39 protein-coding genes are annotated in these 45,482 nt (G+C 42.1%); 19 read left to right on the forward strand and 20 right to left on the reverse strand.

Annotated features, from left to right (window positions below):
- Positions 1-73: 73 nt before the first annotated feature.
- Positions 74-316: a hypothetical protein gene (locus C1E24_RS17935; protein ID WP_138483842.1), complete on the forward strand. Its 243-nt coding sequence runs from the start codon at positions 74-76 to the stop codon at positions 314-316.
- Positions 317-579: 263 nt separating this feature from the next.
- Here the strand turns inward: C1E24_RS17935 and C1E24_RS17940 are convergent, their stop codons facing one another.
- A complete protein-coding gene (locus tag C1E24_RS17940) occupies positions 580-1,434 on the reverse strand; it encodes a mechanosensitive ion channel family protein (protein ID WP_138483844.1) in 855 nt (284 codons plus the stop codon).
- Between the two features lie 249 nt (positions 1,435-1,683).
- Between C1E24_RS17940 and astB the strand changes: the two genes are divergently transcribed.
- A complete protein-coding gene (gene astB / locus C1E24_RS17945; RefSeq protein ID WP_138483846.1) occupies positions 1,684-3,018 on the forward strand; it encodes an N-succinylarginine dihydrolase in 1,335 nt (444 codons plus the stop codon).
- Positions 3,019-3,062: 44 nt separating this feature from the next.
- Here the strand turns inward: astB and C1E24_RS17950 are convergent, their stop codons facing one another.
- Entirely contained in the window at positions 3,063-4,160 is a 1,098-nt protein-coding gene (locus tag C1E24_RS17950; protein ID WP_138483848.1) for a PepSY-associated TM helix domain-containing protein, read from the reverse strand.
- 69 nt (positions 4,161-4,229) lie between these two features.
- A complete protein-coding gene (locus tag C1E24_RS17955; RefSeq protein ID WP_138483850.1) occupies positions 4,230-6,371 on the reverse strand; it encodes a TonB-dependent siderophore receptor in 2,142 nt (713 codons plus the stop codon).
- 261 nt (positions 6,372-6,632) lie between these two features.
- Here C1E24_RS17955 and C1E24_RS17960 point away from each other — a divergent pair, with 261 nt between their 5' ends.
- From C1E24_RS17960 to C1E24_RS17970, 3 genes are all read left to right on the forward strand, one after another.
- Positions 6,633-7,784: a T6SS phospholipase effector Tle1-like catalytic domain-containing protein gene (locus C1E24_RS17960; RefSeq protein ID WP_138483852.1), complete on the forward strand. Its 1,152-nt coding sequence runs from the start codon at positions 6,633-6,635 to the stop codon at positions 7,782-7,784.
- A 63-nt stretch (positions 7,785-7,847) separates the two neighbouring features.
- Positions 7,848-8,597 carry an MBL fold metallo-hydrolase gene (locus tag C1E24_RS17965; protein ID WP_138483854.1) on the forward strand — a complete coding sequence of 250 codons (750 nt, stop codon included), beginning with the start codon at positions 7,848-7,850 and terminating at the stop codon, positions 8,595-8,597.
- A gap of 110 nt (positions 8,598-8,707) precedes the next feature.
- Positions 8,708-9,178, forward strand: a complete 471-nt coding sequence (locus C1E24_RS17970; RefSeq protein ID WP_431188336.1) for a YHS domain-containing (seleno)protein — start codon at positions 8,708-8,710, stop codon at positions 9,176-9,178.
- A gap of 77 nt (positions 9,179-9,255) precedes the next feature.
- On the opposite strand, the gene C1E24_RS17975 is transcribed toward C1E24_RS17970, so the two are convergent.
- Together C1E24_RS17975 and C1E24_RS17980 are read right to left on the reverse strand one after the other, a co-directional pair.
- Entirely contained in the window at positions 9,256-9,633 is a 378-nt protein-coding gene (locus C1E24_RS17975; protein ID WP_138483858.1) for a DoxX-like family protein, read from the reverse strand.
- 1 nt (position 9,634) lies between these two features.
- The gene (locus C1E24_RS17980; RefSeq protein WP_138483860.1) at positions 9,635-10,552 is read right to left on the reverse strand and encodes an AraC family transcriptional regulator; all 918 of its coding nucleotides are present in this window, start codon (positions 10,550-10,552) and stop codon (positions 9,635-9,637) included.
- An 82-nt stretch (positions 10,553-10,634) separates the two neighbouring features.
- Between C1E24_RS17980 and grxC the strand changes: the two genes are divergently transcribed.
- The gene (gene grxC, locus C1E24_RS17985) at positions 10,635-10,886 is read left to right on the forward strand and encodes a glutaredoxin 3 (RefSeq protein WP_138483862.1); all 252 of its coding nucleotides are present in this window, start codon (positions 10,635-10,637) and stop codon (positions 10,884-10,886) included.
- A gap of 58 nt (positions 10,887-10,944) precedes the next feature.
- Here grxC and C1E24_RS17990 read toward each other — a convergent pair whose 3' ends face one another.
- Positions 10,945-11,283: a gamma-glutamylcyclotransferase family protein gene (locus C1E24_RS17990; protein WP_138483864.1), complete on the reverse strand. Its 339-nt coding sequence runs from the start codon at positions 11,281-11,283 to the stop codon at positions 10,945-10,947.
- 154 nt (positions 11,284-11,437) lie between these two features.
- Here C1E24_RS17990 and C1E24_RS17995 point away from each other — a divergent pair, with 154 nt between their 5' ends.
- The 11 genes from C1E24_RS17995 to C1E24_RS18045 all read left to right on the forward strand — a co-directional run bounded on the left by C1E24_RS17995 (position 11,438) and on the right by C1E24_RS18045 (position 23,542).
- On the forward strand, positions 11,438-12,094 hold the full coding sequence (locus tag C1E24_RS17995) for a glycine-rich domain-containing protein (protein ID WP_138483866.1): 657 nt from the start codon (positions 11,438-11,440) through the stop codon (positions 12,092-12,094).
- A gap of 127 nt (positions 12,095-12,221) precedes the next feature.
- Positions 12,222-13,205: a catalase family peroxidase gene (locus C1E24_RS18000; RefSeq protein ID WP_138483868.1), complete on the forward strand. Its 984-nt coding sequence runs from the start codon at positions 12,222-12,224 to the stop codon at positions 13,203-13,205.
- Positions 13,206-13,445: 240 nt separating this feature from the next.
- The gene (locus C1E24_RS18005) at positions 13,446-14,042 is read left to right on the forward strand and encodes a PepSY-associated TM helix domain-containing protein (protein WP_138483870.1); all 597 of its coding nucleotides are present in this window, start codon (positions 13,446-13,448) and stop codon (positions 14,040-14,042) included.
- 10 nt (positions 14,043-14,052) lie between these two features.
- Positions 14,053-14,565 (forward strand): DUF2271 domain-containing protein, encoded by a 513-nt coding sequence (locus C1E24_RS18010; RefSeq protein ID WP_138483872.1) that lies wholly within the window; start codon positions 14,053-14,055, stop codon positions 14,563-14,565.
- Positions 14,566-14,573: 8 nt separating this feature from the next.
- Positions 14,574-15,398 carry a DUF4198 domain-containing protein gene (locus C1E24_RS18015; RefSeq protein ID WP_138483874.1) on the forward strand — a complete coding sequence of 275 codons (825 nt, stop codon included), beginning with the start codon at positions 14,574-14,576 and terminating at the stop codon, positions 15,396-15,398.
- 21 nt (positions 15,399-15,419) lie between these two features.
- Positions 15,420-16,784 carry a sulfite reductase subunit alpha gene (locus C1E24_RS18020; protein ID WP_138483876.1) on the forward strand — a complete coding sequence of 455 codons (1,365 nt, stop codon included), beginning with the start codon at positions 15,420-15,422 and terminating at the stop codon, positions 16,782-16,784.
- A gap of 243 nt (positions 16,785-17,027) precedes the next feature.
- Positions 17,028-19,412, forward strand: a complete 2,385-nt coding sequence (locus C1E24_RS18025) for a TonB-dependent receptor domain-containing protein (RefSeq protein WP_138483878.1) — start codon at positions 17,028-17,030, stop codon at positions 19,410-19,412.
- Between the two features lie 450 nt (positions 19,413-19,862).
- Entirely contained in the window at positions 19,863-20,975 is a 1,113-nt protein-coding gene (locus C1E24_RS18030) for an esterase-like activity of phytase family protein (protein WP_138483880.1), read from the forward strand.
- Between the two features lie 517 nt (positions 20,976-21,492).
- Positions 21,493-22,017, forward strand: a complete 525-nt coding sequence (locus tag C1E24_RS18035; protein WP_138483882.1) for a P-loop NTPase fold protein — start codon at positions 21,493-21,495, stop codon at positions 22,015-22,017.
- An 83-nt stretch (positions 22,018-22,100) separates the two neighbouring features.
- On the forward strand, positions 22,101-23,087 hold the full coding sequence (locus tag C1E24_RS18040) for a KAP family P-loop NTPase fold protein (RefSeq protein ID WP_138483884.1): 987 nt from the start codon (positions 22,101-22,103) through the stop codon (positions 23,085-23,087).
- Positions 23,088-23,302: 215 nt separating this feature from the next.
- A complete protein-coding gene (locus C1E24_RS18045) occupies positions 23,303-23,542 on the forward strand; it encodes a hypothetical protein (RefSeq protein ID WP_138483886.1) in 240 nt (79 codons plus the stop codon).
- A 190-nt stretch (positions 23,543-23,732) separates the two neighbouring features.
- Here the strand turns inward: C1E24_RS18045 and C1E24_RS18050 are convergent, their stop codons facing one another.
- From C1E24_RS18050 to C1E24_RS18080, 7 genes are all read right to left on the reverse strand, one after another.
- Positions 23,733-24,605 carry a hypothetical protein gene (locus C1E24_RS18050; RefSeq protein WP_138483888.1) on the reverse strand — a complete coding sequence of 291 codons (873 nt, stop codon included), beginning with the start codon at positions 24,603-24,605 and terminating at the stop codon, positions 23,733-23,735.
- A gap of 670 nt (positions 24,606-25,275) precedes the next feature.
- Positions 25,276-25,896: a DsbA family protein gene (locus C1E24_RS18055; protein WP_138483890.1), complete on the reverse strand. Its 621-nt coding sequence runs from the start codon at positions 25,894-25,896 to the stop codon at positions 25,276-25,278.
- 70 nt (positions 25,897-25,966) lie between these two features.
- Positions 25,967-26,398 carry a GNAT family N-acetyltransferase gene (locus C1E24_RS18060; protein WP_138483892.1) on the reverse strand — a complete coding sequence of 144 codons (432 nt, stop codon included), beginning with the start codon at positions 26,396-26,398 and terminating at the stop codon, positions 25,967-25,969.
- A gap of 28 nt (positions 26,399-26,426) precedes the next feature.
- The gene (locus C1E24_RS18065; RefSeq protein ID WP_138483894.1) at positions 26,427-27,179 is read right to left on the reverse strand and encodes a hypothetical protein; all 753 of its coding nucleotides are present in this window, start codon (positions 27,177-27,179) and stop codon (positions 26,427-26,429) included.
- Positions 27,176-27,811, reverse strand: coding sequence for a sigma-70 family RNA polymerase sigma factor (locus tag C1E24_RS18070; RefSeq protein WP_138483896.1), 636 nt, complete (start codon positions 27,809-27,811; stop codon positions 27,176-27,178). The genes C1E24_RS18065 and C1E24_RS18070 overlap by 4 nt, the downstream gene beginning before the upstream one ends.
- A 184-nt stretch (positions 27,812-27,995) precedes the next feature.
- Positions 27,996-29,726 carry a vWA domain-containing protein gene (locus C1E24_RS18075; protein ID WP_138483898.1) on the reverse strand — a complete coding sequence of 577 codons (1,731 nt, stop codon included), beginning with the start codon at positions 29,724-29,726 and terminating at the stop codon, positions 27,996-27,998.
- Positions 29,727-29,829: 103 nt separating this feature from the next.
- Positions 29,830-30,741 carry a LysR family transcriptional regulator gene (locus tag C1E24_RS18080; protein WP_138483900.1) on the reverse strand — a complete coding sequence of 304 codons (912 nt, stop codon included), beginning with the start codon at positions 30,739-30,741 and terminating at the stop codon, positions 29,830-29,832.
- 114 nt (positions 30,742-30,855) lie between these two features.
- Here C1E24_RS18080 and C1E24_RS18085 point away from each other — a divergent pair, with 114 nt between their 5' ends.
- Complete coding sequence (locus tag C1E24_RS18085; protein WP_130256067.1) at positions 30,856-31,338, forward strand: GNAT family N-acetyltransferase; 483 nt, start codon at positions 30,856-30,858, stop codon at positions 31,336-31,338.
- 682 nt (positions 31,339-32,020) lie between these two features.
- Here C1E24_RS18085 and C1E24_RS18090 read toward each other — a convergent pair.
- The 7 genes from C1E24_RS18090 to C1E24_RS18125 all read right to left on the reverse strand — a co-directional run bounded on the left by C1E24_RS18090 (position 32,021) and on the right by C1E24_RS18125 (position 44,384).
- Positions 32,021-33,577: an AbgT family transporter gene (locus tag C1E24_RS18090; protein ID WP_138483902.1), complete on the reverse strand. Its 1,557-nt coding sequence runs from the start codon at positions 33,575-33,577 to the stop codon at positions 32,021-32,023.
- A 414-nt stretch (positions 33,578-33,991) separates the two neighbouring features.
- A complete protein-coding gene (locus C1E24_RS18095) occupies positions 33,992-37,312 on the reverse strand; it encodes a S41 family peptidase (protein ID WP_138483903.1) in 3,321 nt (1,106 codons plus the stop codon).
- Between the two features lie 238 nt (positions 37,313-37,550).
- A complete protein-coding gene (locus C1E24_RS18100) occupies positions 37,551-38,945 on the reverse strand; it encodes an alkaline phosphatase PhoX (RefSeq protein ID WP_138483905.1) in 1,395 nt (464 codons plus the stop codon).
- Between the two features lie 573 nt (positions 38,946-39,518).
- Complete coding sequence (locus C1E24_RS18110) at positions 39,519-39,974, reverse strand: GNAT family N-acetyltransferase (protein WP_138483909.1); 456 nt, start codon at positions 39,972-39,974, stop codon at positions 39,519-39,521.
- 24 nt (positions 39,975-39,998) lie between these two features.
- Positions 39,999-41,042: a PLP-dependent cysteine synthase family protein gene (locus tag C1E24_RS18115; protein WP_058032008.1), complete on the reverse strand. Its 1,044-nt coding sequence runs from the start codon at positions 41,040-41,042 to the stop codon at positions 39,999-40,001.
- Positions 41,043-41,160: 118 nt separating this feature from the next.
- Positions 41,161-43,731 carry an ABC transporter permease gene (locus tag C1E24_RS18120; protein ID WP_138483911.1) on the reverse strand — a complete coding sequence of 857 codons (2,571 nt, stop codon included), beginning with the start codon at positions 43,729-43,731 and terminating at the stop codon, positions 41,161-41,163.
- Entirely contained in the window at positions 43,722-44,384 is a 663-nt protein-coding gene (locus tag C1E24_RS18125) for an ABC transporter ATP-binding protein (protein WP_138483913.1), read from the reverse strand. The genes C1E24_RS18120 and C1E24_RS18125 overlap by 10 nt, the downstream gene beginning before the upstream one ends.
- A 184-nt stretch (positions 44,385-44,568) precedes the next feature.
- Here C1E24_RS18125 and C1E24_RS18130 point away from each other — a divergent pair, with 184 nt between their 5' ends.
- Positions 44,569-45,456 (forward strand): alpha/beta hydrolase, encoded by an 888-nt coding sequence (locus tag C1E24_RS18130; RefSeq protein ID WP_138483915.1) that lies wholly within the window; start codon positions 44,569-44,571, stop codon positions 45,454-45,456.
- Positions 45,457-45,482: the final 26 nt, after the last annotated feature.

Consider the following 45,482-nt stretch of genomic DNA (forward strand, 5'->3'; position numbering starts at 1 on the left):
CTGATTTAGTTGCGCAGAACATAATGCTTTTCGTGAATTAAAAGAACAAAATAAAAGTACTAAAGCCACTTTGATGATTATGTTTTTACTGGTGCCATTAGGCCCTTTAGCTGGGTTGTTTGGGTATTATGTATTAGCGGGACATGCAGCCATGTTAGGCGCTATTATGCTCTTTGCATCTGGCGGGATCTTATACTTAATTTTCCAAGATATTGCCCCGCAGTCTAAGCTCAAGAAACATTGGGGGCCTCCGCTTGGTGCTGTATTTGGCTATGCATTGGTGTTATTCAGTAATATGCTGATCGGCAATAGCTGAACAGCATTGAGGAATTATGTCTATGTCAGTTTAACTCACCCATTTATTACGGCGGAAATAAATCACTTGTGCAAGCTCAAAAAATAACACGGGACTCAATATACAAAGCAATTGGATTCTCAAACCTTAGTATTCAACTCTAATGAGTACCGAGTATCTAAGTTAAAAAACCTAATGTTATAAGTGCCTGTCACAATAGATTACATAAAAAAAACCTTCTTCCTGAGAGGCCTTGTGATGAGGTTTGTTTTGTTAAAAATAATTCATTTAGTGATTTTCAATTCACCATCGATATGAATATCTCTTTGTGGGAAGGCAATCACGATATCAGCGTCTTTAAATGCTTTATCTAAGGCAAAACGAATATCACTCGAAACTAGTCTCAGCCCCCCTTCTACAGTTGAGTTGATCCAAAAATAAGACTCAAAGACCAATGCATTATCACCAAAATCTAAGAAAAATACGGAAGGCTCGGGGTCATCCAACACTTTGTCATGGGCTTTCGTAGCAGCTAACATTAGCTTCGCAACTTGCTCACAATCAGACCCATAAGCCACGCCTATTCTCACCGTACCACGCACTAATCTGTCTCTTAGCGTCCAGTTTACCACCGTATTTTCGAGCAATTTGCTGTTTGGGATAAGCATATGCACGCCATCAACACGGCGAATTCGTGTTGAACGGGTATTTATTTCTTCAACAATACCCTTAACGCCCTCAACCTCTAAGAAATCACCAATGCGAATGGGCTTTTCACCAATTAATATCCAGCCACTAATAAAGTTATTAATGATGTTTTGCGCACCAAAACCAAAGCCAATGGCTATCGCCCCTGATAAAAACGCGAAGGCCGTGATCGGCACATTAAGCATCGACAGCGTCGTTAAGAAGATAATCGCCAAAGACACGATGACGATGATTTTACGAATTAGCTGAATGATATTGGGGTCACGCTTTTTCGCTGTTAAACGCTTTTCGACAGATTTAACGATCACTCGCACCAGCCAAAAGCTCAATATCAACCATAAAGGAATGATCAGTACTTCACCGACCGTGAGGGGTTCTTCATTGAATGTGAAAATGGCATGGTTCAAAAGCGCACTTAATTTCGCGAGCATAATTTATCCTTTTTAGGTCTGTACCACTTATTGACTATTGTGGCTCAGTCACAGCCATAGAAATATATAGATTAATCGTCTTTATTCTATTTATTAAAGCCGCTTGGCACATAGCTTGAACTAATTATAGCTAAATGTAGTTAATTCAAAAATAAACCAATGAAATAATTGAGTTTTTAATTATAGAGCTAACTATCGGGATAAAAACAACACTGAATTAGTGCACGACTGCACCACAATGAGGCAACTATGAATTACACTGAAGTTAATTTTGATGGGTTAGTTGGACCAACACATAATTATGCCGGGCTGTCATATGGCAACGTGGCATCTAAGTCGAATGCCAATAAAGTCGCAAATCCAAAAAAAGCTGCGCTACAAGGTTTAGAAAAAATGCATACGCTTAGCCAGATGGGGTTACAGCAAGGTGTATTGGCGCCCAATGCTCGACCTGATTTAATCACATTAAGAAGTCTTGGCTTTTCAGGCTCAGATGCCAATGTTATTTCACAAGCTGCAAAATCAGCCCCGCAATTTTTGAAAGCCTGTTATTCAGCATCCTCTATGTGGACAGCCAATGCAGCAACCGTGTCACCGAGTGCAGACAGTGGCGACGGAAAAGTGCATTTCACCCCAGCGAATTTGAACAATAAAATTCACCGAGCCATTGAAGCCAAAACCACCAGCAAAATTTTAAAAGCCACTTTTTCGGACGATTCTGTGTTCACGCATCATGCCCCTTTGCCTCAACATGTTTTGTTTGGTGATGAAGGCGCCGCAAACTATACCCGTTTAGCTGACAGTTATGGTCATCCTGGGTTAGCGCTTTTTGTATATGGCGAAGACATGAATAGCAAAGTAAAACCGCAAGTTTTCCCAGCAAGGCAAACTCGCCAAGCCAGTGAGGCAGTTGCCCGCAGTCACTTACTAGATCCAGCACAAACCCTGTATATTCAGCAGAACCCAGAAGTCATAGATCAAGGTGTATTCCATAACGATGTGATTGCCATTGGTAATGAAAATGTCTTTTTATTTCACGAGCAGGCTTTCTATCAACAGAAAAAAGTCATTGCGCAAATCAGACAAAATTACACTGGCACGCGCCCTTTACATTTAATCGAAGTCACTGACGCAGACTTGAGTGTTGATGAAGCTGTAAAAAGCTATATCTTTAACAGCCAATTAGTTAGCTTGCCAAATGGGGGGATGGCATTGATTGCACCGAGCGAATGCCAAACAATCGATACAGTAGAGCGCTATTTGGCGGCACTTTGCCAAGCCAGCAACCCTATCAACGAAGTCATTTATATGGACTTAAAACAAAGTATGCAAAATGGCGGAGGGCCGGCTTGTTTGAGATTAAGGGTTGCATTATCACAGCAAGAATTAAACGCAGTTAACCCAAATTGTTTAATGACCGATTCGCTATACGACAGATTAACCCAGTGGGTAAATAAACATTATCGTGATCGCTTGGTTGAAGCTGATTTAGCAGATCCAAGTTTAATGCGGGAGTCTCAACAAGCGTTAGATGAGCTTACGCAAATTATGAGCTTAGGCTCGGTATACAACTTTCAACTGTAGCCTAATTAATTTAAAAGCCAGAAACGGTTCTGGCTTTTACACTTCTAAGCTAATTGTGTTTTTGCTGATAAACGCTTCTTCGGTCTTCTTCTTTTTAGCCACAAATAGCAGCCTGTAATAGCAAAGATAAGCGGTGTTAAACCAATTACACACCAAATAATTCGGCTAGGTAGACCGGCAAAGTACCCAAAGTGAAGCTTGCGAAAGCTATCAACAGCGACTAAAAAAAACGGCGCTTCACGAATATCATAATTTGGCATGCGCGCACCTGTTTGCTTATTAAAGGTGACCATAGAAGCATATTCGCTGGTGACAAAACTGGTATTGCTTACTTCTCCAAAGAATGTGACTTGAAGTTCAGGCTCATAAGGAAATAGCAAATAAGTTGGCCTAAACCCACCCATTTGCTGAGTTGATTCTGCCACCATTTTATCGAGTGAAAGCTGGTGATTGTAGAGTCTTTCCGTTATCACATATTGATGTTCTTCACTATGCTCAAGCTCATGATGAATGATCTCAGAAATATTCCAATATACCCCTGTGAAACCAATCACCAATAAAACAGGCGCTGACCAAATGCCAACTAACTTATGAATATCGCTAAATAATGCAATGCGCTTTACCTTCAGTCTCAGAGTAAAAAACTTTTTCCAAAACTGACGATAAATAATTAGCCCGGAAATGCCCATAAAAAGCAAAATGAGTGATGCGACACCTGTAACCCACAGCCCGGTATCACCAATCAAAAACTTATAGTGCAAATCGAGCAGCCAGTCAGTCAAGTAATGATTGACCGCAACGGGCTCAGAGCGCACAACACCTTGGTATTGTTCAAGATAGACTTTAAACCATTCACTCGTACCGTGCTTGAGCACATATACACGATCTGCTGTTATACCATCATCAAAGACTTCCCAACTGCCAACTTCATAACCCTGAAGCTGGTTGTTGAGCTCAGCTCTTAACTCGTCATAACTTAGTCTGTTCCCTGTTTCGCCCTTAACCACTGCAAGTTCTGGCATTAACCAATGATCAAGTTCTTCTTTAAAAACTAAAATACTGCCTGTTAAAGAAATAATGATAAGTGGAATGGCGACGACTAATCCAAGATAGCGATGCCATAGATGAAGTGTTTTTTTCATTTTCGATTGCCCCTCATATGGTCATAAACCACAAAAGGCCGCATAAGCGGCCTTAAATTTTTTATAAACTTACAATGACCAATTTAAAGTCAATGCATAGTTACGAGGTGCACCATAGAAGCCTTGTGCCCAATACAGTGAGTTAATGTACTTCTCATCAAATACATTATTGGCATTGAAGGTCAGGTTAACTTGCTCGTTGATGTCGTAGCTTGCCATAAAATTCACAATCGCATAGGCGTCTTGCTTAGTGACAACTAAAGGTTGAGGGCTTTGTATGCGGCTGATCTCATCTTGCCAACGCATGTTCATACCAAAGCTTAACCCTTCAATGGCTTCAACATCATGTTTAACAGCTAGCTTAAATACTTGTTTTGGTGTGTAGTCTTTCACAAGTTGCGCTTCAATATTGCCAGCATTGATAGTGTCTGACACGTCAATATCTGTGTTGGTATAACCTAGGTTAGCGCTGAAGCCATAGCCAAGCTCACCACTTAGTTCGATTTCATACCCTTTCGATTGAATGCCTGGTGCCGCTTTGTGAACTGTTTTATCTGGAGTCGAGTTTGCCACATCTGCAACTGCAATGTTCACTTGCTCTGCGTTGAATAATGCTACATTTAGCATGAGTCTGGCATCAAATAGCTCAGCTTTTACACCCACCTCTTGAGTGTCGCCTTCAATTGGTGCCAACTGTAAACCATTAATGTCTTTTTCAGTTTGTGGCGCAAAGGTTTCGCTGTGTGAAGAATACACATTAATATCGTCATTCACTGAATAAACTAAGCCAACATGGCCCGTTGTATCGCTCTCTTCACGACTCTTATCATTACCATATGATAACCCTTGTGTTTCCCAGTTTGTGTATCTAAGACCACCAAGTAGCTTTAAATCATCAGTTAAAGAAAAACGCGCAGATACATACTGAGAACTTTGTTCACTATGTACATCCGAGCCCGGGGCTGCAGGGTTCACATCAACCAAAGTTGGCACAGGTGCAACACCATCCCACTCATTCATGTTAGGCATTGGCGGGAAACCATTACCGGTTTGATAATCATATAAAGAGCGGTCAAAGTAATACATATCGGCTTCGCTGGCACCAAAGGCCACGAGATGCTCTTGACCAAATAACTCAAAGCTTCCGCGCGCATACACATCAAATAAATTGACTCGGTCGCGTAGTTGATAATCGCTGGCATAACCTGTAAGACCTAAGCCTGTTTCTGAATCTGGCGTGCCATAAACATAAAATAAATTTGAGTCTTGCTCGTTTTGCGTATGCGCGTAGCGTGCAATGACACTCCACTCGTCGCCAATATATTGTTCAAGCTCAACAAAAGCTTGTTTTGAGGTGTTGTTCCAATACGCCCAATCTGCTGCTGTTGAAGTTGAAACATCATAGTCTGTTGGTTGACCTTTATTATCAAATAAAGCTAATGCGCCCCAAAGTGGGCTGTCAGCATCATTACTTTGATACGTTAAACTGGTCGTTAAAGTCGTTGTATCTGTTAAAGCAAATTCAGTAATACCATAAAATACTTCACGATCTACCGCGTAACGGTCTAAATAAGAGTCACGCTTTTGTTTAACCACCACAGCGCGGCTAGAAACCATATCATTAAAGCTGCCAGACACATCTGCTTCAACACGTTTATTTGACCAAGAGCCTGCTGTTACTGACACATCAGTACGTAAATCGGCTGTTGGGCGTTTACGAATAAAGTTAACTGTTGCTGATGGGTTACCTGCACCTGTCATCATGCCGTTTGCACCCATTACAACTTCAATGCGCTGATAAATCGCTGTATCTAGTGTGCCCTGAAGTGAGCCTCGCTCTTGTGGTAAGCCTAAGCCATCTACCTGAAAGTTAAGAATATCGAAACCACGTGCTTTGTAATAAGTCCGGTCTGTTTCTATCTTCTCTACTGACACCCCCGGTGTCGTTTCTAGTACTTGATTCACATCGTCTAATGAAAAGTCGTCCATCAGCGCACGCGTCACCACTCGAACAGATTGCGGTGTTTCTTTAATTGAAATACCTAGCTTAGTGGCTGTTTCTGCTTCAACTGCCAAATAGTTACTGTGCTTGTCACCTAATACTTGGATTTTCTCAATGTCTTTTTTGCCATCATCCGCAAAAGCATGACCAGAAAGAATTGCTGAAGTAGCAACGAATAGAGCGCTTAACTTAAATACACGACTTGTCATAAGAGAGCCTAAATTGGTTATTATTGAATCGCGACGCAATATAATGCAAATGAGATTGATTCGCAAAATCAATTGCAAAAATAAGAACTATTTCATCTATGAATAAGCAAATGGTGCAATGAAAAAAGACAATTGATATAGTAATCAGTCACCTAGGAGAGCAATGTCCTTGCATGCTGTGGGGGGTTACTCTAGAGACTTAATCCGAAATAAAGCGCTTAATAGCCTTTATTGCTAAAAATACATTGTCTAAGGAAGAGAATGAGCAGGCTGATCGTTTTTAATTTTGATGGCACAGGCAATGAGCCTGAAGATGCAAAACAATATGATGAACAAAAAGATGCCAGTATCAGTAATATCTTAAAACTGCACTTTTTAATGGGTGGTAACCTGCACCGCGATGGCGAGCACTATGGCCAGTCTAATCGCAACAACATCGAACATTGCTTTTACTATCAAGGGGTAGGTACGTATGGCGGCTGGTTTAACCGCTTTATTAATCAAGGCTTAGCGTTTAATTCATGGGATGTGTCATACATTCTAAACAAAGCGAGAAATGACTTTTTAAACCACTATCGTACGGGTGACATAGTATTAATAACTGGGTTCTCTCGCGGCGCTGCTTTAGCAAGGCGATTTGTCTCTTTGATTGAGCGTGCCATTAACAATGACGACACGCCTCCTTTCATTTTTTTATGTGTATTCGACACCGTTGCGAGCATCGGTCTGCCCGACATAAGCACTCGCAAACGCCCTAAATTCTCCGTCGTTTTTGAGCATGGTCGAACTATTTCAAACCTAGTAAAACACGCTACTCATTTAGTCAGTCTTGATGAAAAGCGTAAAGCCTTTCAGCCAACACTGATGAACCATGATCCAAATAGGATCACTGAAATTTGGTTTGCTGGTGCTCATTCAGATGTTGGAGGCGGATATAAAATGGATGGCCTCGCTGATGTAGCACTTTGTTATGCCATTAATTGGCTCAAACATATGCAACAGTCTCATGGTTTACCCCGCTTTACTTTAGGCATCACTGATGGTGATTGTCTCAAACAAGCTTGCCCTGACGCACTTCAAGGCACCATCAGTCACGACGATTTATCTCTATCTCCTAATGCGTTAGGCCTTAACCATCAACAAACCCGCACTTTTTTTATTGATTGGCTAACCTTAGATGACAGAGTTTGTTGTGTAATGAAAGACAATAAAATCGACCCTAGCTTAACGCCTGTGGTGCACCACAGTGTCGCCAAAAGGGTTAACTTAGATAACAATTACCAACCAAATTCTCTTGAGCAAATCGAACACCATTTGTGGCATGATTTTGCTCGACCTTTGCAGGCATTTTCCTGTGTGACAGAACACTCTGTACAAAAAGCACAAGGCTATGCTGAATTAGATGAGCACTAAATTTTGCACAAAGTGGTCAGATGAGTTATAAGAAAATGCATAGTGCGTTAGGGAGCATCTTTCATGAAAATCCATCAAATAGAAGGTTATATACAAACAATTTATCTTGTTGAATATCAAGATAAACTCATGCTACTTGATGGTTGCTGTCGTGCAGATCATGACATTGTACTGAGCTTTATAACGCAAACACTCAATCGTGCCATTGGCGACTTAAAAGTCATTCTAGTAACTCATATGCACCCTGATCATGCCGGTGGCGCACATAAACTCGCTAAAACCACTGGGGCAAAGATTGCTGCATGTAATGCTCCCGGGCATTGGTATCGAGGGCTTGATGGCGTATTAATGCATTGGACTGATATGCTACTCGCGCTTTATGTTGCTGGTCGAAAAGGGAAGAAAAAGCAAAACCTGTTTTACCCAAGAAAGTTGCGAGCCGACCATTTTCTCGCAGACGGCATGACCATACCAGGCTTTGATGACTGGCAAGTCATGCACATTCCTGGTCACACCGACCGCGATATTGCCGCTTATCATATTCCATCAGAGCGTGTTTATGTGGCTGATTTAATGGTTAAAGTTAAAGGTGAATTAATACCACCATTTCCACTGTTTTATCCGCGACATTACCGCAACTCGTTGCTGGCCATTAAATTACTTCAGCCTAAGTCTGTTATTTTGGCTCACGACGGCGAATTAGACTTTGCTGATATAGACTTCGACAGTTTGATAGAGTCAGCGCCCACCACCCCAATGACCCATTGGCGCTCTGTAAAATATAAGTTTAAGAAAGCACTTAACATCCATTAGCACTGGGTTTAAACGATTCGGATTTTTCGACATACATTCTGGCAGTTTGGATATATCAGCAAATTTGCTCACTGGTTAAGCTATCAGCAACTTGAACACTTGGAGCAAATCTGATGGCTTTATTCACTTCTTTCAAAACAGCAATAGCCGTGGCTTTAATCGGTATTTCATCAATCGCCCATGCAGGTCACGATACTGAAACAGATCAAAATGGCGTTATTTTAGCGGGTCACGATGTAATTGGTTACTTCACAGAAGGTAAACCTGTTCTTGGTAGCGCAAAGTTTACCGCCGTATATAACGACGCAATTTACCGTTTCGCATCAGCTGATAATAGAGACTTATTTAACACAAACCCAGCTAAGTACGCCCCTCAATATGGTGGCTTCTGCGCATACGGTATGACATTTGGTAAAAAATTCGACATCGACGGTAAGGCATTTGAAGTCGTTGACGGCAAGCTATATGTAAACAAAAACTTGGACGTTTATAAGGCTTGGGCTGAAAACGTACCTAAGCACATTCTTGAAGCCAACTCAGAATGGCCAGAGGTAGAAGAGGTCGACCCTAACAAACTTTAAGTGCGAGCCACTTAAAGTTTGCTTGTCAGGCTAGTCTCAGGGAACTTAGCCTGACTTTTTTGTATTAACTGCTAAGTCTATTTTAACTTACCTTGCTTGATTTCATTTAAGAGTACAAAACTAAATACCATGATTGGCAAGTTTGTGGTCACTGGATTAAAAGCTTCAATTAACAATTGTGGTTGAAGCATTGCAACCGAGAGTAATAAAAAAGCCAATGCGAGTATATTTAAGATATTCATAAGCTTAGTTTTATAAAAAACGAAAAATAGCAAACCAAATATCACTTCGCCAATACCCGCCGCCTTGGTAATTAAATAAGAGATGTCATCTGAAAAACCTATGCTGCCCGTCATGAGCTGTTCGAGTGGCGCAACATGCACAAGCTTTGGAAAAATACCGTGATACAACCACACAAAAGTAATCATGTAACGGGCTATTTGAACTGTTGTCATGCTAAATCCTATTAGACTCACTTCTTACCGCACCCGGTGCTTCACCTTGGTGTTGTTTAAATGCTTTACGAAAAGCCGCTTCTGATTCATAGCCACTGAGCTGTGCTATATCGGCAACACTTTTCTCGGTATTCACAAGCAAACGATATGCCTCAACCATTCGCCATTTAACTAAATACTTCATCGGACTTAAACCAACCAGACTTGTAAACTTGTCAGAAAAGTTCGAGCGACTCATCAGCGCTTCGTCGGCCAATGCTTGTAACTGCCAATTGCGTTGTGGGTTTTGGTGAATGGCATTCAATGCCTTGCCTATTCGCATATCAAACATCGCAGCTAATAGCCCTGAATTTAATGCACTTGTTTCAACTTGTTGTCGTAAAACTTCAATAAAAAGCAAATAAGCCAATTGATCAACCACGGTATAGCATCCTACCCTAGCCTGCTTTAACTCGTTAATCATCATTTCAATCAACCTGCGGGTTTTAGCATCATCAGTATTTGTTCTTGCTTGAAGATGGATCACCTCAGGCATTGCGTCTAATAGCGGGTTCATCTGAGCATGCTTAAATTCAAAAAAGCCACAGACCATATTGGTTACTGCGCCATCATTACTCATTGGGGCATTTATTAACTGTTCATCAGGCTTATCTGCAGAGTTGGCAATGATATGTTGATGATCGTGCGGAAAAATCACCAAGTCCCATTTCTTTAGTTGCGTAACCTCACCATTAATATGCAACCAGGCCTCACCATCACCAATTAAATGAAATGGAATACGACGACTACCTGATGTATCAACGGCCCACGTGCCACAAAAATCGCCGTTCACATACACCTCAGCGTTAAGTGACAAGCGCTTCAACAGCACACTCAAAGGATCGGGGTCATTTAAGTATATATTTGGACTTTCGGACATGATTTTCGAATATTAAGACATAGTGCAATAAATGGGCTCTATTTAAACTTGCTTGTACAAATTAAGCAAACCGGATCTGAATATGGCCAACATCACATTGTTTCATAAAGACTACTGTCCTTATTGCAAGGCAGCCAAAGCGTTACTAGCCAAATTAGATTGGCAGTACAAAGAAATTGAAGTATCGGATGACCAAGATGCTTTTAACAACATGGTTAAGCTGAGCGGCGGGCGAAGAACTGTGCCGCAGATATTCATTAATGACCAGCACATAGGTGGATTTGATGACTTTCAAGCTTATGTGAATAAGCTAGGTAAGCTAAAACGCGCTTAAAATCATGGGCGAAGTCTGACTCGCCCGTTTTTTATTGGTCGCGTTATTTAAGATTTAATTACGCACTTTTCGATGAAGCCAGTGAGTAAACGTATGCTTGAACTTGCTCGCCGCTCTCAAGGGTTGCATTCACAATAACCCGCTCGTACTGTTCACCCTCAAACTCATCCAGCATGGCCCAGCGTTCTTTTAAGGTATGAGAACAAAATAACAGACCTGAGACTTCACCAGCTGCATCATCTAGTTTAATTGCAGGAAAACCGAGTTCAGCTCCCCACCCTGCTTGATGCAGGTCCCCTTTGACAGTCGAAGGCAACCACTCACCTTCAACTTCCTGCAAAATATGCTCATTTGGCTTGCCCGGCGCGAGCGTCCCATATACAAATAACTTTTCCACTTTATAATCCCGTTTTTTTAAGAGTTAAAACATAGAAGAAAGGTGATTTACCGAACAGCTTTTGTGCGATTATCACAAAAATTAATACTGCCAAATCGGTACGCTTTTCTGATACAGTGCTGATAAATAAAAATAATGAACCTAAAGACACGCTATGGAAGCAACCATTTTAATAGGCATTATTACAGTGCTGGTATTGCTATTTACTGCATTCAAATTTAAATCAAAACGATTAGCTAAAAGAAAAGCCCACATAATAAATTTTAAAGTACCTGCAAAGGTTTTGCAGACGGTTAAAAGCCGCTATCCGCATCTGTCCGACGAACAGTTAAAAACAGTAGAAAGCGGCTTGAGAGAATGGTTCCATGTAAATTTATTAGCCAAAGGTAAGCCCGTTTCAATGCCTTCGCAGGTTGTTGATGTGGCATGGCATGAACTCATTTTGTTTACTAAGTTCTATCAGGACTTTTGCCAAAAAGCGTTTGGTCGTTTTTTACACCACCATCCAGCCGAAGCCATGTCTTCTCCCAAATCAGCTCAACAAGGCATAAAGACCGCTTGGAAACTAGCATGTGCGAAAGAAAGAATTTCTCCTCTAAAACCGACCCGATTACCACTTTTATTCGCAATAGATGCCTTACTTGATATCGAAGATGGTTTTAAGTATCAACTTAATTGCCAAGGGGTCGGTAAAGAGGGTTATTGTGCGACACATATAGGTTGCTCTGCTTCATGTGGCTCAAGCGGTACTGCCAACGGGGGTGGTGATTCTGGGGGCTGTTCTGGGGGTGGCTGCGGAGGGGGTAGTTAATAAAACTGCTAAAAATCGCTCAAAATGCGCTAAATAACGCAAATTTGAAATTAATTAAATCGATTACCTGTCTAGCAAAGTACTAGCTTATTCAAATAAATAATTAAGTCACCGTCAGGTAATCGATATGACAACACATACTTACGTTTATAGCGCTGCAGTCGCGCTTATTTTTTCAGGCCAAATCATTGCTGCTCCAGAAAAACCTGTATCCGCAAATGAATTTATTCAATTATTCGAAAAGTTAAACGGTAAACACCCAGGCGTTCGTAAAGCCCATGCCTCTGGTGTATGTGCTACCGGAGAATTTCAACCCAATACGCAATCTAACTTATTCAAAAGTGCGCCTCTTTTAAGTAGCGGCGCGCTCCCCGTCACACTAAGGTTTTCAATGGGTGGTGGTAACCCAATCGCAGACGAACGCACAACGGGTACGCGTGGTATGGGCATGCAAATTAACTTACCGGGTGGCGCTCGACACATCTTTACCGGTAATAACTTCCCGGTTTTTGCAGGCAAAGATCCCGAGACCTTCTTTGGCTTTTTATCAACCTTATTGCCCGATGAAAATGGTAAGCGCGATCCAAAGAAAACCCAAGAATACATTAAGAATAACCCGAGCGTGCAAGGCAATGTGGCATGGAATGCACAAGCTAAAACACCGGCCTCATATGCCAACACTGAGTTTTTTGGTTTACATACTTTCTTTTATGGTAATGGCGCTGACCAAGTAAAATTCCGTTGGCAACTTACACCAGACCTAGGTGTAAAAACACTATCAAAAGAGCAAGCCCAGCAGCTTAAGCCCGCTTTCTTAGCTGATAAGCTCGCCAATCAACTTACTCAAGGTACTGTATCTTTTACGCTTAATGCAGTGATTGGTGAAAAGCAAGATGCAGTAATTGACCCTTCTGTTCAATGGCCAGCAGACAGAGCACAAGTCGCTCTGGGTAAAGTAGTTCTTAAACAATCTGGCGGAGATGCTTGTACGCCAATCAACTTTGACCCCAATGTGATTTCTCAAGGCTTTACGGCCAGTGACGATCCAGTATTAAAAATGCGTTCAATGGCTTACGCCATTTCATTTGGTAAACGCTTAAGCGGCCAGTAACCCCTTTTGCTTGAGCCTGAAAAGCAGTGGGATGCTTTTCTAGGCTCATCAGCCAACACTCTGAAAATGATACCAATCGGTAACAACACTTAATCATTTTTAGATATTCATCTTTCGCCTTAATTACTCTAGAAAACAACTTCGAACCCACAATAAACACAAATAAAAACCCTTCTCATTTAGAATTTCATATGTATAATTGCGCGAGATAAAATAGTCGTCAGCTCGTTGTATTTAATAATGAAACTTTCAAATTTACTTGGCACTGTCAGACAATGGCACTGGATCACATCCGCATTATGCTTGGTCGGTATGCTGTTATTTGCAGTAACGGGGATCACTCTCAACCATGCCGCAGATATAAAAGCCACGCCAGTGATAACTACGTTAGAAGTCGAGCTTAGTGAAGGCATTAAACAAACACTTAACAATCGTGATAGCGGCCCACTTCCTCAAGCCGTTAGACAATTTTTGATAAACGAGCACAACATTACAACCCCAAAAACAGATGCCGAGTGGGATGACTACGAGGTGTATTTAGGTATGCCCAAACCTGGTGGAGATGCTTGGTTGAGTATCGAGCTTGATAGTGGGTTACTAGTGTATGAAAACACCGACCGCGGTGTGATCTCATATCTTAACGATTTGCACAAAGGCCGTAATACCAGCACAGCATGGCGCTGGTTTATCGACTTTTTTTCTGTGCTTTGCATTGTGTTTTCAATCAGTGGTTTTTGGTTACTTATTCGCTATGCAAATCAACGCCCTAGCACTTGGCCTTTGGTCGTTGCAGGTGCGGTTTTCCCTGTCATTATTTTAATTCTCAGTGCGCATTAAGGAGCGTTTGATGAAACATTATATTGCCCCACTTTTACTTGTTGCGGCCGCGGCTCCGAGCTTCGCCTCAGATCTCAGCGTCTCTGTTGAGCTGCCAAGATTACAAGTTGCCGAATATCACAAGCCTTATGTCGCTGTTTGGATTGAAAATGACAGCAACAAAGTTGTCAGTAATTTAGCTGTGTGGTACGACGTTGATATGCGTAATAACGAAGGCGAAAAATGGCTTAAAGATATGCGTCAGTGGTGGCGTAGAACGGGCCGTAACCTTGACTTACCTGTTGATGGCATGAGCGGTGCGACCCGCGGGCCAGGCACACACCAAATGCGTTTTTCTTTAGAGCAAGCTCAACTTCAAAACCTCCCAGCAGGTAATTATCGCCTGCGTGTTGAAGCCGCTCGCGAAGTGGGTGGTCGCGAACTCATTAATCTGCCTTTTACTTGGCCGCAAACTAAAACAACCACATTTAAACAAGCCGGTAACTCTGAGCTCGGCGCTATTTCATTCACGATTAACCCATAGGAAACACCATGAAAGTAACCCTTCTTAAATCGCTATTATTGGCGGGCCTAGCTGCAAGCTGTTTTAACGTAAACGCCCACCGAGCTTGGATCGTACCGCAAGAAACACAGCTTTCGGGTGAAAACCGCTGGGTCAGTTTTGATGCAGCAGTATCGAATGACATCTTTTTATCTAACTACAATCCGGGTCGTTTCTCGGGCGTTAAAGTGCATGCACCTGATGGCACACCGACTGAGGTCGAGAATATGCACAAAGGCAAATATCGTCATGTGTTCGATTTAGCCTTAACCCAAGAAGGCACTTATAAAGTATTTACTGCAAGCAATGGCCTATTTGCCAGATGGTATGAAGACGGTAAACGTAAATGGTACCCAGGCCGTGGCGAAGCCTTCTCTATGGAAGAGTTTAAAAAACGCGTACCAAAAGATGCTGACAAGCTAACCGTTACCCAGTTTTCTCGTCGTATGGAAACCTTTGTAACTTTGGGTGCACCGACCGAAAAAACATTACAAGCAACAAACAAAGGCCTAGAACTGATTGCCATTACCCACCCGAATGAGCTTTATGCGGGTGAAGCAGCTAAGTTTAAGTTTTTAATTGACGGCAAGCCTGCTGTTGGTGCTGAAGTCGTTGCTATTCGTGAAGGCACTCGCTATCGCAATGCGCAACAAGAGATCAGCGTAAAAGCAGATGAAAATGGGGTTGTAACGCTTAATTGGAATGGCGCAGGCCGCTACTTCTTCGAAGCAGAGTACCAAGATAATAAAGCCTCGGCACCTGCGACTGTGCGCCGCGGTACTTATGTTGCTGTGTTAGAAGTTTTACCTGATTAACTTGAGCTTTAATTACCCAATATGCTAAACGCATCTCCCTTTGTACAAGCCGGCCTACTTTTGGTCGGCTATTTTGCCTTTACGCTGCTTTGCTATCGCAAAGTCATTATTGCTAAATGGCAAAATCATAAAGAGCGCCGCGCAAAAACGCTCATTGCCTATGCAAGTGAAAGCGGCTCTGGTGAGCAACTCGCCCGTGAATTACATGTAAAACTAGAAGGTCAGGGCGACCCTGCAATTTGTATTTCACTTAACCAAGTGACCGAGCACCAATTAAAACAAGCCGACACCCTATTAATTATCGCCAGCACTTATGGTGAAGGCGAAGCCCCTGATAATGGTAGGCATTTTCTGGGTAAATTAGACACATTTAAAAGCACACTTGCTCATCTAAATTACGCAGTTCTTGCGCTTGGAGACAAAGCATATTACCAATATTGTCAATTTGGCCTAGCGCTCAATCAAGCACTACAAAGCAAACACTGTAAACCCTTGTTTAAACCAATTTTAGTCGACAAGCTTGATGAAAACAGTATTAATGAATGGTACTCACACTTATTAAACAAAGGTTTGCTAGCAGAAGCTGTGCCTCGTTCAACGCTGTCGTCTACTAAGCTACCTATTCAGCAGCTCAAACTTACTGGCCGTCAGCAAGTAAATATCAATAGCCCAGGCGCCCCTTTATTTGAAATAAATCTCGCTGTGCCCAGTGATTTAACATGGCAAGCCGGTGACATTGCTCGCTTACACATTAAAGATACCGTTCGCGAGTACAGTATTGCCAGTGTGCCACAAGAGCAAAGTTTAAAGCTGCTGGTGCGAGAACAAAAACATCCAACAGGTGAGCTTGGCATCGGCTCTGGCTGGCTTTGCCACCAAGCTAATTTAAACAGTGCGCAAGCATTCTCAATAAGAGCAAACCCTAAATTTAATCCATTAGACGAGCAAACAAAGCTCATCTTGATCGGAAATGGCAGCGGCTTAGCAGGGCTTAGAGGCCATTTAAAACATCGAGAGCTTAAGCAACATCACGAAAACTGGCTACTTTACGGTGAGCGTTGCGCAGAACATGATTTACCTTGGCACCAGGAGCTCGCCGAATGGTTTAATGCCAAGCATTTAACTGAAATCGACCTCGCTTTTTCTAGGCAGACCGCTGATAACAAAATAAAAGTAGGTCGATGTCATTCTGGATATGTACAAGATGCCATATTAGCGCAACAGGCAAAGTTAAAAGACTGGGTCAATAACGGGGCGGCGGTTTTTATCTGTGGCAGCTTACAAGGTATGGCAAAAGACGTTGAAAGCATGTTAATTGATATATTGGGTCAACCCGTATTATCGAGATTAGAAAGACAAGGACTTTACCGCAAAGATGTGTATTAAGTAATTACCTTCTCCATTACATACTATCACTACAAAGAAAGCTTAGTATCTTACCTAAGCTTTCATAACACTAAGCCCCCTTTTATTCACTTTAAATCATAAAGTTAAATAACATCGCAACCATTTGATAACAACCCCGCCCATGATAATGAAAACAATTATCAATTAGCTTTACTTTTCAGATTTAAGCCTTTACAGTACGCAAAAAATTTCATTAATAGCAATAAACTAGGCTCTCTCAAGATGAACACACCTTTTAAACTCTGCGCACTTTCTTCGCTTATTGCTGCGACATTAAGCACTTCTGCACTGGCTCAACAAGCACCTAAAGCTGAACAAGATGACATGGAACGCATCGTTGTGACTGCAACAGGTTTTGAGCAAAAAGTACCTGACGCACCAGCAAGTATTTCTGTAATTACCGCTGAAGACATTCAAGGTCAGTCTTACACAACCCTACTTGATGCCGTTAAGTATCAAGAAGGTGTCGATGTGGGCACTACGCGCGACAAAACTGGTCAAGGTAGCGTAAGCATGCGTGGTTTAACCGGTGAGTACACCTTATTGCTCATCGATGGTAAGCGCCAAAACAACCATGGTGATATTTATCCAAACAACTTTGGTGGTAACGCGTTTAATCACATTCCACCAAAAAGTGCCATTGAGCGTATTGAAGTGATCAGAGGACCTGCTTCGACTCTTTACGGTGCCGATGCTATGGGTGGTGTAATTAACATCATCACCAAAAAGTCATTGAACGAATGGACTGGCAGCATTGATTTCGGTCGCAGCTTTCAAACAAACGAGCAATTTGGCGATGACATCACCACTGATTTCAGTGTTTTCGGCCCACTTATCGAAGGCTTAGTTAACTTCTCTGCGCGCGGCAGCGTATACGAGCGTCAAGCATCTAACCCTGAATTTGCACCTTCTGTCGACGCAAATGGTAAAGTGCATCACCGCGAACTTGGTTTTGGCCGTGGTGGTAAAACCGTTGATAACACCAACACACAATTAGGTGCCACGTTTGTATTCACGCCAAACGAGCAAAACACCATTACCTTTGATTACGATGTATCGAATCAAGAGTATGACAACACACCTAATTACGATATTGAAACTGGCCGCATAACTTACCCGTTAGGCACCAAAGACAACATTGAATCTATCTGGCAAGATCGCAGAGGTGTCGTAAACCCTCGCGCGGGTTATGCTGCAGATCAAGAGTTTGACAGAACTTGGTGGTCATTAACCCACAATGGCGAGTTTGACGATTTCACAACATTTGTTTCTTTAGCGTATGTCGATACCGACAACAATGGCCGTACAATGCCGCTATCGGTTGCGGAGCGTAAGCAATTACAAGCTATGTACGATGGCACGGGTGAGTATGCCAACCTAGACGAAGCAGCACGTAAAGACTTAGCTGAGCGTACTTTCTTACCACGCCCTCAACGTACACTAAACAGCAACCAGTACACACTCGATGCGCGTGTTGATATTCCTGTAGACGATTTAGCGGGCGACCATGTATTTGTGATTGGCGGCCAACTGGTTGATGGGGAATTACAAGACGGTGTTTTCGGTATGGAATCGGGCGAAACACAAGGCTTACAAGCACACAAAATGACCGCCCTATTTGTTGAAGATAACTGGCATATTGCTGATCCACTAACTGTTACTGTGGGTGTACGCCACGACAACCATGATGTATTTGGTAGCCAAACTTCACCGCGTCTTTACGGTGTTTACGAACTTGGTGAAGCTTGGACTGTAAAAGGCGGGATCAGCACAGGTTATAAAACCCCAAAAACGACTGACTTGTACAACGGTATTACTGGTTTCGGCGGTCAAGGTACCTCACCGTTTGCAGGTAACCCAGATCTAAAACCTGAAACAAGTACCAACAACGAAATTGCCCTTTACTGGAATCACCCAAGTGAAGAGCACAACTTCAATATCACTTACTTCACAACAGAGTTTGAAGACAAAATTGCCCGTGGTGACCGCATTCAAAGCTGTACTGCGACCAGCAATGTTAAGCCATGCGTGAATCTAGGTCAGTACGACGAATTGGGTTACAACAGCTATAGCCAAAAGATCAACATCGACAAAGTTGAGATCCAAGGTTTAGAAGTCGCAGGTCGTTATGCGTTTAACGATGCAGTGTCTCTATACGCAAACTACACATGGACTGACAGCGAACAAAAGAGTGGCCCTAGAGAAGGCCAACCGCTAACAAATACCGCTGAGCACATGGCAAACGCAACGCTTGATTGGCAAGTGACGGACGAGTTTTCTATAACACTTAACGCAGAAGTGCGTTCAGACCGTTACCGAGGTTGGGATAGCACGCTAGAAAAACCGCTGTACTACAAAAACTACCAACTGCTTCACTTAGGTGCGAAATACAACCTAAACGAAAACGTCACTGTGTTTGCCCGTATCAACAACCTACTAGATACTGACTTTACGTCTTACAGCGTTGATTACGCAGACCTTGATGGTGACGGCGAGTTCACTTATTCAAGCGGCCGTGGCGTAGTAAGTGAAGTAGTATTTACTGATGACTACAATGTGAAAGACAAAGCGAGAAACATCTGGTTAGGTGTTAATGTAAAATTCTAGTGCAAAATACACGTTGCGTAGCAAGGTTACTTTTGCGCAACGTGAAATAAGCAGTTTTAACCGCTGCTACGGGATACTTTTCCTGTAGCAGCGGCTTTATGCCGCGACTTATCGTGAAAAATACACGTTGCGAATTGCGCAATTTTAACCACAGCTGCGGTTAATTCTGTAGGTCGTCATTTATGGCGACAGGTTTGAAATCTGTTTTCAAATAGCCTCTTGCAGAAATTCATCCTTGAAACCTCTGCCTGTCGTCATCCATAACTCCACTTCCTCGCGCTGCGAAACTTCGCATAATTGCAGGCTTCCTGCCTTTCATCCTACGGACCAGCTTCGCTGTTCAAAAATGATCCATACATTTTTCTGGTCACTCGTCACCCAAAAAAGATGCAATCTGAACTTCAGCCACGTATATTCGTCGTTTAGATTTTTATTCGACACAGTAAAACAATGCGCAATTTAATATTTTCGGCTCTCGCGTTATCTTCAACGCTTTCTACAAATGCTTTTGCACACACAACCCCTATCAAACTTAACTTTCTCGACGAATACATAATCCCTGCAGAGTTAAGCGTTGATGGTAATAAAGTCGGTGGTTTATCAAGTATTGAGTTCGTAAACGGCAAGTATTTAATGATTGCTGATGATTATAAAAAGCCGCGCTATTTTCAAGCCAGAATCAGTATCGATGGTACTGAGATAAAAAACACGAAAATCAGCAATATTACATTCGAAAAGTCATTACCACTAATGGGCAATAAATCGAGCAAGCGTGTTGTCGACCCTGAAAGTTTAATTCCTGCCCCTAAGCAAAACAGCATCGTCTGGACCAGTGAAGGCAGTGTGAAATACAACAAGCCGCCTGCTATTTTTATGCAATCACTCGAAGGTGACATAGACCAAACTCAAACCACTTTTGCATTGCCGAGCATGTTTAACATAGGTAAAAACACCGGCCCACGGCATAACGCGGTGTTTGAAGGCGTAACACTCGATATGTCGGGTAAAGGTATTTGGGTGTCAATGGAAGGCACATTAAAACAAGACGGTGAAGAAGCCACCTTAAAACACGGCAGCATGGTGCGTATTTCGCACTTTGATTTTGCCAGCAAGCAAATGCAAAAACAGTTCGCCTATTATGTTGAACCACTTTTAGACCGCAAAGGCGCTAAACCCGATGCATTTCGTACCACAGGTTTAGTTGAGATCTTACAAATCAGTGAACATCAATTTTTAACCATGGAACGCTCTTATACGTCAGGGTTAAAAGACGGTGGCAATAATGTGAGTATTTACTTAATCGATACGCAAGACGCAACCGACACATCGAACATTGCCTCTTTAAAAAAACAGCCGTTTAAAGCTGCGAAGAAAACCTTGGTATTAGATTTAGCGACCATCACTGACAAGTTAGGGTCTAAGCAGATTGATAACTTAGAGGGTTTAACGTTTGGCCCGACTTTAGCGAATGGCAATCGCAGTTTGCTGATGGTGGCGGATAATAATTTTAATGTGCATGGCCCGCAATTGAATCAGGTGTTGTTGTTTGAGGTTACGGATTAACGTGCAAAATACACGTTGCGAAGCAAGGTTACTTTTGCGCAAGGGTGACGAGTGACCGGAACGCAGTTCCGCAGCGCGAGGAAGTGAGGGTATGGATACCCGATGGGCGTAGCTACATGGAGGTAAAGCGACACTGCTCCTAAAAACTCTTTTATAGGTCATGCTTTAATGTGACAGGTTTAAAATTTGCCTTCAATTTAACCTTTTGTCGCATTGGCGACGACAACCAAGGGGAGGCTGCCGCCGGTCTCCCCTTGGAACCCCACGGCGCCCTTCATCACACTAGACCCTTCAAACAATGAATTGATATGAACGTACACGCCATGAAGGTACGTCCGTGTACAAGCATGGCTTGGCTCGCATCCATGCGAGCACATTACTCATCAATTCATTATTTTCAGGGTGTGATAAAAGGGAATTGTAGTTGCCTGTGAATCATATATTTAAAACTAACCGCCTGACTAGCCTGATAATAAAAGATAAGATGAAAACCAATTGAAATTGACTAGGGACAACAATGAATTCAAACCTTGAAAATAGATTCCAAGAATACGACTGGAACAATCAGAACTGCTATTTACAAAGGAAAAATTATGGAGAGTTTCTATCTAGCTATATTCGTAATCAAAAAAGCTCTTTAGTTCTAAACTTAAATGGTGAATGGGGCACTGGTAAAACACACTTTTTGAGACAACTCTACACAGACTTACATGCTAATCATAAATTACCTACTGTTTATATCGATGCTTGGGAATCAGACTTTTCTGATGACCCTCTATTAGTTGTTTTATCAGAAATAACTGATCAACTTTTAAAATACATTACTGATGAAGAAGGTAAAAAAAGAGAAAACGCCAAGGCTAAGCAGTCTGAACTCTTAGGAAAATTGAGTCTACTAACTAAAAAAATTTATAACAGTTCTCTAGATGTGGCTGCAGCATATATCTCAACTAAAAATGAAGAATGGGAAACAGGCTTAGATGCAACAGCATTAACTTCTATCGCAAGTCATTTAAAAGTAAATAAAAAAATAAAACTTTAGAAGTAGATGAACCTAAGTATGGTAAAAGTCTAAAAGAGAATTACAAAAAGCAATACTTAGCAATTCGTCAAACTAAAGAAATTATGAACGAATTTATTCGCTTCATAAGCAAAGGTGAGCAAGCTAAAGCATTTATTCTTATTGACGAACTTGATCGTTGCCGTCCTAGTTACGCAATCGAAATGCTAGAAATAATTAAGCACTTTTTTGAAACTCCAAATTTTGTCTTCGTTGTCGCAACCGATACAAAGCAATTGAGCCACTCGATAAAAGCAGTCTATGGTTCTGGTTTCAATGGCGAAGAATACCTGACTAGGTTCTTTAATCGAACAGCTTCAATACCTAAAGGGGATTTATCTGGCTTTATAAAAGGCTGCTTAGAAAAGACCTCTATTCTAGAAAACCTAAATATTGGATTGGCAATTCCGAATTTCCGACACAATATGGACTCTAAAGGCACAATATCAAAAAACGACTTAGAGATAGAAGAGCTTACACAGAACTTAATGCTAATCGCTGAGATCTACAATATAAGCTTGAGGAAACTAGAACAAGCGATAGCTAAACTTGACTCAATTCTATTATTTGAGAGTCACAAAGAAGAAATATTATTTGATTATCAAGTTCTGTTTCAATTGATCATAGAATCAAGCTCTGATTTATTCTCACAAATCTACAAAGAAAGAAAGCTAAATACTTCTGAAAATAGCCCAACCTTCAACCTACATAATAAAACTAAAGTACTAATTACTGGTTATGAACATAATACCGATATAAATGGTATTTTACTTCATGCTAATCCACAAAATTTGTCTTCTCTCAAATCAAGTCAAGATAGAAACTTGATAAAGGCAAAACTTGATTTTAGTCTTGCTGTGATGAGGTTAGGTTCAAACATTCAGGAGCTTCTAAAAGTGTCAAAACCGCCTGGAAATTATAATATTAGCGCAAACCTGATTAAAAATTATCAGCGTAATCTAGCATTACACCTAAATGAAAGTCAGCACTTTAAAGTTTGGACTGAAGAAGATTATTTTTCTAAAGTTGAGCTTGCTAGTTCATTATCTTAAATAAATCGGAATGGCTTACATCATCCACAAATCCAACAGACAACGCCCTTTCCCCTTCTATCTCGCCTGAAAATAAGCAATTGATGAGTAATGTCAGCGAATGGATGCGCTGCAAGGCTGATTTAGTCCATGGATGGAAAGGTTAAAAGTCCATCAAAAGTTAGAATTGCTCAATTTACCTTGCGCAAAAGTAACCTTGCTTCGCAACGAATATTTTGCATGATAAGTCGCGGCATAAAGCCGCTGCAACCGAAATGCAAATTCTAGAATTTTTGGTGACAGATATTGCAGCTTTTAGCCTATTCACAAAACCAACAGGCAACTCCCCTTCCCTTTTATCACACCCTGAAAAGAATAAATTGATGAGTAATGTGCTTGCATGGATGCGAGCCAAGCCATGCTTGTACATGGACGTACCTTCATGGCGTGTACGTTCATATCAATTTATTGTTTGAAGGATTTAGTGTGATGAAGGGCGCCGTGGGAGTCCAGAGGGCGGTCGGCGGCAGCCGCCCTTTGGTTGCTGTCGCCAACGCGACAAAGGGTTAAATTGAAGGCTGATTTCAAACCTGTCGCGCTAAAGCTCGACCTACACAAATAACGATTGAGTATTCCACATCAATAGTTAAGGTTGCTCATTTCAACTTAATTACACCTATAAACAACGACACATGATTTAGAATCACATTTAAAACCTTCAGACTCACAAGAACCACCACCATCATGGGTGTCTAAACCTAATTGATTAAACCAATCAATTAATGCTGTCACATTGCTTTGCGAAGTGTTGAAGTTCCTCGCCTGATATTTATCAGTGGGAATTAACTTTCCATCTGACGTTTTTGCTCTTTCTGTTGTTTTAACTTCAACTTCGAGCCCCTCAGAAAGGTGGTTTCTGAATGAAATATTTACTTCTATAGAGCTACCATCCGGAAATACCACTGTCGTTGCAGCTGCCGTCTTTAAGCTAGTTGACACACTTATAACAGCAGAGACCCCTACATTGAGATCTGCAGCCATTTGATTAAAAGCGGCTCTTAACTCTTGGATTGTAGCTAATATTTGTGACTGTTGGTTATTTACATAATCATCTATAAAGTTAGAAAATGATGAACCTGCATTGAGTGCTTCCGCTGAAGTCGCATATGGAGAGTCTTGATTTAAAACAATCTTATTAGACAAGTGGTTGTTAAAATCAGTCATATATCGTTTAGCTTCAATTAATGAGCTTTCTATTTGGCGCTCTAAAGGAGATTTCTCAACTTTAACGTCAATCCTAGGCGGGCTACCTGGAACTTTACTGCCAGAATGTCTAAAGACTGTTACTTTAAATTGCTCGAAATTTGCATTTTGAGTGTCAATTACATTTATAGTGTGTACACCTGGAGGAAGGAAATTAGCTCTGCTTTTAACTTTTTCAGTCATGATGCTTTGTGAACAACCATCACAACCCATTAAATTATTTGCATAGGTAGGTAAAGCTAGCAAAGTTAGAGTCAATATGATTAGTTTGTACATAATATTCCTTATATATGTTTAAAAAACCAACAAAAAATTATAATCCCCAAAAATCAGAAATTCAAGGAATAAAAAATTCAGACGGAATGAATTTCTACAAGATAAGCCCCGGCTTCCGAAAAACACTGCAAACTGAGCAAGCTTAATTCACAGGGTCTTGCATTGAGCACGTATAAACTCAGAACCAACAGGCAACTCCCTTCCCCTTTTTAGTTCGCCTGAAAATAAGCAATTGCATTGTTTGAAGAACAAGCGAGATAGAGGGACGCAGTGGAAGTCCAGAGCGAAGGTCATACCCGAGCGGTCGGCGGCAGCCTCCCCTTAGTTGTCGTCGCCAACGCGACAAAAGGTTAAATTGAAAATAAGTTTCAAACCGATCGCGCTAAAGCACGGCCTACACACGAAAGATTCACCTTTTTCAACAGTAGTCTTGCTTTGCAACGCATATTTTGCACGATAAGTCGCGGCATAAAGCCGCTGCTACCGAAAATGCTGCCAACTGTGCAAGTGCTTATAGCTGTCGTCGCCAACGCGACAAAGAGTTAAATTGAAGGCTGGTGATGAGCCATGCATAGATTCTGAAACAAGTTCAGAATGACTAAAAACAGTTAGAAATCGCGGCATAAAACTGCTGCTACCGAGGTTTAGTTAAACCAAGCAAACCACATTGCTATGCAATGTGGTTTTTACACTTATCGAATCTCTCTTCTAAATCCCCCACCTCACAAAACCCCAACGCCAAAGCAAACGCTTCATTATTATCATTCACATAAAACAACGCAGGAAAGCCGCTCACTCTGAGCTGTTGCACCAAACCCAAATGCTGCTGTAACTGACTTTCAGTTTCAGCCGATAACAGCACTTTTTCAAACTCAGCACCGTCCAAACCTATGTCTACTGCACACTCAACAAGAGTCTCATGCAAAGACGGGTTTTGTGCTTTTTGGTAATACGCAGATTGAATGGCTTTAACCATGTGTTCTGAACTGTTAGGGCTTAACGTTTCTGCTGCTATCACGGCGCGACACGCAGGATAGGTAGAGCGATAAGGGGTGTTTAACTGCCAGTAGTCATGATTAAAGCTCACTTGCGTACGCTGCTCTATTTGCTGCCAATAGCCGGCAATTGCAGTGCGCAGGCTTTCATCCATTGGTTGGTCATTATCAGGGGCGAGACCGCCCATGATCCAATCGACTTGAATCTCTGAGTGTTGTTGTAAAAATGCCGCAAGCTCAGGCGCAAAGCCATAACACCATGCGCACATGGGGTCGACCACATAAATAAACCGCATTGTTTTTACTTTCCTTTTAGCTTTTTATCTAGATTTTTAACTTAGAGGACAATGTTCAAATCGGTAAAGATTAAAATACTTTCTCAAAACGTATTTTGTTGTCGAGCGAAGTACCACCCGGCTCAATATCAATGATGTGGTAATGGTTTTTCACTAACATGGCGAGCATGGCTCGAAAGCGGTTCATGGTTTTAACTTGCACCGCTTGATAGTTTTGCGTTTGCAACCAAGCTTCTTGTTCATTGAGCATTCTTTGTGCGAGACCATCCCCTCTATGCTCAGGCATCACTGCACCTAACCAACTATAAAAAACCGTGTGACTCAGCGCATAACCCAATTTATATCCCACGGGTTGCTCGTTGCGATAAGCCACCAGCAGTAAGTAGGTTTTATCTGCTAGCTTTTGCTTTATGATTTCTAACGTTTTTGGAGTGCCAAACTCAGGGATATTGGTTTCGATAGCCAATATATCACTGAGTTGACCTTGTTTAATTTCGTACATATTTGTTCATCTAGTAAAGCCACAATCTTTAATTCTTATCTTTCGATTTATCGTCTGATTTTGACGTCGTTTCTGGGCGCTCAATTTTGCCACTTTTTATAAGTGCTAGATATAAGTCTTCTAATGGCTCTGGAATATCATCATGATATTCAGGCTTCTCTTTAAGTAGCTTAATTAATGCGCTTTGGGCGCCTGCTTTATCTTTGTTTTCTAGCTTTGCCAAAATATCTTTAAACTTGCTGTTTGGCTTTGCATTTGACTCGATGTTTGGCTCAGACAAATTAATGCCATACATAACTGGTGATACAGCCTGAATTGCTCGCGCTTTTTGCTCTGGCGCTGAGCGCTCAAGTCTCGCGCCTGTGACTTCTATTCGTTCCATTTGAACGTCTTCAGCTAGCATTTCTACACGCTCAATTTGTGGGGCACTTTCTTGTGCTTGCTTCGCATTTGAAATCGCAGGCACTTCAGCTGGTTCAACTGAAACTAACATAGGATCTTGGTAATACTGCCAAGGCGCTAACACGGCAACGGCGACGATTGCGGCTGCGAGCCCTGAATATTGCCACCATCGATTTGGGGTTTTCGTCGCTTTTTGCGCTCTTAATTTACTCTCTAAATCTTTGTTATTATGCACTTTATTATCAAACGTTTTATTTTCATCATTAACGGCATCTGCTGCACAGGCTAAAATAGTGTCATCTAGGTGTTTAGGCGGCATTGCATCATTATTCTGCTGATAAAGCTTGATGAGTTCGTCATCACTGAATTGTTTATTCATGCTTCTCGTGCGCCTCCTGTTTCTGATGCGTCTACTTTTCGTTGCAAACACTCTCTTAGCTGTGACATGGCATAGCGTAATCGCGTTTTCACGGTTTCGGGTTTTGCTTCAACAATCTCGCATACTTGGCTTGGCTCGAACCCGGCTTCATGGCGCAACAAAAATGCGTCTCTTTGCTGTGGTACCAGTAACTCTACACAGTGTTTAATCGCCCGTTGCAGAAAGTCATTATGCATCTCGCTTTCTTGATTGTCTTGGCTTGAACTAAGCACTTCAGGTGACGCACTATCGTTATTATTAGGCACCTCATCAACCAGTGCTAGATGCTCACCGCGCGCGGTGTGTTTTCTGTGTTCATCAATCAACAAATTATGAGCGATGCGGTAAAGCCAAGTGCTGAACTTAGCCTCAACCGTGTAACTGGCCCGATTGTCGATGACTCTGAGCCAAATTTCTTGAAATAGCTCTTGAGCTTTAGCCTGATGCTTTGCACCTAATTGACGACACACATAACGATACACCGGTCCTTTATGTCGGCCGTATAACTCGGCAAAGGCGGCTTGGCAGCCTTTGCCATAGCTGAGCATCAAAGCTTCGTCCGAGTCTGATTGTAATTGCGCGATTTGAGTCATAAATATTAAAGTTTCTAAGCGTTATACCAATCCTCTTAATTAAGTGATCTATTTTGAGGCAAGTAAAACTTGTCGATAGCAAGGCGAAAATTTTGCGATTTAGTTGTTCTAAATAAGAAATTTTCAACGAAGCTAACGTCAGTTTTAGTCCCTCAAAATAATTAAGTATTATTGAGGATTGGTATTATAGTGCACTGGCCAATTCGACCAAGTTAACAAATTCACCGCGATAGTTAAACGGATCATCCCCTCTATTTGCTCGCGCAATACTGGCAATATCTTGATAGTTCATGTCACCAAGGTACTGGCTTTGTTTGAGCTTTTGAGCAAATGCAGCCACCGAGGTTGCAAATTTAAAGTCGGAGCTTGCGCTATTAAAGTCTGGTAACACCTGCTGTTTATTGACCACTTGGCTGATCAGTTTACTCTCTGTGTCGCCCGGTAATTTATAACGAATTTTCACATGAAGTAATTCATCACTGGTACTGACCATTTTCTTTTGCTGGTAACGCAGTTCATCCACTTGCCCTTTATTACCTGCTAAAGTCACTTCGTATAATGCAGTCACCGTATGGCCTACCCCAATTTCACCGGCATCGACTTTATCGTTATTAAAGTCTTCGTCTTTTAATAAACGGTTTTGATAACCGATCAGACGATATTCTTTAACCTGAGCGGGGTTAAACTCAAGTTGAATTTTGACATCATTGGCGATGCTTTGAAGTGTGCCACTCATTTGTCTTAACAGGACTTTTTGTGCTTCATGCAGGGTATCAATATAAGCGTGATTACCATCACCTATGTTGGCTAACTGCTCCATCATGGCGTCGTTGTAATTGCCTCGTCCAAAACCTAATGTAGTTAACGAAATACCTTGCTTGCGCTGCTCTGCGATCACGTCTTTTAACGCATCTATGCTTGTGGTGCCAACATTAAAGTCACCATCAGTGGCCAAAATCACTCGATTCACACCGCCCTTAATAAAGGCTTTCTTCGCTTCTTGATAAGCCATTTTGATGCCGCTCTCGCCATAGGTACCGCCCCCTGCTTTAAGCTCTTTTAAGGCATTTATGATGGTTTGCTTTTCTTTGCCTTTAGTAGGACTTAACACCACCTGCACATTACCTGCGTAAGTCACTAAACTCACGGTATCACGGGCTGATAGCTGCTTTACCATCATGGTTAGGCTTTGCACCAATAAAGGCAGTTTATTTTTGTCGTGCATCGACCCCGACACATCCACTAAAAATACCAGATTCGATGGTTTTCTTTCACTTGCCGGTAAGTCATAACCTTGCAGGCCGATACGCAAAATATGGCGTTCATCATTCCAAGGTGCTGGGGCCAACTCTGTAAAAGTCGCAAACGGCTGCGATTTGTCTTCTGGCACGTTGTAGTTGTAATCAAAGTAATTAATAAAAGCTTCTTCACGTACAGCATCGGTCGGTGGCAATTGCCCCATACTTAAATAGCTGCGAATATTGGCGTAGCTGCCCGTGTCAACATCCACTGAAAAGGTCGATAAAGGCGTGGTTGCGGCTTGAAATACCCCATTGCTATCACTTGGCAGGTAATTATCGCGTTCCTCAGGATGAGCAAAAAACTCAGGGGCTGGCGGTGCAATTCTTTTTCGCATTGCAGGCGCGGCCATTAAAGGCTGTGGTTGACTAATCTGCATATATTCAACCTCAGTCCCACTGGCTGAGCCATCGGCTTGCACCTTTGCAACACGACTGCCCGTCACCATAATTTTTCCTACGGCTTCTTGGTCTGATCTACGTTCTTGTTGCGATTGTTCTTGGTTTTTTTGCGCAGTTTGATCACTCTGGCTGTCTTGGTTCGAGCAGCCAGTCATAAGCAAAGAGCTAAACAAAGCGCCAAGGGTTAATGCAATTAAGGTTTTGTTGGTTTTCATATTCTGTCTCTTTTTATAGAAGGTTTACTGCTATAAACGGACGACTATGAATTAGGGGGTGAAATATTTTTAAAGTTTTTCACCCCTGTTATTTTTGTTTTGATTAAGCCCATAAAAACAGGGTTTTAACTTGCTCTACAAACCATCTATTGGCCTGATTACTGGCTTTTAAAGGGTGCCAATAAAGCTGTAAATGATAGTCAGGTACCGTGATTGGTGGTAGTAATCGTGTTAGCTTTTGCCCTTGCTGTACTTGTTTGGCAACTTGTGTCGGCAAAGTTAATAAATACTCGCTGCCTGCCACTAGGTGCGGCGCTACAAGTACACTGGTTTGCTGACACGCAACATGACGCGTATGACCTAAATTCGCTAATACTTGGTCGACAATACCTTGTGACTCTCCCCACGGTGCGATGCGTATATGCTGCTCTTGTAAAAATTGCTCTAGAGACAGCGCATTTTTTATTCTCGGGTGCGCTTTACACACTAAGGTACTGTAACTGTCGCTGAACCAAGCAAGCTGCTCAACACCGGCTTGCGGGTGTTCGTCATGCTCAAAGCCTAATACGAAATCTAAGCTTCGCTGCTCCAACTGTTCTTTAATTGGTAAAGGGCTGGCTGGCAAGATCTCAATCTGAATATGCGGCGCTTGTTTGGCAAAGTGCCGAGTTAGTTTAGGCAAAAAACAAAACTCAGTGTAATCGGTCGCGGCGATACGGAATGTTTTTTCACTGTGGCTTGCGTCGAAACTGCTTGCTTGACCTAGTCCGAGCTCTAGTAACGGCAATGCTTGTTTTACATACTGGGCTAATTGCTCAGCTCTTTCAGTCGCCTGCATTTGATTATTCACGCGAATAAATAAAGGATCGTCTAGACGCTTTCTAAGCCTAGCTAAGCCGTGACTAAACGCAGACTGACTTAAATATAACGACTCAGCGGCCTTTGAGACTGACCGATATTGATAAAGCTTATCGAACAGCAGTAATAAATTAAGGTCAAACTGTTTGAGATCCATAAACCTGCACCACATTCATTTAACTATGAACATTATGCACTGGTTTCATTTGTTCGTTCAGTTAATATATTAAAAAAGTTAATACCGAGCGAATACGCTCTAAGAGGAAGCGCTATGTCACAACTTACCATTCGACCGGCAGAAGTGGCCGACATCGACACCATTTTATATTTCATTAAAGAGCTCGCCATTTATGAAAAAGCAGAGCATGAAGTGTTAGCAACACCTGAAACCATTAAGTCGAGCATGTTCGCAGAGCACAGTGGTGTGCATGGTTTAATTTGTGAGTTAGACGGTGAAGCCATTGGTTTCTCAGTGTACTTTTACAACTATTCAACTTGGCTAGCAAAGCCTGGACTTTATCTTGAAGATTTGTACGTGTCGCCAGAGCATAGAGGCAAAGGTGCAGGTATTGCGCTACTTAAACGCTTGGCGCAAATCGCCGTTGAAAAAGGCTGTGGCCGATTTGAATGGAGCTGCTTAGATTGGAATACGCCTTCTCGCGAGTTCTACGAATCATTAGGCGCAGAGCCACAACATGAGTGGATTGGTTATCGCATGAGTGGCGAGACGCTGGTGAATTTTGCAGAAAAATAATTAAACAATGCGCGACATGAAGCCGCGCCTACAAGTTGAGTTTGAGTAGGTTGGTGTTTGTAGGCGCGATTTTATATCACGCGGATTGGTGTTTGGCTCGTAACCACAAAACATGGACCCCGAGATAAATAAGTGGTGGCAGAAAGCGGATATATTTTTGACAAAGCGCGGCATAAAGCCGCGCATACATGTTGGGGTCGAGTAGATTACTGTTTTGTAGGCGCGATTTTATATCGCGCGGATTTATTATTGGCTCTCAACCTACACAAAATGTAACAAATTTATTGTGCGGGATTACGTCCCTGTAGCATTGGCCTTCGGGTATCCATACCCTCACTTCCTCGTGCTGCGATGCTTCGCATGATTGCAGGCTTCCTGCCTTTCATCCTTCGGACCAGCTCCGCTGTTCAAAAATGTTCCATACATTTTTGTGGTCACTCGTCACCCTTGCGCAAAAGTAATCTCGCTTACAGAGTACTTCTTAACAGTATATAAAACGGCTAATTTCACGTTGCGCAGAAATAACCTTGCTGCGCAACAAACACTAGTCAGAGCGGTTAAAATTGCTCATTTCACCTTGCGCAAAAGTAATCTCGCTTACAAAGTACTTCTTAACAGTATATAAAACGGCTTATTTCACGTTGCGCAGAAATAACCTTGCTACGCAACGTGTATTCTGCACTTAAAACCCAAACGGGATGTTGAACGCGAAGAACGCGATTAATAAGCCAGTCCAGAACACTAAGAAGGTCAGCGAGTATGGGATCATCATGGTGATCACATCACCGAAACTGAGGTTTTTATTGTACTTACGCATAAACGCTAGAATAACACCGGCATATGTCATCATCGGAGTGATGATATTTGTTGATGAGTCTGCAACTCGATACGCAGCTGCGACAAGCTCTGGCGTCATCGCTGGGTTTACTGCATACAGCATAGGCACGAAAATTGGGCCCAATAGCATCCACTTTGACGTAAGGCCACCAACGAATAAGTTAATCAGTGCTGTGGTTAATACAAAGCCGATGATCAACATAATTGGGGAATCTTGTAGGCCCATCGCAGATAAACCGCTTGCACCTAAATAAGTGATGTATGTACCTAAGCCTGAGTAACCCAAAATACCTAAGAAGTTATAACAGAAGAAGGTAAGCACTAAGATGTAACCCATGGTGTTCATTTGCGCGACCATGGCTTTTACCACATCCATCAGGCTTTTAAATTTACCGGTTGCGACACCAAAAGCAGCACCCACGGAGGTAAAAATAAAGGTGATCAACAAGATCACATTATTTAAATAAGGCGTCACGGTTTTACCCGCGTCATTTTCGTATGGAGCTAGCGGCCCTAGCGCCAATAAAACCACTACGCCAATTGAAGCAAGTAGACCCCAAAATGCGGCACGAAGACCTTTTTTTTCGTCTTCAGTCACTGAGAAATCAGACAAGTCCATACCTTCAGGCAGATCATAAGGCATGTCTTTAAACTTAGGTTCGATGAACTTCTTAGTTACCCAAGCACCTAAACCCACCAGCATAAAGGTCGAGACAAAAATAAAGTAGTAATGCATGGTTGCTGGCGTAAGTGCACTACCATCTGCTGCTTGGAAAGGAATGCCTTGAGATTCAGCAAAAATTTGTGCATTCAAACCAATGATCACATCCACTGGCGTGGCTGGGATTAAGTTGGCACTGAACCCTGCTGATACACCGGCAAATGCAGCCGCCATACCTATCATCGGGTTTTTACCAAGGCCGGCATACAAGAGACCGGCTAAAGGAATAAGAATAAGGTAGCCCGCATCGGTTGCGATTGAGCTCATGATCCCTAAAAAGATAAGCGCTGGCGCTAAGAACTTCTCGTTTAAACGTGTACCAATTTTCTTGATAAGGGCATTGAATAAACCAGAGCTTTCAGCCACCCCTACACCTAGCATCACGATTAAGATAACCCCTAATACGCCGCCACCAAAACCGAGCCAGTTATTCAGCAGGGCATTATCAAATACCCAACGGACATGTTCGGCTTCTGTCATGTTTTTGATGGTATGGGTTATGGCGCTGCCATCGGCGCTTTGCGTTTCGAACGTTAAGCCGCCTATTAATGCGGTTAAGGCAAATACGAATACCAAGAACCACATAAAAATAATGATGGGATCGGGTATTTTTTTACCTGCCTTTTCTATAAATGCGATGACACCACCGCTGCTCGGCTGAGCTACTTCACTTGTCGACACCTTTTTACTTCCTATTTTGTTATTTTAATTATGCTCTTTGTTCAGCATTAACCCACTTAGAGCAGTAATAGCGCAAATAGTTTAATGATTTTGTCACAAATCAGAAACAAACAAGATAAAACCACATAAAAGCGAGATAATGTAACAATTATACCAATCCTCTTAATTAAGCGATCTATTTTGAGGCAAGAAAAACTTGTCGGTAACGAGGCGAAAATTTTGCTATTTAGTTGTTCTAAATAAGGAATTTTTAACAAAGTTAGCGTCAGTTTTAGTCCCTCAAAATGATTGAGTATTATTGAGGATTGGTATTAACAGTTCATTCACTTATAAATTGACTTGCAACTTTGCTAAGAAAAGCGGCTACTTCCTGCGAAGTAGCCGCTTTAATTTACGATTTACGTAAAGTTAGATTTATGGTTTTACCGCTGGGGTTGAGTACTTAGGTGGCTTAATATCAAGTGGCGACTTGCCTTCAAGCTCTTTCATTAGCTCTGATACTGCGCGCTCTAACTGAGGGTCTTTCCCTTGCGAAAGCGAACGCGCATCTTGATAAACCTTGATATCTGGGGCGATACCCTTGTTTTCACCTACCCACTCATTGTTGATAGGGTCAAACACGGCATTATCTGGTGCAGTCAGTGCGCCACCATCAACAAGTGGATAATGCACCGATGATTTCACGACCCCACCCCAGGTTGTTGCACCAATCAGCTTGCCCACTTTTTGCTGTCTAAACGCCCATGGGAAGTAGTCACCACCCGAACCAGCTAGCTCGTTGATAAGCAGCGCTTTTGGCCCCTTTATACCCGCAGGCAATAGCATAGGTTTGCCGTTTGGTACTTCATTGGTGATCGCAGCGCGCAGCTTGCGATTCATTAAATCAACCATGTAGTCATCTAATAAACCACCGCCATTAAAGCGCTCATCGATCACTGCGCCCATTTTGTCTTGCTGTGCAAAGAAGTAACGGTTAAATGACGTGAAACCAGGTGTTGAAGTATTTGGCACCCATACATATGCAAGTTTGCCGTCTGACAACTTATCAACTAAGCGACGGTTGTCTTCAACCCAAGCACGCTGACGAAGGCCATACTCACTTGAAATCGGCTCAACAATTACTTGATGCGCCCCTTCATAGTCTGGCTTGTCGTTTACTTTCAAAGTCGTTTGTTTACCCGCTGTGCCGTCTAACAACGCATAAGGGTTATCGTTTGCTGTAAGCGGCTGGCCATTAATCGAAACGATATATTGCTGCTCTGATACTTTTAGATTTGGCTGATCAAGTGGACCTTTTAGTTTAGGATTCCAGCTTTCTGAGGTATAAATTCGGTCAATTTTCCAATAACCATTATCTTGAACTAAATCTGCACCCAATAGGCCCGCTCGACGTTTTTCAACATCTGGCATATCACCACCGAATACAAAGCTGTGACCAACAGACAGCTCACCGTTAACCATATCAAGTAAGTAATTTAAGTCCGAGCGGTGTTTAACATGCTCAACCAAAGGCTCATAACGCGAAAACACTTCATCCCAATCACGACCATGCATATCAGGGTCATAGAAGTAGTCACGCTGATAACGCCATGCCTCTACAAACATCTGACGCCATTCTGCTTGACGGTCTAAACGCGTTTCTAAATCAACTTTAAGTGGTTTACCTAGCTTTACAGATGGTTTAGTTGCATCGACCACATGCCAACTGCGACCTTTTTTAACTATGAGCTTTTTGGTGTCAGCAGAAATGTTCACATCGCTGATACCGCTTACATATGGTTTGGCCTTGCGCTTTTTAACACTGTATTTATGTAGTGAGAACGACCAACCTTTGTCGGCACGTTTAGCAAAGAACACACTGCCTTTTGGACCATGTATCACACCGCTGTAACGGCCTTCAGGCATAGGTAGTGGCATGATACGACGTTCAATGTTATCAAAATCTATGCTAACAACGACGCCATCTTTCTTTTTGTCTTTGCCTTCTTTTTTCTTAGCCGCATCTTTTGGCTTATCTGAAGACTCAGCTTTTTCCGCTTTATCAGCCTTCTTATCTGCATCTGCTTTACCTTCGTCAGGCTTAGCTTCTTTTTTCACCTTTTCTTCATCGCTGCGCAGCGCAAAAGGTGAATCTAGATCTTTGGCAAGATTAATAATGTAAGGCGCATACTCATGATCTGCCGACATTGAGCTGGTATTTGCCCAACCACTGTCTAGGCCATAATCAGTACTGGCTAAGAAAAATAAATGTTTACCACTTTGATCCCATGCAGGCGAAACTGAATTAGCCATGCGGTTTGTAATGGCACGACTTTGTCCTTCTTCTAAAGACCAAACTTTGATTTGTTTAAAGCCATTATCAGCTTGCTTGGCATACGCTAGCCATTTGGAGTCGGGTGCCCAAGTTAAACCTGTGCGACCACGTTCTAAATTGTTACCGCCGACATCAATGGTTTTAATCGTTTCTGACTCTAAATCAACTAAACGGTAACGCACATCGTCATCAACAAAGGCAATGTACTTACCATCTGGTGACCATTGTGGTTCCCAGGCCATTTTCGACTCACCAATAGAAATGGTTTTACGCTCACCCATACCATCTTGGTTGTGTAGCACTAATTTATAACCTTGCTCACCTTCATCAGAGAACCAAGCTATTTTATCGCCTTTTGGTGACCAGATTGGCGCTCTATCGGCTGAGCTATGATCCTTGGTTAAATTACGCGTTGAGCCATGCTCGACAGGCACTGTGAATATTTCACCACGTGATTCGAATAACGCGCGTTTGCCTGAAGGCGATAAAGAGGCATTTTTAGCGTTTCTAGCGACGTTTTGCCACTTAGTTTCTGCCCATGGGAAGTCGGCTTGAATGTTAATGTCGAGCTTTTTAGCACGCTTGCGCTTTACATTATAAGTATACAAATAGCCGTCTTTTTCAAAGGCTAATTGCTTACCATTGCTGGCAAGTTGCTTAATGTCACCACCTTTAAATTTGGTGATTTGTTTGGTCTTCTTGCTTTTTGGGTCATATTCCCAAATATTCGATACCCAATCTCTATCTGACAAATAATACACTTTGCCTTTAAGCCATACCGGCTCAATATCTGTTGACGTGTCGAAGTGAGGTAGTTGAGTTTCTTCTTGTGTTTCTAAATCAAGTAGCACAAGCGGGGTATTCTGGCCGCCTTTGTAGTTACGCCACTCGGTATCCCAGCGACTCATACGGTCAATAATGAGTTTGTCACCGTCTTTAGAAAATGCGCCATTAAAGCCCCATTGATGCGTGACAAGCTCTGGTGCTCCGCCATCGACAGACACGGTCCATAAACGTTCATATCGCTTTGGTGCGGTACCACGAGAAGAAGCAAATAACACCTTTTTGCCATCTGGCGTCCAGCCTCTTACATACGCATTGTTTGCATGCCAAGTGAGACGCTTTGGCTCTCCACCCGCAACAGGCACAATATAGACAGATTGCTGACCATTTCGATTAGAGCTAAATGCAATGGTCTCACCATCAGGTGATAAATGTGGTTCAGTCTCAACTGCTTGCGTACTGGTAATACGCTTAACGTTTTCACCGTCAAGGTCTGACACCCAGACATCTCCACCATAAACAAACCCGATATGAGAGTCGCTGAGCGTCGGCTGTCTTAACAGTCTGGTTTCATCAGCCGCATTGGCTGAAAAAGCACTGATCACGCCCAGTGCAACGGCTGAAATAATATTCTTCATTGTTATATTTCTCTATTTTCCTTATTGCTTGTTACCTAACAGAGTAAAAAATTATAATTTTTAAATAGTTAGCTACATATTGATGCTAACACAAAAACCCATACCAGGAACAAGTTGTGTCAAATGCCAAATTATTAAACAGGCACAAATTTAGAATTGAAAGGAAGCAATTGTAATAAATTGCTTCCTTAAGTCCTTAGCCCACTTAAAACTGTAGAATTTTAAGCATAAAAATTGGTTAGGCTTTCTGCGCTGAAAATTGCTCCCAAGGGCCTGTAATAGCGAGGGTTTTAGTCGGTGAGTAAAGATTTAAAAATAGCGTTTTTCCGTCATGAGAAAAACAGGCTCCTGCTGGCTCTGTTTGAATGTGAAGTTTTGCAAACGGATACACTGCACCTTTTGGTGTCACCCCTCTTAAAAAGTTTCGGGTTACATCGGTATATTGGTCTTCACACACTAATAAATGGCCTTGTGGAGTCACAGTTAAGTTGTCACCAAAGTTATACTGACTACCATCAGTACTCTCAACAAATAGCTGTAATAAGCCTGGGTGCTGAGATTCTTGCGCTGTGCCTTCAAAGGCTGATGGCTGATAACGCATTACTTGGCCAAATTGTTTTTGCCCCCCGTTAGTACAGCAGAAATACAACTCATTGGTGCCAAAATGAATGCCTTCACCGCGTGCAAACAGCGCTGCGCCCGCTTCATAACCCTGCTCACGTAAATCATCATTAGGACTTTCAGGGTTTGATAGGGTGATCCATTCAACCTCTAGCCAGTCACCCAATGCCATGCTGTTTTCAGCCCAGTTTCGAGTATCAAACTGTGGCTTTTGCTTAACGACAAGGGCTTGTAATGCTCCCCCTTCACTTAACTGGCCTTTTACTTTTGGAATAAAGCGATAAAGTAAACTATCGCCTCTATCTTCTGTCAGATAAATAATACCAGTTCTTGGGTCGACAGTTGCCGCTTCATGGTTGAAACGACCCATAGCGACTAATGGTTTAGGCTCTACTAACCCATTCGCCTCTGCGGGTACTTCAAAAATATAACCATGGTCTTTTGAGATGTTGCCATCGGGGCGATCGACTGACTCTTCACACGTTAGCCAAGTGCCCCAAGGCGTTGTACCGCCGGCACAATTTCTGATTGTGCCGATCAGGCTCATGTACTGTTTTTCTAATTCTTGCGTTTTTAGGTTGAAGACGAGTGTTGAGGTGCCGCCCGGTAAAGCTGTACCAGACTTTAAGTTGTCGTAGCTTTTATTCGATTGGAAAGACTGCCATGGAACTGCTGACTTTTTGATGTGTTTTTGAGCCAGCTCATGATTACGAACCAAAGCCACACGGTCTTCATCTAATTTGATACACCCCATACCATCTGCATTGTCTGGCACTGGCATACCATCGTCCATTTTATCGCCGAGTTGTGAGATCACTCGATAACTAAAGCCTGGCGGCAAGTCTAGGATATTATTTTTGTCGGAAACTAAATCGCCATACCCAGATGACAGCGGCATGTCAGCCAAAGCCACACTATTGCCTTCTTTGCTGCGACAGCCCATCATATTGACGGTTACCCCCGAAAAAGCCAATGCCGCAGCACTGAATGTAAATTGTCTACGTGAGACCATTACTTCCCCCCCAAATTTAAATTCGTACAGTTACTCTAACGCAAATTGTGATAATGTAACAAAAGCGTTCTTTTATCAATATTCTTTTTATTTCTTAAATTTAGTTTAGAGGCGTTATATGCAAAGCATATGAAAATAATCGAATTTAATTTTGATATCGTCAGGTTAGATTTTATAGATGAGGTAGGAACATTGAGATAAAATTGCGTGGTCTGTGCTGTGTTCACTGTGTTCCACAATGAAACAACGCTTTATTATTCGTGCTTAATACATTGAGGCCATCATGTGTACTGATACGCTTTTAACGATCCTCGTTATCTACTCATTTGCTTTTTTCATTACTGGTATTTTGATGATTATTTTAGAACCTAAAGGTGATGAAAATCGCTACCAACAGAAGGTAACTGAATACACTATGTTGGCGATTGGATCGGTAGCTACTTTGTCATTTTCATTTCTTGGCCTGACAAGCCTTTAAAAAACTAAAAGTTAAAATGAGTTAGGGCGTACTGAAATTACTTAACCTAAGCTTTAGTTGCTCAAAGTTATCAATAATATACACGCCCTAATTTGTTATGCGCATTCAAGTTTCATCTCGACCAATGAAGGGGTAAAACCTAGCTTTTGATAAGCATTAATTGCAGCTTGATTTTCGGCATACACATCTAAGTAAAATATATTTACACCATGTGCTCGTCCCCAGCCCATTAACGCATCCATGACCAGTCTATTTAAGCCTCGTCCACGAAAGTCAGGTGCAACATACATAAAGCCAAGGTAGCCATGTTGTTCATGAGACAGAGATTGCTTACTTGCTCTGATCTGAATATAGCCAGTCGCGATGATCTGATCTTTTTCTTCAAGTACGAGTACTTGGCTGTTTGTTTCACTTATCAACGCGGGTAAATCATAATATGTCGCGTTGTTCGCTTTAATATGACTGTTGTAAGGTCTTTCAGCCTCAACGACGGCTTGCTCTAGGTGTAGTAAATCGTTTATATCATCCTGAGTTGCGATTCTTAAATGCATCTGCTTACTTCTTATTTTTAATTCTTAATTAAATTGAGCCAAAAATTTATCAAACTGGCTGTAATCGCCAATGTTCTCATCAACCCACTGATCATCATGGTAAGTATTTAAGTACCTTTCGCCGCTATCGCATAAAAGCGTCACGATTGCACCTGACTGCCCCTGTTGTTGCATTTCTAATACTTTATTCAACACGCCAAACATATTGGTCCCTGATGAAGGCCCCACACGCTTACCTAGCTTTTTACTGAGCCAATGCATGGTGGCAATACTGGCGGCATCTGGTACTTTTTGCATCTCATCTACCACACCAGCAATAAAAGACGGTTCTACTCGCGGCCTACCTATACCTTCAATACGACTGCCTCGACCGAGCGTAATGCTGTTATCACGAGTTTGAAAATAGTCATAAAACACAGAGTGTTCAGGGTCTACAACCAACAAGTTTGTATCGTATTTTTGAAAACGTAAATATCGGCCCAGCGTCGCTGAAGTACCTCCAGTACCTGGACTCATCACTATCCAACTTGGTATAGGATGAGGCTCATCCTGCATTTGCTTGAAGATACTTTCAGCAATATTGTTATTACCGCGCCAGTCCGTTGCACGCTCAGCATAAGTAAATTGGTCCATATAATGGCCGTTTAACTCATTGGCTAAACGCTGCGACTCGCTGTAAATTTGATCTGTTTGTTCAACCAAATGACAGCGACCACCATAAAACTCTATCTGTTTGATTTTTTCATGTGCCGTAGACTTTGGTACTACAGCAATAAAATCAAGACCGAGTAACTTTGCAAAATAGGCTTCCGAAACAGCAGTGCTTCCAGATGAAGACTCTATGATGGGGGTATTTTCGGTAATATGGCCGTTACATAAGGCATATAAAAATAATGAACGAGCAAGGCGGTGCTTCAAAGAGCCGGTTGGATGTGTACTTTCATCTTTTAGATACAAAAGCACGTCAGGGTGAGACTTAAGATCTAAACGAATTAAATGTGTATCTGCAGAGCGCGTGTAATCTGCTTCAATGGTTTTAATTGCCCAATTAACCCAAGGTCTGTGCATACGATTTCACCCTTAGCTCATCATCTCTTATTGCTTACGTTCACTGTTTCGGAACGCACTATCACACAAGAGTGGTGCTTTCGCCAAGCACCACTCTTAGAAAAAGCTTAACAAAATATTACTGTTCTTCGAGTAGCCCTCGAGTTGGTGACTTTAACTGCCTGAGAGACATGACAATACCTGTGATTGCTATCATTGTTGCCATCACTAGAGCCTGCGTTAACACAGCAAAAAAGTTTGCTTGATAAGGCATGACCAACTCATATTTGTAAAAACTAGCAATTGATAAGTAAACGCACAAGGTGGCAACCAGTGCTGGCAACAAAGTAATGATTGCCCATTCATAAAATATCAGTAGCTTTTGCTTTGTTTTATCAATGCCAAATACAGTCAATAAGCCATTGCGCGCTTTATCTTGCTTTTGGTGCACTGAAATTGCAGCGGCTAATAATAAGTTCGTAAGAAGTGCAATAAACACACTGTAGATCACCACTATCATGATTAAAAAATTCATGTAGAAGCGTATATCAGCCAGCATAGTATCCACCGACATCATCCGCATGCTTGGGTGTGCTTGCCAAACTTGACCAAGGTTTGCCAGCGCATCATCGCTCAGTTGTGCATCTCCCATATAAAATGTCTCAACGTCTTCAACCGCATCATTACTATGTCTCACAAACCAGAATGTCGTGTTACTACCACCCGAAACAAAGTCGTGTTTCGCGGCAATAAGCAACTCCACAGACTGTTTACCCATACGCATTTGTAGTACGTCACCCAATTTAAATTGCATGTCTTCAAACACTTCACTTTCAATGGAAACCGGCCACTGATTTGCTTTAAAGACTTGATCACTTTGCCAACTGCCCAATACAATTTCATTATTGCTTGGCACGTTCGCTTGCCAGTGCAGGCGTATCGGTCGTTCTAAACGTGCTGATGACTCACTGGGTTGCAGCCCGGTCTCGTTAAGCTTTACTTGATTGATATGCGTTAGCTGCGCATATTGAAAAGGTGCGATGTGGTTAATTTTCCCTTGGTATTGGGTTAAGAATTCTTCTAATGCCTGCTGTTCAGTTTTAGTTACTTGGCTTATCACCACATTGCCTTGGTCTTTATAAGTAAGTTGCTCAAGTATATTGGTGACGTCTTGCGTGATCCGCAGTGATAGCAATAACAGAGTCAAGCTTAAGCCTAGGGCAATGATCTGCGCGCCTTTTACGTAAATCCGTTGCTGCATTAGATAAAGTGCAAAACCAAATAGCTGAGCGCGCTTCGATAGCCCCCACTTACCCAAGCCAAGTACACACCAAGTCAACAAAACTAAACCGAATAGGCAAGCCGCCAGTGTGCCGACGACCATGACGGTTAAAGTCCAATTGTCTGAGTACCATACAATAAGTGCAATAATAGCGACGACAGGCATCATAATCTTGAGCCATTGCTTACGCTCTGGAGCTTGATAGCTCATAAGTAAACGCTTAACCGGTGAAGTGAGTACCGAATACCAAGCTGGTAGAGTGAGTGCAATATAAAGACTAAGTGCGATGGCTATCACCTCTAACAGCGCCGTCCACTGCCAATCAAGCGCAATCACAATATGGTAGTTTTCTAGCCAGTGCACTGCAAAATAAGTGGTCGCTGTTGCCAATAAAACACTTGGAACTAGGGTAATTGCAGTCGTAAATAAACACCCAAAAATAACCAGCCATTTACTGACCTGTTTTGCTAAACCATTAGCCATACAAATAGCGCTAAAGGTTTGTAATGGTTTAATGACGTTTTGATTACTCAGTGCCAAAATGATACTCGCCAAAATGACCAACAACACTGACACTAACCCCATAAACTTTTCGACTCGCTGCCAGCTTTTAGTTAAAGGATGATTACCCAAGGTTTGACTGATGAGCGTCGCGCCATCAATGTCATCACTTGCTGAAACTAGGCTTTGTAATTGTGTTTCATCATGTGCCATTAAGTAGCGATATGATTTGACTTCAAGTGTATTGCCTTCTATTAGCTTTGTAAGGGAGGCTAAGTGCACCATGGCACGCATATCACTGTTATGGCCTTCACTTAATCTGTCTGGCTCTGAGATCAAATAATGCGTAAATCTAAAAGTTTGCCCCGCAACGTTAATTTCATCATTGATCTTAAGTGACAAAGCTGCGGCTAAGCGTGACTCTAACCAAATTTCTCCTTGGCTTGGCCCTTTTACATACTCTGTTGTAGTGAGTCCTTGTGCCTCAGTTACCCCAAGCATGCCAAGTACAGGGTAATTATCGTCAACGGCTTTTAACCTCACTAATTGGGCTAAGTGCTTATCAGCGATTTGATGAGTCAGCGTAACATTAAAGGTTTGGGTTTCACTAAACTCACGACTATGTTGAGTAAACGCTGAACGCTGAACTTCATTTAGAGGTTGAAAGGTTTGTATAACCGAGTCAGCACCCAGCAGTTGCTGCAAGTTTTGTTTTAAATACCCTTGTACACCATTGCCAAGCAATGTTGTGAAACTCAAATAGAAGAATAAGATGAACAGCGTGAGTAGCTGAACTAAATTGACGCGTGAGCGAGTTTGCTGCCAATGAAATTGCCAAGACAGTGCCCATAACGACTTAATAGAATAGCCATTGCCTGACTCTGGCGCGCGTTTATCTATAAGATTTGAAAGTGCATTTAAGAGCATAGCTGCAAACTCCCATGTTCTAGTTTATAAACTGTGTCGAGCTGTTCAGCTAAGGCTTGGTTATGGGTAATTAACACTAAGGTCGCGTTAGTTTCGCGGCAGCATTGCAACATCAATTGGCTGATATGCTCTGCGGTTTGTTCATCAAGATTACCCGTTGGCTCATCGGCAAAAATAAGTGCAGGCTCAGAGACAAAGGCCCGTGCGATGGCAACGCGCTGCTGTTCACCGCCACTGAGCTTACTAACCGAAAAGTCTGCACGCTCAGCAAGACCGACTTTAGACAACCAATTGTGCGCTTTTTCAAATGCCTGTTTATCGCCTTTTAATTTCAAAGGCAGTGCCACATTATTCAATGCATCTAACTCAGGAATTAGATGGAATTGTTGGAACACAAAGCCACTATGCTGATTGATATCAACTGAACTAAGCGCTACTTGCTGTTTTATAAAAGACAGTTCACCACTTTGCAGCGGCTCAAGACCTGCCAAAATGCTCAACAAAGTCGTTTTACCACTGCCTGACGCGCCCACTATGGCAACTTGTTCAGTTCCTTTAATTTGCAATGATGCGTCTTCAAGTAATGCTAAGTTTAAGTCCTTATTAACAGGAATATGGTGTGTCAGGTTGGTTAAGTTGATTGCGATGCCCATGGTGAACTCCGTTTATTTTTATGTCTGGGCTTAGTATTGATGATTGGCTGTGAAAGGAATGTGAAGAGACATTTTCACATCTTTGCTTACAAATTTAATTAACTAGAATGCACCGATGACTTTTCATATTCGATGTTTTAAATTAAGTTACCCAAACAGAAACAAGGACTTGGGTAATTAAAGTATGTTTATAAAAATAAAATCAAATAAGAAAGCTTGGTTGTTAGGTACCGCTTTACTCGCTGCAGTAGGGTTTTCAGGTTTTAAAGCCTATCAATATAAAAAATACTATATGTCTGACTTTGAAGACCGCGTGATTGAATCTCAGGTACTCAATGAGTCTCGAAAAATATTTATCCGCCTACCCAAAAATTATTCTGCCGATAAACAATACCCCCTCATTATTCGCTCTGATGGCAACTTTAACCTAGCCCGTTGGGACACGGTTCTGGACGAGTTTGCCGAGCAAAAAGCTTACCCCGAAGCAATTTTGGTGTCTATTCCGAATCAGTTTTGGACCAATACCCGCAACCGAGATTTAGTGCCCCCTTATGCGCGTCGTGATGTAAATATCGAACCTCGTCCAGCAAGCGATAACAACCCTGAGATATTTGGCAAAGCTGACTTGTTCTTGTCATTTATCGAGACCGAAGTGCTGCCCTATATGCATAAACATTATTCTCTCAGTGGCGAGCGCATTTTAAGCGGCTTTTCTGCTGGTGGCAGCTTTGTGATTTATACCATGGTCACCAAACCCGATTTATTTAACGGTTACTTTGCTTTTAGCCCAGCAGCTTGGTATGACGATTCAGTGGTTGTTGAACAATTTCAAAAAGATATTCATAAGTTAGCTGGAAAGCCTAAATTCTTTTATTTAAGCCTAGGGGCAGAAGAGAACAGCATCATCACAGGGTCATTTAATGGCTTAGTGAACGCACTTGAGCAAGAAGGGCCTGCCAACCTCACTTGGCAGCACAACTTCAGCCAAGGTGCAGGACACAATGAGAATCCTGTTATGTCAGTCCCAAAAGCGCTGTCTGCCTACCAGGCATTTAGAACCACACATTTATAAGTTGTTTATTGAGTATTATTGAGGAT

The organism is Pseudoalteromonas phenolica (assembly GCF_005876835.1).
GTDB lineage: Bacteria > Pseudomonadota > Gammaproteobacteria > Enterobacterales > Alteromonadaceae > Pseudoalteromonas > Pseudoalteromonas phenolica_B.

Bases quoted from the DNA above. Each gene is read 5' to 3' on its own strand.
- C1E24_RS17935 (WP_138483842.1), top strand. From the start codon at position 74: ATGATTATGTTTTTACTGGTGCCATTAGGCCCTTTAGCTGGGTTGTTT.
- C1E24_RS17940 (WP_138483844.1), bottom strand. From the start codon at position 1,434: ATGCTCGCGAAATTAAGTGCGCTTTTGAACCATGCCATTTTCACATTC.
- astB (WP_138483846.1), top strand. From the start codon at position 1,684: ATGAATTACACTGAAGTTAATTTTGATGGGTTAGTTGGACCAACACAT.
- C1E24_RS17950 (WP_138483848.1), bottom strand. From the start codon at position 4,160: ATGAAAAAAACACTTCATCTATGGCATCGCTATCTTGGATTAGTCGTC.
- C1E24_RS17955 (WP_138483850.1), bottom strand. From the start codon at position 6,371: ATGACAAGTCGTGTATTTAAGTTAAGCGCTCTATTCGTTGCTACTTCA.
- C1E24_RS17960 (WP_138483852.1), top strand. From the start codon at position 6,633: ATGAGCAGGCTGATCGTTTTTAATTTTGATGGCACAGGCAATGAGCCT.
- C1E24_RS17965 (WP_138483854.1), top strand. From the start codon at position 7,848: ATGAAAATCCATCAAATAGAAGGTTATATACAAACAATTTATCTTGTT.
- C1E24_RS17975 (WP_138483858.1), bottom strand. From the start codon at position 9,633: ATGACAACAGTTCAAATAGCCCGTTACATGATTACTTTTGTGTGGTTG.
- C1E24_RS17980 (WP_138483860.1), bottom strand. From the start codon at position 10,552: ATGTCCGAAAGTCCAAATATATACTTAAATGACCCCGATCCTTTGAGT.
- grxC (WP_138483862.1), top strand. From the start codon at position 10,635: ATGGCCAACATCACATTGTTTCATAAAGACTACTGTCCTTATTGCAAG.
- C1E24_RS17995 (WP_138483866.1), top strand. From the start codon at position 11,438: ATGGAAGCAACCATTTTAATAGGCATTATTACAGTGCTGGTATTGCTA.
- C1E24_RS18000 (WP_138483868.1), top strand. From the start codon at position 12,222: ATGACAACACATACTTACGTTTATAGCGCTGCAGTCGCGCTTATTTTT.
- C1E24_RS18005 (WP_138483870.1), top strand. From the start codon at position 13,446: ATGAAACTTTCAAATTTACTTGGCACTGTCAGACAATGGCACTGGATC.
- C1E24_RS18010 (WP_138483872.1), top strand. From the start codon at position 14,053: ATGAAACATTATATTGCCCCACTTTTACTTGTTGCGGCCGCGGCTCCG.
- C1E24_RS18015 (WP_138483874.1), top strand. From the start codon at position 14,574: ATGAAAGTAACCCTTCTTAAATCGCTATTATTGGCGGGCCTAGCTGCA.
- C1E24_RS18020 (WP_138483876.1), top strand. From the start codon at position 15,420: ATGCTAAACGCATCTCCCTTTGTACAAGCCGGCCTACTTTTGGTCGGC.
- C1E24_RS18025 (WP_138483878.1), top strand. From the start codon at position 17,028: ATGAACACACCTTTTAAACTCTGCGCACTTTCTTCGCTTATTGCTGCG.
- C1E24_RS18030 (WP_138483880.1), top strand. From the start codon at position 19,863: ATGCGCAATTTAATATTTTCGGCTCTCGCGTTATCTTCAACGCTTTCT.
- C1E24_RS18035 (WP_138483882.1), top strand. From the start codon at position 21,493: ATGAATTCAAACCTTGAAAATAGATTCCAAGAATACGACTGGAACAAT.
- C1E24_RS18040 (WP_138483884.1), top strand. From the start codon at position 22,101: ATGAACGAATTTATTCGCTTCATAAGCAAAGGTGAGCAAGCTAAAGCA.
- C1E24_RS18050 (WP_138483888.1), bottom strand. From the start codon at position 24,605: ATGTACAAACTAATCATATTGACTCTAACTTTGCTAGCTTTACCTACC.
- C1E24_RS18055 (WP_138483890.1), bottom strand. From the start codon at position 25,896: ATGCGGTTTATTTATGTGGTCGACCCCATGTGCGCATGGTGTTATGGC.
- C1E24_RS18060 (WP_138483892.1), bottom strand. From the start codon at position 26,398: ATGTACGAAATTAAACAAGGTCAACTCAGTGATATATTGGCTATCGAA.
- C1E24_RS18065 (WP_138483894.1), bottom strand. From the start codon at position 27,179: ATGAATAAACAATTCAGTGATGACGAACTCATCAAGCTTTATCAGCAG.
- C1E24_RS18070 (WP_138483896.1), bottom strand. From the start codon at position 27,811: ATGACTCAAATCGCGCAATTACAATCAGACTCGGACGAAGCTTTGATG.
- C1E24_RS18075 (WP_138483898.1), bottom strand. From the start codon at position 29,726: ATGAAAACCAACAAAACCTTAATTGCATTAACCCTTGGCGCTTTGTTT.
- C1E24_RS18080 (WP_138483900.1), bottom strand. From the start codon at position 30,741: ATGGATCTCAAACAGTTTGACCTTAATTTATTACTGCTGTTCGATAAG.
- C1E24_RS18085 (WP_130256067.1), top strand. From the start codon at position 30,856: ATGTCACAACTTACCATTCGACCGGCAGAAGTGGCCGACATCGACACC.
- C1E24_RS18095 (WP_138483903.1), bottom strand. From the start codon at position 37,312: ATGAAGAATATTATTTCAGCCGTTGCACTGGGCGTGATCAGTGCTTTT.
- C1E24_RS18100 (WP_138483905.1), bottom strand. From the start codon at position 38,945: ATGGTCTCACGTAGACAATTTACATTCAGTGCTGCGGCATTGGCTTTT.
- C1E24_RS18110 (WP_138483909.1), bottom strand. From the start codon at position 39,974: ATGCATTTAAGAATCGCAACTCAGGATGATATAAACGATTTACTACAC.
- C1E24_RS18115 (WP_058032008.1), bottom strand. From the start codon at position 41,042: ATGCACAGACCTTGGGTTAATTGGGCAATTAAAACCATTGAAGCAGAT.
- C1E24_RS18120 (WP_138483911.1), bottom strand. From the start codon at position 43,731: ATGCTCTTAAATGCACTTTCAAATCTTATAGATAAACGCGCGCCAGAG.
- C1E24_RS18125 (WP_138483913.1), bottom strand. From the start codon at position 44,384: ATGGGCATCGCAATCAACTTAACCAACCTGACACACCATATTCCTGTT.
- C1E24_RS18130 (WP_138483915.1), top strand. From the start codon at position 44,569: ATGTTTATAAAAATAAAATCAAATAAGAAAGCTTGGTTGTTAGGTACC.